This window comes from Rhizobium sp. BK008 (assembly GCF_014197345.1).
GTDB classification, from domain to species: Bacteria; Pseudomonadota; Alphaproteobacteria; order Rhizobiales; family Rhizobiaceae; genus Rhizobium; species Rhizobium anhuiense.
Window position 1 is genome coordinate 1,518,266 of record NZ_JACIFK010000001.1, and the last position, 56,998, is coordinate 1,575,263.

The window sequence follows — 56,998 nt, forward strand, 5'->3', positions numbered from 1 at the left end:
CGCCGCGCTTGATCTTGTCGACGTTGTCCATGCCTTCGATGACCTGGCCCCAGACGGAATACTGCTTGTTCAGCCACGGCGCGTCGGTAAAGCAGATGAAGAACTGAGAGTTGGCCGAGTTCGGGTTCTGCGAACGGGCCATCGAGCATGTGCCGCGCGTATGGGTGGTTGCCGAGAATTCAGCCTTCAGGTCCGGCTTGGAGGAGCCGCCCATGCCGGCGCGGCTGGGATTGAAGGTTTCCGAGCCCTTCTTGCCGAATTCGACATCGCCCGTCTGGGCCATGAAATCCTGGATGACGCGGTGGAAGACGACGCCGTCATAGGCCTTCTCGCGGGCGAGTTCCTTGATGCGGGCGACATGCTCCGGGGCGACCTGCGGCAAAAGCTGAATGACAACCTTGCCCTTGGTGGTTTCCAGAATGATGGTGTTTTCGGGATCCTTGATCTCGGCCATTGCCTTCTCCTCTTGTTTCTCTCGTAACTTACTTCTTGCCCAGGGTGACCTTGATCATCCTGTCGGGACTTTTGACTTCGCCGTTCTGGCCTTCGCCGCGCTTGATCTTGTCGACATTTTCCATGCCGGAAACGACCTTGCCGACGACGGTGTACTGGCCGTTCAGGAAGGAACCGTCGGCGAACATGATGAAGAACTGCGAATTGGCGGAATTCGGATCCTGCGAACGGGCCATGCCGACCGTGCCGCGCACGAACGGGGTCTTGGAGAATTCAGCCGGAATGTCAGGCAGATCGGAAGAGCCGGTGCCGGCGAGGCTCGCATCGAAGCCCTTTTCCATATTGCCGTACTTGACGTCGCCGGTCTGAGCCATGAAACCGTCGATCACGCGGTGGAATGCGACGTTGTCGTATTCGCCCTTCTTTGCCAGTGCTTCGATCTGGGCGACATGCTTCGGCGCCACCTCAGGCATCAACTGAATGACGACGGGGCCGTTCTTCAGCTGGATGGTGAGATAGTGATCGGCCGACTGGGCGAAGGCATCTCCGGCGAAGGAGGCGAGATACAGCACGCCGGCAAATGCGAGATAAAAGAGTTTCATATGAGCTCCATTGCGGCGGGTTCCGCCTGGTCTTTGCGCTTGCTAGTCTTTGTTCTTACTAGTTTGGGCGCTTGGATGTGAGGGCTTGCAAGACGGCGGCCGGCACGAAAGCGCTGACATCGCCGCCCATGGCGGCGATCTGGCGGACCAATGTGGCGGTTATGGGCCGCGAGGCCGTGCCCGCCGGCAAAAAGATGGTCTGGATATCGGGCGCCATCGTCCGGTTCATTCCGGCCATCTGCATTTCGTAATCAAGGTCGGTGCCGTCGCGAAGACCGCGGATCAACAATGTTGCTCCATGGGTGCGGGCGGCATCGACGACCAGATTGTCGAAGGCGACGACGGTGATGTCACCGGTCTTGCCGGGCAGCGCTTCAGCCAGCGAACGGCGGATCAGCTCAGCTCTCTCTTCGAAGGAGAAGAGCGGCGCCTTGCCGGGATGGATGCCGATCGCGACGATCACCTTTTCGGCGACGTTCAGCGCCTGGACCAGAACATCCACATGCCCATTGGTGATCGGGTCGAAAGACCCGGGATAGAAAGCTGTCGTCATGTGACCAGACCGTTGATTTGACGCCTTTTGTCACGGATGCCGCTCTGCCGCAAGTGATTTGGGCAGGTCCGGCGAGAGTGCCGCACGTCCATCCGGACACGCCAAGGACGTTCTATCATTTTGAATTGGCAGGCGGTTGAACGGCGGATGAATGGTCCGTTCAAGGCCGTTTCAGACAGGATCTGCTTTACTCGGATCATCAAATGCAGCCGATGCCATTCCGGCATCCGGCGTTCCCTGAAAGACCAAGTCCATGCTGATCGTGCTTGTTGCACTTGCCGTCGTTTCCTCCCTCGCCGCCGAGATGGCCTATGGCTATTTCGCCGATCGATATGAGGTGAGCTGGGTGCGGCCGGAGCTTGCCGAACATGCGGCGATCGTGCGCGCCCAGGGCCGGCTGCGCGAAAACGGGCTTCGAATCTGAACGCCAGATGAACGAGACATTCAAGGAGGCTTCAGATCGCCATTGGTAAACACCCCCTCAACATCCGCGGAACCATTTTCAAACGGATGCGTTCATTCAACCGACCCCATAGATGCGATCAGCGCGGCAGGAAGGACTAAAGATGCCCGGTAAGATTACGATGATTAACCTGCTCTGGATGGTAATGGTCACGGGCATGCTGACCGCAACCGTCGCTCTCTATGATCAGAAGGTCGATACGTCCAAGGTTTATGGTCCCTATGCTTCGGCCCGGACGGCCGTGCTAGGCCAGTACTGAGGGGCGAGAACGCAACTCCCCAGGAAAGGAATGCCTATGTTCACGATCTTGACAGTGCTCACCGCCCTCATCAGCGTGATGTTCATCGTGTCCGTGGCCTCGACGATCTCAGCGCTTCGGCGTGAAGGCGAAGAGGTGAAAGCTCTGAACGAAAAACATAGAGCATTCTGACATTCCTTTCTGACCACCCACTTCCCACCCTCGAGCGGCACCCTTCCGTCGCCAGGGCCATTCAAAGCCGGATGCACCCAGCATCCGGCTTTTTCTTTCGGTATGATCTGAACCATCCCCGAACTTGAAAAAGAAATGGGCGCTTGAAAAGAAAAGGGCGGCTCGAAGCCGCCCCCTTCATGTGATCATTCCGCGGCAGGCCCGGCCGGATCGCCATCGGCAACCGGGCCTTGATCGGTGGCGCTTTCATCGGTCGCAGGGGCGCCTTCGGCGACCTCGACAGCCTCCTCCGTCTCGTCTTCCTCCGGCTCGCTGATGCGCTCGACCGAAACAACCTTCTCGTCCTTGGCGGTGGAGAAGATGGTGACGCCCTTGGTGGCGCGGCTGGCGATGCGGATGCCGCCGACCGGCACGCGGATCAGTTGGCCACGATCGGAGACCAGCATGATCTGGTCGCCGTCATCAACAGGGAAGGCCGCGACCTGTTCGCCGATCTCGCCGGTTTTCGACGTATCGGTGGCGCGGATGCCCTTGCCGCCGCGGCCGGAGATGCGGAAATCATAGGAGGACGAACGCTTGCCGAAGCCTTTTTCTGAGACCGTCAACACGAACTGCTCGCGTGCCTTCAGCTCTTCATAACGCTCGTCGGAAAGCTGCCCCTCTTCGGTGACTTCTTCGCCAACCAGCGCAATATCCTCTTCATCCACGCCCGTCGCCCGACGCTCGGTGGCGGAACGCTTGAGATAGGCAGCACGCTCCCACGGCTCGGCATCGACATGACCGACGATCGTCATCGAGATGATGCGGTCGCCATCGCCGAGATTGATGCCGCGCACACCTATCGAGTTGCGGCCGGCAAAGACGCGGACGTCGTCGACGGAGAAGCGGATGCACTGACCGAGCGCCGTCGTCAGCAGCACGTCATCCTGATCCGTGCAGGTCTCGACGGAGAGGATTTCGTCGCCCTCCTCCTCGAGCTTCATGGCGATCTTGCCGTTGCGGTTGACCTGGACGAAGTCCGACAGCTTGTTGCGGCGAACCGTGCCGCGCGTCGTCGAGAACATGACGTCGAGATTGTCCCAGCTCGTCTCGTCCTCGGGCAGGGGCAGGATGGTGGTGATGCGCTCGCCGGGTGCGAGCGGCAGCATGTTGATGAGGGCCTTGCCGCGCGAGGTCGGCGTGCCGATCGGCAGGCGCCAGACCTTTTCCTTGTAGACGATGCCCCGCGAAGAGAAGAACAGGACCGGCGTATGGGTATTGACTACGAATAGCCGGCTAACGAAATCCTCGTCGCGGGTGGTCATGCCGGAGCGGCCCTTGCCGCCGCGGCGCTGGGCGCGGTAGGTGGTCAGCGGCACGCGCTTGATGTAACCGAGATGCGAGACGGTGACGACCATGTCTTCGCGGGCGATCAGATCCTCGTCGTCCATTTCGAGGCCGCCATCGACGATCTCGGTGCGGCGCGGCGTGCCGAACTCGTCGCGGACGGCGGTGAGTTCATCCTTGACGATGGTCTGGATGCGGACGCGCGAAGAAAGAATATCGAGGTAATCCTTGATTTCGTCGCCAATCTTGTTGAGTTCGTCGCCGATTTCGTCGCGGCCGAGGGCCGTCAGGCGGGCAAGGCGCAGCTCGAGGATGGCGCGGGCCTGTTCCTCGGAGAGATTGTAGGTCAGGTCGTCATTAATGCGATGGCGCGGATCGTCGATCAGACGGATCAGGCTTTCGACATCTGCCGCCGGCCAGCGGCGGGTCATCAGCTCTTCGCGGGCCGACTGCGGATCGGGCGCCTGGCGGATAACGCGGATGACCTCGTCGATATTGGCGACGGCAATGGCGAGACCGACCAACACATGGGCGCGGTCACGCGCCTTGCGCAGCAGGAATTTCGTTCTCCGGCTAACGACTTCTTCGCGGAAGGAGACGAAGGCGCGCAGCATGTCGAGCAGGGTCAGCTGCTCGGGTTTGCCGCCGTTCAGCGCCACCATGTTGCAGCCGAAGGACGTCTGCAGCGGCGTGTAGCGATAGAGCTGATTGAGGATGACCTCGGCATTGGCGTCGCGCTTCAGCTCGACGACGACGCGATAACCCTGGCGGTCGGATTCGTCGCGCAGATCGGAGATGCCTTCGATGCGCTTGTCGCGCACCAGCTCGGCCATCTTCTCGATCATCGTCGCCTTGTTCACCTGATAGGGAATCTCGGTGATGATGATCTGCTCGCGGTCGCCGCGCATCGGCTCGATGGCGGCGACGCCGCGCATGATGACGGAGCCGCGGCCGGTCTCGTAAGCCGAGCGGATGCCGGCACGGCCGAGGATCTTCGCACCCGTCGGGAAGTCGGGGCCGGGAATGATCTGCATCAGTTCCGGCAGCTCGATTGCCGGGTCGTCGATCAGCGCGATGCAGCCGTCGATGACTTCAGAGAGATTGTGCGGCGGGATGTTGGTCGCCATGCCGACGGCGATGCCACCGGCGCCGTTAACGAGCAGGTTCGGAAACTTGGCGGGCACCACGACCGGCTCGGAGAGCGTGCCGTCGTAGTTGTCGCGGAAGTCGACGGTTTCCTTGTCGAGATCGTCAAGCAGCGAATGGGCAGCCTTTTCGAGGCGGCATTCGGTGTAACGTTCAGCCGCCGGCGGATCGCCATCGACCGAGCCGAAATTGCCCTGCCCGTCGATCAGCGGCAGACGCAGCGACCAGGGCTGCGCCATGCGGGCGAGCGCATCATAGATCGCAGTATTGCCGTGCGGATGGTATTTACCCATCACGTCACCGGTGACGCGGGCGCATTTGACGTATTTCTTGTTCCAGTCGATGCCGAGCTCGGACATGCCGTAGAGGATGCGCCGGTGCACGGGCTTCAGGCCGTCGCGCACGTCGGGCAGCGCGCGGCTGACGATGACGCTCATGGCGTAATCGAGATACGACCGCTGCATTTCCTCCATGATGGAGATGGGCTCGATGCCTGGCGGGAGCTTCCCGCCGCCGGGGGGTGTTTGCTCAGTCAAAACAGATCACGATCTCTTCTAGAATCACTTGAAGATTTATAGCGGAAAGCCTGTTCCCACGCCAATTTTCACAGCGCGTTTTGAACAGGCTTTTGCGGCTTAAAGAGGGTAAAACATATAAGTTGCGCGGCCGGACCGGACAAATCCGCCCCCGGCCGCCGCGGGAAATTTGCCAAATCGGAATCCCCGCTTCACAATCACAAAAACCAAGTGACTATATGGGGTTCCGGAGAGACGATGGCAAGCGCCGACCAATTGATCAACGCCTTCACGACGCTGCTCGTCACCATCGATCCGCCCGGTCTCGCACCGATCTTTCTGGGCCTGACGACAGGCATGAGCCGCAGTGAGCGTACACAGGTGGCGTTGCGTGGCTCGACCATCGCCTTCATCATTCTCGCGGTCTTCGCGCTGTTTGGCGCCGGCGTGCTCAGCGTGCTGGGGATTTCGATCGGCGCCTTCCGCATCGCCGGCGGACTGCTGCTCTTCTGGATCGCCTTCGAGATGGTGTTCGAGAAGCGCCAGGACCGCAAGGAAAAGGCCACCGAGGTGGCAATCACCAAGGATCATATCGAAAATATCGCCGTCTTTCCCCTCGCCTTGCCGCTGATTGCCGGCCCCGGCGCGATCTCGGCGACGATCCTGCTTGCTGGAACGCTCGCCACCTCCGTCGGAAAAGCGCAACTGATCGGCGTTCTTGCCGGCAATCTGCTGCTGACCTTCCTCATGCTGCTCGTCGCCGAACGGCTGGACCGTTTCCTCGGCGTCACCGGCCGGGCGATCCTGACACGGCTTCTCGGCGTCATCCTCGCCGCCCTAGCCGCCCAATTCGTCGTCGATGGCGCCAAATCGGCGCTCAATCTGATCAGCGCGACGCCGCACTGAGGGCGGGAGATCAAAGAAAAAGAGCATGACGCCGTCAAAGGCATCATGCTCTCAGGTCTTTCACCAGCCCAGGAAGGCTCGCGATCAGAACGGGATGTCGTCGTCGAGATCCCGCGAGAAATTGCCGCCGCCAGCGCCGCCGCGGCTCGGGGATGAAGAGGGAGCCGGCGCGCCGTAGTCGTCGCCATAATCGTTGCCGCCGCTGCTGCCGCGGCCGCCGCCGAAACCGGAGCTGGCACCGCCGCCTTCACCGCGGCCATCGAGCATCGTCAGCGTCGAATTGAAGCCCTGCAGCACCACTTCGGTGCTGTAGCGGTCCTGGCCCTGCTGGTCCTGCCACTTGCGGGTCTGCAGCTGGCCTTCGATATAGAGCTTGGCGCCCTTCTTCACATATTGCTCGACAACCTTGCAGAGGCCTTCGTTGAAGACGACGACAGTGTGCCATTCGGTCTTTTCACGGCGCTCGCCGGAATTGCGGTCGCGCCAGGTTTCCGAGGTCGCGATACGAAGATTGGCGATCGGCCGGCCATCCTGAGTGCGGCGGATTTCGGGGTCTGCACCCACGTTTCCAACCAGAATTACCTTATTCACGCTACCAGCCATACTTCTCACCCTGCCTGCCGCCCTGCCCGGCGGCGTTTAATCGATCGGCGCACCTTAAACCATCACGGACCGCCGATGCGCATGGGCGGCATTTAATCCACAGGTTTATCCATCAGAAAGCCGCATGCATTCATCAGGAATTTTGTTCTTTATTTGTTCTAGTTTATCCGTATGATCCTGTCAACAGAATCGAAAACCTTGACCCTTCCCGGATATTCAGCCTCGACTCGCCCGCCGGCATCACTAAATAAGGGCTGTTATCCAGAAAACCAAAGCAGAGACGATGAGCGAACTGAAGACGATCTCCATCCGCGGCGCGCGCGAGCATAATCTCAAGAGCATCGATCTCGATCTGCCGCGTAACAAGCTGATCGTCATGACCGGGCTTTCGGGATCCGGCAAATCCTCGCTCGCCTTCGACACGATCTACGCCGAAGGCCAGCGGCGTTATGTCGAGAGCCTGTCGGCCTATGCCCGGCAGTTCCTCGAAATGATGCAGAAGCCCGACGTCGACCAGATCGACGGGCTGTCGCCGGCGATCTCGATCGAGCAGAAGACCACCTCGCGCAATCCGCGCTCGACGGTCGGCACCGTCACCGAGATCTACGACTATATGCGCCTGCTCTTTGCCCGCGTCGGCGTTCCCTATTCGCCGGCGACCGGTCTGCCGATCGAGAGCCAGACCGTCAGCCAGATGGTCGACCGCATCCTCGATTTCGGCGAGGGCACCCGTCTTTATATTCTTGCGCCGCTCGTGCGCGGACGCAAGGGCGAATACAAGAAGGAACTGGCGGAGCTGATGAAGAAGGGCTTCCAGCGCGTCAAGGTCGACGGCCAGTTCTACGAGATCGCCGAGGCGCCGGTGCTCGACAAGAAATACAAGCATGACATCGACGTGGTGGTCGACCGCATCGTCGTGCGCTCGGATGTCTCGGCGCGTCTGGCGGACAGCCTGGAGACCTGCCTGAAGCTTGCCGACGGGCTGGCGATCGCCGAATTCGCCGACAAGCCGCTGCCGCCGGAAGAGACGTCGGCCGGCGGCTCGGCCAACAAGTCGCTGAACGAGACGCATGAACGCGTGCTGTTTTCGGAGAAATTCGCCTGCCCGGTCTCGGGCTTCACCATTCCCGAGATCGAGCCGCGGCTGTTTTCCTTCAACAATCCCTTCGGCGCCTGCCCGACCTGCGACGGCCTCGGCGCCCAGCAGAAGATCGATCCGGACCTGATCGTGCCCGAGCCCGAACGGACGCTGCGCGACGGGGCGATCGCGCCCTGGGCCAAGTCGACCTCGCCCTATTACAACCAGACGCTGGAAGCGCTCGGCAAACATTACGGCTTCAAGCTCGGCACCCGCTGGAACGAGCTTTCCGACGAGGCCAAGGACGTCATCCTCAACGGCACCAACGACAAGATCGAATTCCATTATGCCGATGGCGCCCGCTCCTACACGACGCAGAAGAATTTCGAGGGCATCATCACCAATCTCGAGCGCCGCTGGAAGGAAACCGATTCCGCCTGGGCGCGCGAGGATATTGAGCGCTTCATGTCGGCCGCCCCCTGCCCTTCCTGCAACGGATTCCGCCTGAAGCCTGAGGCCTTGGCGGTGAAGATCGACACGCTGCATATCGGCGAAGTGACCGGGATGTCGATCCGCGTCGCCCGCGACTGGTTCGAGGCGCTGCCGGCAAGCTTCAATGCCAAGCAGAACGAGATCGCCGTGCGCATCCTCAAGGAAATCCGCGACCGCCTGCGCTTCCTCAACGATGTCGGCCTGGAATATCTCAGCCTGTCGCGCAATTCCGGCACGCTGTCGGGCGGCGAGAGCCAGCGCATCCGGCTTGCCTCGCAGATCGGCTCAGGGCTGACTGGCGTCCTCTACGTGCTCGACGAACCGTCGATCGGCCTGCATCAGCGCGACAATGCCCGGCTGCTCGACACGCTGAAGCACCTGCGCGACATCGGCAACACCGTCATCGTCGTCGAACATGACGAGGATGCGATCCTGACGGCCGACGACGTGGTCGACATCGGCCCGGCTGCCGGCATTCACGGCGGCCAGGTCATCGCCCATGGCACACCGCAGGACATCATGGACAGTCCGAACTCGCTGACCGGCAAATATCTCTCGGGCGAACTCGGCGTTCCCGTTCCCGATGAACGCCGCAAGCCGAAAAAGGGCCGCGAGATCAAGGTGGTCGGCGCGCGCGGCAACAATCTGAAGAACGTCACGGCATCGATCCCGCTCGGGGTGTTCACGGCGGTGACCGGTGTTTCCGGCGGCGGCAAGTCCACCTTCCTGATCGAAACGCTCTATAAGTCGGCAGCGCGCCGCGTCATGGGCGCACGCGAAAACCCGGCCGATCACGACCGCATCGACGGTTTCGAGCATATCGACAAGGTGATCGACATCGACCAGTCGCCGATCGGCCGCACGCCGCGCTCGAACCCGGCGACCTATACCGGCGCCTTCACGCCGATCCGCGACTGGTTCGCCGGCCTGCCGGAGGCAAAGGCCCGCGGCTACCAGCCGGGCCGCTTCTCCTTCAACGTCAAGGGTGGACGTTGCGAGGCCTGCCAGGGCGACGGCGTCATCAAGATCGAGATGCACTTCCTGCCCGATGTCTACGTCACCTGCGATGTCTGCCATGGCAAGCGTTACAACAGAGAGACGCTCGACGTCACCTTCAAGCACAAGTCGATCGCCGACGTGCTCGACATGACGGTGGAGGAAGGCGTCGATTTCTTCGCGGCGGTGCCCGCCGTGCGCGACAAGCTGCAATCGCTGAAGGATGTCGGCCTCGGTTACATCAAGGTCGGCCAGCAGGCCAATACGCTCTCGGGCGGCGAAGCGCAGCGCGTCAAGCTTGCCAAGGAGCTGTCGAAACGCTCGACCGGCCGCACGCTCTACATTCTCGACGAACCGACGACCGGCCTGCATTTTCACGACGTCGCCAAGCTGCTCGAAATGCTGCACGAACTGGTCAACCAGGGCAATTCGGTGGTGGTGATCGAGCACAATCTCGAAGTCATCAAGACCGCCGACTGGGTGCTCGATTTCGGCCCCGAGGGCGGTGATGGCGGCGGCGAGATCGTCGCGACCGGCACGCCGGAAGCGATCGTCAAGGAGAAGCGCTCCTATACCGGACACTTCCTGAAGGAATTGCTGGAACGGCGGCCGGCGAAGAAGGCGGTTGCGGCGGAATGACGATGAGGCCAGCGTCGCCCGATGATCTGGAAACGATCGCGACGCTGACAGCTGCCGCCTATCGGCCCTATACCGAACTCTTCGGCGCTGCGCCGATCCCGGCGACGGAGGATTACGCGCCGCGCATCGAACGCGGCGAGGTCTGGCTGCGCGAGGTCGGCGACGAAACGGCCGGCCTGGTGGTGGTCGAGCAGCATTCCGATCACCTCATGCTGTTCAGCATCGCGGTCTCGCCGGCCTTTCAGGGCGGCGGGCACGGGTTGGCGATGCTGCGCTGGCTGGAAGGCAAGGCGCGGGAATGGGCAGTGCCGGAAATCCGGCTCTACACGAATGCGCGGATGGAGCGGAACATCGCGCTCTATCGCGCCTTCGGTTTTCAGGAAACGGGTCGTCGGCCGAGCCCTTATCGGCCAGGATGGGCGCTCGTCGACATGACGAAAGAAATCGATGCGGCCTGAGCGGCTGCCAACCGGGAGGACGACATGACGAAATCCGGCACTATCCGCACCGGCATCGGCGGCTGGACCTTCGAGCCCTGGCGCGGGCATTTCTTTCCTGATGACCTGAAACAGAAAGACGAGTTGAATTATGCCAGCCGCCAGCTGAAGGTCATCGAGGTCAACGGCACCTATTACAGCACCCAGAAGCCTGCAGTCTTCGCCAAATGGGCGGCAGACGTGCCCGACGGCTTCATCTTTTCGCTGAAGGCGACGCGTTTCGTCACCAATCGGCGGGTGCTTGCCGAAGCCGGTGAATCGATGGAGCGGTTCCTGACATCGGGTATCAGCGAACTCGGCGATCATCTTGGGCCGCTGCTCTGGCAATTTGCGCCGACGAAGAAGTTCGATCCGGAAGATTTCGAGGCCTTCCTGAAGCTGCTGCCGGTAAAACAGGACGGGCTGGCGCTGCGCCACGTGGTCGAGGTGCGGCACGATTCCTTCAAGGTGCCGGAATTCGTGGGCCTGCTGGCGAAATACGGCGTAGCGCCTGTTTGTGCCGAACATTTCGAATATCCGATGATCGCCGACGTCACGGCGGATTTCGTCTATGCCAGGCTGCAGAAGGGATCGGACGATATTGCCACCTGCTATCCGGACAAGGAGCTGAAGGCCTGGGCAAAGCGACTGGAGACCTGGGCCGAAGGCAATATCCCCGATGACCTGCCGCTGATCGATGCCGATCGCAAAGTGAAGACCGAGCCGCGCGACGTCTTCGCCTTCATGATCCATGAGGGTAAGGTCAATGCGCCACACGGAGCCATCGCCCTGCAGCAAGCGCTGGCGAAATAAGCTTGGTGAGACTTGGCCCGGGGCTCAAAGCACCGGCGGCCCGAAGCTAACGCATCGCGGCCCGAAGCTGAAGCATCGCGGCCCGAAGCTGAAGCATCGGGCGGGCTAAAGCGGCAAGACGTGGGTGGCAAGCTCCTCCGCCGTCAACCCCTTGCCGGCGCGCTGGCCGGCCTCGCCATGCAGCCAGACGCCGGCCGCCGCGGCCTCGAAGGTCGGCAAGCCCTGGGCGAGCAATCCGCCGATGATGCCGGCGAGCACATCGCCGGAACCGGCGGTGGCAAGCCAGACCGGGGCATTGGTATTGATGAGCGCACGTCCATCCGGCGCGGCGATGACAGTATCGGCCCCCTTGTAGACGATCGCTGCATTGGCGCGGCGGGCAGCAGCGACAGCCTTGTCCACCTTGCCGAGCGCATCATCGCTGCCGATATCGGGAAAGAGCCGCGCGAATTCACCCTCGTGCGGCGTCAGCACCAGACGCGGCTCACCGCGGAAAAGATCAAACAATTGTTGCGGATCGTCCTTGAACGAGGAGATGCCGTCGGCATCGAGCACCAGATGGCGATCGGCAAGGGCCGAGACGAAGCCGCGCGCCCTGGCGCCGATGCCGAAACCGGGGCCGAGAACGAAAGTCTGCAGCCGCTTGTCGGTGAGCCAGCCGCCGAGGTGGACCTCGTCGTCGACCGCATGCAGCATGACGGCGGTGAGATGCGCCGCATTGGCGGAGATCGCCGCGCGGGGAGCGGCGATCGTCACCAGGCCGGCGCCGGCCTTCAGGCCCGCGGTCGCTGACATGCGCGCAGCACCGGTCTTGTCCGCCTCGCCCGAGAAGACGACCAGATGACCGCGCTTGTATTTGTGGGTTTCCAGCTGCTCGGCCGGCAGCAGACCCTTCCAGGCATCGGGCGTGTTCTCGGCGATAAGACCGGCAGCCTCAGCGCGGATGATGCGGGCGGGAATGCCGATATCGAAAACCTCCAATTCATTACAAAGCTCCCGGCCCGGCATCAGCAGATGGCCGGGCTTGCGGGTCATGAAGGTGACGGTGCTGCAGGCCTGGAAGGCAGCCCCCAGCACCTTGCCGGTGCGGCCATCGAGGCCGGAGGGCAGATCGATGGCGAGCACCGGACGACCAGACGCGGTGACGCGTCCGATCAGCGCGCGCACTTCGGCCGGGACCTCGCGGCCGAGCCCTGCCCCAAACAGACCGTCGATAACGACATCGCCGGTTTCGGGTTGGTAGATGCCGAGTTCCTGTCCCTTAAGCGCGCAGCCGGCTCGGGCACGGGCGGCATCGCCCTTCAGCTTCGCGGGATCACCGAGATGGAACAGCGCCACCGTCGCTCCACTCTGCTGCAGATGTCGTGCCGCGACATAGGCGTCGCCGCCATTGTTGCCGGGACCGCAAAGCACGACGAAACGAAGAGCGTCGGGATGACGTCGCAGGGCGGCAGCTGCAACCGCGGCACCCGCCTTCTCCATCAGGCCGAAGGAATCGATGCCGGATGCGGCAGCGGCGGCATCGACGGCCGCCATTTCGGCAGGCGTCAGGAGGAGGTGGGACAGATCTTTGCTCATCCCCTTATTCAATCGAAAAACGCCTAAAAAACAACCGCCTGAAACATCAAAGTGAAGGACGCATTTTAGGCATGTGCTTATATTTTAATCTTACAGATCCGTGTATTCGCAGTTGCGAAAATACCTGACTTTTTCGGTTTCGGATGTGTTTTTGATCAGAGACAATGTTTTTCCATCTGTTCCGTCACCAAAACGACATGAAATTCCCCGCAAACGCGGCTGTTTCGACAAAATCGACGCCTTTTTTCGATAAGATGGATTTCAAACTGGCACGATATCTGCATCATATCCGGCGAGCGGGAAAATTCCTGCCATAACGGGAGAAGCGGAGAGACATTTTCTCATGAAAAAGATCGAAGCGATCATTAAGCCTTTCAAGCTGGACGAAGTGAAGGAAGCCCTTCAGGAAGTCGGCCTGCAGGGTATCACAGTCACGGAAGCCAAGGGTTTCGGCCGTCAGAAGGGCCATACGGAACTCTACCGCGGAGCCGAATACGTCGTCGATTTCCTGCCGAAGGTAAAAGTCGAGGTCGTGCTGGCCGACGAGAACGCGGAGGCCGTCATCGACGCGATCCGCAAGGCGGCGCAGACCGGCCGCATCGGCGACGGAAAGATCTTCGTCTCCAACGTCGAAGAGGTTATCCGCATTCGTACCGGCGAGACCGGCATCGATGCCATCTGACCACTTTGCCAATTGCGCAAAGTCCGTTACCGTCACCGCCGACCTACACCGTCATCGCAAATCGGAGGAAACTAATTAATGGCGACAGCAAGCGAAATTCTGAAGCAGATCAAGGAAAACGACGTCAAGTTCGTCGATCTGCGCTTCACCGACCCGAAGGGCAAGCTGCAGCATGTGACGATGGACGTCGTCTGCGTCGATGAGGACATGTTCGCCGACGGCGTGATGTTCGACGGCTCCTCGATCGGCGGCTGGAAGGCCATCAACGAGTCCGACATGGTGCTGATGCCCGATACCGAGACGGTGCATATGGACCCGTTCTTCGCTCAGTCGACCATGGTCATCATGTGCGATATCCTCGATCCGGTTTCCGGCGAGGCCTATAACCGCGATCCGCGCGGCACCGCCAAGAAGGCCGAAGCCTACCTCAAGGCATCCGGCATCGGCGACACGATCTTCGTCGGCCCGGAAGCCGAGTTCTTCGTCTTCGACGACGTCAAGTACAAGGCCGATCCCTACAATACCGGCTTCAAGCTCGATTCGACCGAACTGCCGTCGAACGACGACACCGATTACGAAACCGGCAACCTCGGCCATCGCCCGCGCGTCAAGGGCGGCTATTTCCCGGTTCCTCCGGTCGACAGCGCCCAGGACATGCGTTCGGAAATGCTGACGGTGCTCTCCGAGATGGGCGTCGTCGTCGAAAAGCATCACCATGAAGTCGCTGCCGCCCAGCACGAACTCGGCATCAAGTTCGATACGCTGGTGCGCAACGCCGACAAGATGCAGATCTACAAATATGTCGTGCATCAGGTGGCCAATGCCTACGGCAAGACGGCGACCTTCATGCCGAAGCCGATCTTCGGCGACAACGGCTCGGGCATGCACGTGCACCAGTCGATCTGGAAGGGCGGCAAGCCGACCTTTGCCGGCGACGAATATGCAGGCCTCTCCGAGAGCTGCCTGTTCTATATCGGCGGCATCATCAAGCATGCCAAGGCGATCAACGCTTTCACCAACCCGTCGACGAACTCCTACAAGCGTCTCGTCCCGGGTTACGAAGCACCGGTGCTGCTCGCCTATTCGGCCCGCAACCGCTCGGCCTCCTGCCGCATTCCGTTCGGCTCCAACCCGAAGGCCAAGCGCGTCGAAGTCCGTTTCCCGGATCCGACAGCCAACCCCTACCTCGCCTTCGCCGCCATGCTGATGGCTGGCCTCGACGGCATCAAGAACAAGATCCATCCCGGCAAGGCCATGGACAAGGATCTGTACGACCTGCCGCCGAAGGAATTGAAGAAGATCCCGACCGTCTGCGGCTCACTGCGCGAAGCGCTCGAAAGCCTCGACAAGGACCGCAAGTTCCTGACAGCCGGCGGCGTTTTCGACGACGACCAGATCGATGCCTTCATCGAGCTGAAGATGGCAGAGGTGATGCGTTTCGAAATGACGCCGCATCCGGTCGAATACGACATGTACTATTCAGCCTGATCGGCTGCGAAAACCGAAAGTCCCGGCCCGCCGGGGCTTTCACCTCCCAGGTCATGGACGCCACCACAGCGCCGCGCGCCTTTCAGACGCGCAAAAGACGCTGTAGCACTTGGAGTGCTGCATAATTTTGTCCTTACATCGATTCCGAGCTAAGGAATTATGCAGTAGGAGGATATGACGTTCATGTGACGAACTCGCGCACAAATCTTGATTTGCGCGACACCAATCACCAAATTCGGTGATGAAAGGAAGTCGTACCATGAAAGAAAGAGTAGCAAAGTTCAGCATTGGCGAAGTGGTTCGGCACAAGGTTTTTCCGTTTCGCGGCGTCATCTTCGACGTTGATCCGGAGTTCGCGAATACGGAGGAATGGTGGAATTCCATTCCGGCCGAGGTGCGCCCGAGCAGGGACCAACCCTTCTATCACCTGCTCGCCGAAAATGACGAAAGCGAATATGTCGCTTATGTCTCCGAGCAGAACCTGATGAATGACGAAAGCGGCGCGCCGCTTCGCAACCCACAGATCTACCAGATTTTCGATCAGGCCCCGTCAGGGCAGTTCAAACCCAAGATGAGCTTCGCCCACTAAATCAGGCTGACCGACCGCAGGAAACAAGGCCTCGCACACTCCCGGCGAGGCCTTTTTCGTGGCGCAACAAAAAACCCGGCGTGAAGCCGGGTTTCTGTTCAAAAATGATGGCAGGATCACTGCGCCTTGGCTGCCTTCTGGGCATCTTCCAGCTTCTTGCGAGCTTCCTCGGCCTTCTTCTGCATGCTGTCCTGCAGGCTGCGCTGGCTTTCAGCGAGCTTGGATTCGGAAACGGGTTCGCCGTCATAAGCGCCGGTGAAGCCTTCAAGCGAAATCTTGATCGGGTTCGGCGCGCGGCGGAAGTTGATCGAGGTGAAGATCACGTCGCTGCCCTTCTTGAGGCTGGCGATCATCGCGTCGGTCAGCGGGATTTCGGCGGTGCACTTATCCGGCAGGCAGACAGCGTAGTCGAGCTTCTGGCCCTTGCCGCCGTCGATCTGCATGATGATGCCCGGAGGAATCAGGCGTGCGGTGGGAACCGAGACCTGCAGGAGCTTGCGGTTGATCTTGCCGGAAACCGAGATCAGGCCGACGGCCGTAACGAGCTGGCCGCCATTGGCGAGGATCAGGTTCTGGACAACACAGATGTCGTTGTCTTCCTGCTTGCTGCAGGTCTTGTACCAGCCGAGCTTCGGCGCACCGGAGGCCTGCGCATCGGCAGGCGCCGGTGCGGCCGCATCCTGGGCAAAGGAGGAGACCGGAGCCGAAGCGGCGCCGAACATCACTGCCAGAACGGACAGTGCTGCCCGCATTTTCTTTTCAGACTTGAACATCATAACGAATTCCGTCTCCTGATATCCGTTCGGGGCAGCGTCTTTGCCACCCCAACCATCGGGTCGTTCGGCACTCCACCTCTTAAAAAAATAAGGCAAATGCATGACCCCGAAACTTCGGGTTCACCTGTTACATCGCAGCGTTCAAGATATCCAGCATTTCTTTGGCAATTTGAGAGGCAATTTCTCAGCCAGGTCAAAGAAAACGTCGCTGCGTGTTGGAATCACTCGACCCCATGATAATCTCCCGCGTGAATCATGCCCCGTTTTTCACGGATCAAGGATTGCCGAATGCTCCGGATTATCGTCCCCTTCGTCCTCTCGCTGCTGTGCGGCGCTGTCGCCGCCGAGCCGCTGCACGGCATCGCGATGCACGGTGAGCCGGCTTTGCCGGCGGACTACAAACACTTCCCTTACGTCAATCCCGACGTAAAAAAAGGCGGCAAGATCACCTATGGCGTCGTCGGCACCTTCGACAGCCTCAACCCCTTCATCCTGAAGAGCATGCGCACGACGGCGCGCGGCATGTGGGATCCGGAATATGGCAATCTCGTCTACGAATCGCTGATGCAGCGCTCCAGGGACGAGCCGTTCACGCTCTATGGGCTGCTTGCCGAGACAGTCGAATGGGACGACGACAGAAGCTTCATTCAGTTCAACCTCAATCCGAAGGCGAAATGGGCCGATGGCCAGCCGGTAACGCCCGAAGACGTGATGTTCACCTTCGAACTGATGCGCGACAAGGGCCGCGTGCCCTTCGCCAACCGCCTCAACGTCGTCGCCAAGATGGAGAAGGTCGGCGAACACAGCGTGCGCTTCACCTTCAACGACAAGGCCGATCGTGAAACGCCGCTGATCTTCGGTCTTTTCCCGGTGCTGCCGAAACATGCGATCGATCCTGAAACCTTCGACCGTTCGTCCTTGACGCCGCCGGTCGGCTCCGGTCCCTACAAGGTAAAGACGGTGAAGCCCGGCGAGAGCATCACCTATGAGCGCGACCCGAATTATTGGGGCAAGGACATTCCCGCCAAGGTCGGTACCGACAATTACGACCAGATCACTGTCCAGTATTTCCTGCAGGACACGACGCTGTTCGAGGCCTTCAAGAAGGGCGATGTCGACATCTATCCCGACGGCAATCCCGGCCATTGGGCCAATGCCTATAATTTCCCCGCCGTCACCTCGGGGGCCGTGGTCAAGGACACATTCACGCCGAAACTGCCGAGCGGCATGCTCGGCTTCGTGTTCAACACGCGCCGGCCGATCTTTGCCGATCTCAAGGTGCGCGAAGGCCTGTCGCTGGTGTTCGATTTCGAATGGGCGAACAAAAACCTCTATTCCGGCGCCTACAAGCGCACGCAGAGCTTCTGGCAGAATTCCGAACTGTCGAGTTTCGGGGTTCCCGCCAATGCAGCCGAGCTTGCCCTGCTCGGGCCGATCAAGGACAAAATCGCGCCGGAGATTCTCGACGGCACCTACAAGCTGCCGGTGACCGACGGCTCCGGCCGCGACCGCAACGTGCTGAAGCAGGCCGTCGAACTGCTGAAACAGGGCGGATATACGATCCAGGGCGGCAAGATGCTCGATGCCTCCGGCCGCCAGCTCGCCTTCGAAATCATGACGCAGAATGCCGACCAGGAGAAGCTTGCCGTCGCCTATCAGCGTTCGCTGCAGACGATCGGCATCGCCGCTTCAATCCGCACCGTCGACGATTCGCAGTATCAGAGCCGGACGAACAGCTTCGACTACGATATGATCCTCAAGTCCTATACGTCTTCGTTGTCACCCGGAAATGAGCAGCTCGGCCGCTGGTCTTCAGCCGCCAAAACCCGCGAAGGCACCGACAGTTTCGCCGGTGTCGCCGACCCCGATATCGACACGCTGATCGACCATCTGCTTCGGGCGCGCTCGGCCGAGGATTTCACCGCGGCGGTGCGCTCCTACGACCGGCTGCTGCTGTCCGGCCATTACGTGCTGCCGCTCTACCACATCGACCAGCAATGGGTGGCGCGCAGCAAACGCATCGGCCATCCCGACAGCGTGCCGCTCTACGGAGCGCAGCTGCCGGTATGGTGGGATACAAGCGTGCAGTAAGACGCAGCCGAACCGCCTGCCAAATGTCTCCCTTGAGAGACACAACAGAATAAGGGAAATCATATGGAGCGTATCACCATCGACGTCGTCTCGGATGTCGTCTGCCCCTGGTGCTATCTCGGCAAGGCGCGGCTGGAGCTCGCCATCGCCGAGGTGCAGGACGAGATCGGCGTCGATATCAACTGGCGGCCGTACCGGCTCAACCCCGACTATCCCAAGGAAGGCGTCGACCAGAAGAAGGCGCTGGCTGAGAAGCTCGGCGGCGAGGAGCGCGTGGCGCAGGCGCACAAAATGCTCACCGATTACGGCCGCGACGTCGGCATCGCCTTCGATTTCGAGGCGATCAAGATCGGCCCGAACACGCTCGATGCCCATCGACTGATCCATTGGGCGATGATCGAAGGCCGCGAGAAACAGGACAAGGTCGTTGCCGCGCTGTTCAAGGCGAATTTCGAGGAAGGCCGCAATGTCGGCGACCACGCCGTGCTGCTCGATATCGCCGAGAAGGCCGGCCTCGACCGTTCGGTCATCGCTTCGCTGCTCGCCTCCGATGCCGATCGCGATCTGATCGTCGCCGAGATCAAGGCAGCGCAGGAGATGGGCGTCAACGGCGTGCCGTTCTTCATCTTCGATCAGCAGTATGCCGTTAGCGGCGCACAGACGCCTGACGTATTGGCGAATGCGCTGCGCGATATCGCCAAGGCGAAGGCCGAAGCGCGGTCGGGGCTCAACTAACAGACGGCAAGGCCCGACAACAGCCTTGGCTTAGCTTAGCCCAGGACGGGAATACAGCGCACTTCGGTCTTCACCGAATTGGCGATAAAGCATTCCTCATGAGCGCGATGATGCAGGGCTTCGAGCTCGCTGAGCGAGGGCTGCTTTTCGCCGCTAAAGACGACATGCGGCTTCAACGTCACCACGGTCATGGCAAGACGGCCTTCGGCATTCTTCTCCATGATGCCCTCGGCGGCATCGGTGTAGCTGTCGACGCAATAGCGCTGTTTGGCGGCGATCGACAGGAACCAGAGCATGTGGCAGCTGGAAAGCGAGGCAACGAAAGCCTCCTCCGGATCCACCGCGTCCTCGGCTGAATAGGGCAATGGGACAACATGCGAGGAAGAAGACGCCCTCACCTCAATGCCGCCGTCGAAGGTCCAGCGGTGGGCGCGGCTGTAGCGGTTGTCGGTGAAAGTCTCGCCGTTCCGCTCCCACACGATCGTCGCGCCATATGTCGCCATCTTCGTCTCCCTCTTTTTACTTCGCCATCTCGGCCAATTGCGTCATGATCACCGCGGCGCCTTGCAGGCGTTTTTCCGGGGTCGGCAGGTCGCGGGTCAGGAACAGGCTGTGGTCGGGGCGGATCTTCGCCATCGTGCCCTGCTTGCCGATATAACCGACGAGGTTTGCCGGATTGGGGAATTCCTTGTTGCGGAACTGCACGACGACGCCCTTCGGGCCGGCATCGAGCTTTTCGACATTGGCGGTGCGGCAGAGCGACTTGATGTAGACGATCTTCAGCAGATGCTGGACTTCGATCGGCATCGGGCCGAAGCGATCGATCATCTCAGCGCCGAAGCCGTCGATCTCCTTGAGCTCGGTGACTTCGCCGAGACGCCGGTAGAGCGCCATGCGCAGATGCAGGTCCGGTACGTAATTTTCCGGGATCATCACCGTCGTGCCGACGGAGATCTGCGGCGACCAGCCGGTGTCGTGGATCTCGTCGACGCCCTTGACCTCGGCGACCGCCTCTTCCAGCATCTGCTGGTAGAGTTCGAAACCGACCTCCTTGATATGACCGGACTGCTCCTCGCCGAGCAGGTTGCCGGCACCGCGGATATCGAGGTCGTGGCTTGCCAGCTGGAAGCCGGCGCCGAGCGTATCCAGCGACTGCAACACCTTGAGTCGGCGCTCGGCGGTTGCCGTCAGCACCTTATTGACCGGCAGGGTGAAGAGCGCAAAGGCGCGCACCTTCGAGCGGCCGACGCGGCCGCGCAGCTGATAGAGCTGGGCCAGGCCGAACATATCGGCGCGGTGAACGATCAGCGTGTTGGCTGTCGGCACGTCGAGGCCGGATTCGACGATGGTAGTCGACAACAGCACGTCGTAGCGGCCTTCATAGAAGGCGTTCATGATATCTTCGAGTTCGCCGGCCGGCATCTGGCCGTGGGCGATCGCCACCTTCAGCTCCGGCACATCCGACTGCAGGAAGGCACTGATATCCTCGAGGTCGGCAAGCCTGGGGCAGACATAGAAGCTCTGGCCGCCGCGATAATGCTCGCGCATCAGCGTCTCGCGGATGACAAGGCTGTCGAAGGGCGAGATGAAGGTGCGCACCGCCATGCGGTCGACCGGGGGCGTGGTGATCAGCGACAATTCGCGCACGCCGGTCATGGCAAGCTGCAGCGTGCGCGGGATCGGCGTTGCAGACAGCGTCAGCACGTGCACATCGCTCTTCAGCTCCTTCAGCCGCTCCTTGTGCTTGACGCCGAAATGCTGCTCCTCGTCGATGACGAGCAGGCCGAGATTGGCGAATTTGATGCCGGCGCCAAGCAGCGCATGGGTGCCGACGACGATATCGGTCTTGCCGTCCGCGACTTCCTTCTTGGTCAGCGCCAGCTCCTTGGCGCCGACGAGGCGTGAAGCCTGCTGGACACGCACCGGCAGGCCGCGAAAACGCTCGGAAAAGGTCTTGAAATGCTGGCGGGCGAGCAATGTCGTCGGTACGACGACGGCGACCTGGACGCCGTTCATCGCTGCGACGAAGGCGGCGCGCAGCGCCACTTCGGTCTTGCCGAAGCCGACGTCGCCGCAGACGAGGCGGTCCATCGGCCGGCCGGCACCGAGATCGGAGCGCACGGCGTCGATGGCGTTGTCCTGGTCCTCGGTCTCGTCATAGGGGAAGCGCGCGGCGAATTCGTCGTAGAGACCTTCCGGCGTCGTCAGCATCGGCGCGTGGCGCGTCAGGCGCTCGGCGGCGATGCGGATCAACGCATCGGCCATGTCGAGCAGGCGCTTCTTCAGCTTGGCCTTGCGCATCTGCCAGGCGCCGCCGCCGAGCTTGTCAAGCTGGGCGTCGGTGCCCTCGCCGCCATAGCGCGAGAGTAGATCGATGTTTTCGACCGGCAGGAAAAGCTTGGCCTCGTCGGCATATTGCAGCTCGAGGCAGGCATGCGGCGCACCGGCCGCCTCGATGGTCCGCAGCCCGACGAAGCGGCCGATGCCGTGTTCGGCATGGACGACGATCGAGCCCTCATCGAGGCCCGCGACCTCGGAGATGAAATCGGCGGCGCGTTTGCGGCGTTTGGAGCGGCGCACCATGCGGTCGCCCAATATATCCTGCTCGCCGATGACGACGAGGTCGCCGGCCTCGAAGCCGGCTTCGAGACTGAGCACGGCCGCGGCCGCCTCGCCTCTCGCCAGCGCGCCGACATCCTTCAGCGCCTCGACCGGCTTGACCTTTTCCAAGCCATGTTCGTTCAGCACCTGCAGCAGGCGTTCCAGCGAACCTTCGGTCCAGGCGGTGACCACCACTTTGGCACCGGCGGCGCGCCGATCGGCAATATGCTTGACGACGACGTCGAAAATGTTGATGCGTTCGGCATCGCCGCCGCCCTCGGCGTTCGAACGGGCCCAACGCTGGCCCTGGCGGGCATCGACATTGACGACCCGCCTCGCCTCGCCCTCATGCTCGTTGAAGGGGCTGATGCGGATCGCGCCGAGCGCGTCGAGGGTTTTGACGAAAAGCTTGCTGTCGAGATAGAGCTGGCCCGGCGTCACCGGCTTGTAGGGCGTACCCTGGTTCACCTGGCCCTTGGCCGGCTGGCCGGAATTCAGGCGGGCATCGTAATAGTCGAAAACGAGCTTGGAGCGCTCCTCCGCCGCCTCGCGCACCGTGTGGTCGATGACGATACGGAAGCCGCTGAGATAATCGAAGACGGTATCGAGCTTCTCGTAGAAGAGCGGCAGCCAATGCTCCATGCCGGGGTAACGGCGGCCTTCGGAGACGGCAAGATAGAGCGCGTCGTCGCGGGTGGTGGCGCCGAAAGCCGAAAGGTAATTCTTGCGGAAGCGACTGATCGTATCCGGAGTCAGCGTCACCTCGCTCATCGGATTGAGATCGAGGGAGCGTACCTGCCCGATCGTGCGCTGGTTGGCAGGATCGAAGCTGCGGATCGATTCCAGCGTGTCGCCGAAGAAATCCAGGCGGACCGGTTCTTCCGAACCCGGCACGAAGACGTCGAGAATGCCGCCGCGCACGGCATATTCGCCGACCTCGCGAACAGTCGCGACGCGCTCGAAGCCGTTGCGCTCCAGGCGGCCGGCGAGATCGTCCATGCGCAGCTGGTTGCCGGGACGGGCCGAAAAGCTCAGGCTCTCGATGACATCCTGCGGCGCCACCTTCTGCAGCATGGCATTGGCGGTGACGAGCACGATTGCGGCATGCGGCTTCTTGCGATGGGCAATCAGGCCGCCAAGTGCGGCTAGCCGGCGGGCGGAGGTGTCGGCGCTCGGCGAGACGCGGTCATAGGGCAGACAGTCCCAGGCCGGCAGGGTGAGAACCGGAATGTCCGGGGCGACGAAGCCCAGCATCTGTTCGAGATCGGCCATGCGGTGGCCGTCCGACATGACATAGGCGACCGGCTCTCCCGTTCGGGCGAGCTCGGCGAGCAGCAGCGTCTCCAGACCTGCCGGCACATTGCCGATCGTCAGCGGCTCGGCAATGGCCGCAAGCTTCTTCGCATCGAAACCAGGGATCATTCCGGCGTCCTGAGGGGCTTGTCGAAATCGGGCTTATAGGCGGCGATGCGGGCAAACATCGGTGTCCGGAAACGCTCAGGCACCGGCCATGTTCCCATGATCCAGCGGACGAGATCATTGTCCTCTTCCGCCATGATCGTCTCGAACTCATCGAGTTCGGCTTCCGACAGCGTCGCGACCTCGGCTTCGGCGAACTGGCCGAAGACCAGATCCATCTCGCGGATGCCGCGATGCCAGCAGCGGAAAAGGATCCTGCGGCGGCGCGGGTCGAGACCGGCACTCGTGAGCGTGACACCTGTCATGGCATTACCTTCCTGTTGATGCGCCTCTATAGACCCTGGAAAGCGGCTTGTCAGCCTTGCCAAGGCCGCATTGTTCATCGCATTTTGGCCGCATGCGCCCCGCCATTCTCGATCCTCTGTTTTCCCCCATTTCGGGCCTTCCGGGCGTCGGTCCGAAGATCGCCGACCTGCTGGTGAAGCTGCTCGGGCGCGAGACGCTGGAGGATTGCCGGGTCATCGACCTCCTCTTCCACGCACCCTTTTCGCTGATCGACCGGCGCAACCAGCCGGGAATCGCGCGCGCGCCGCAGGGGGCGATCGTGACGATCACGGCGCGCGTCGACCGGCACCAGGTACCGCCGCGCGGCAAAAGCAATATCCCCTATCGCGTCTTCCTGCATGACGAAACCGGCGAGCTGACGCTGGTCTTCTTCCGCGGACAGGCGGCATGGCTGGAAAAGCAGCTGCCGATCGATGCCGAGGTGACGGTCAGCGGCAAGATCGACTGGTTCAACGGCCGCGCCTCGATGGTGCATCCCGATTATATCGTCAGGGCCGAGGAAGCGGAGAGCCTGCCGCTGGTCGAGCCGATCTATCCGCTGACGGCGGGACTTTCACCGAAGACGCTGCGCAAGATCATCGACGCCGGCCTGCCGCGCTTTCCCGAGCTGCCGGAATGGATCGATCTCTCGCTGACACAGAAGCAGGGCCTGCCGTCGATCCGCGACAGCTTCCACATGCTGCACGAGCCGCGCGATCCCACCGATATCGACCCGCAGGCCCCTGCCCGGCGGCGGCTTGCCTATGACGAGTTCCTCGCCGGCCAGCTGTCGCTGAGCCTGGTGCGGCAGAGACTGCGCAAGGTGGCGGGCCAGCCGGTGCATGCGACAGGTGCCGTCAGCGACGAGATCCTGAAAACCTTGCCCTTCTCGCTCACGACAAGCCAGAACGAGGCGATTGCCGAGGTTTTGAAGGACATGGCCGGCAACGAGCGCATGCTGCGGCTGCTGCAGGGCGATGTCGGCTCCGGCAAGACGCTGGTGGCGCTGATGGCGATGGCGGCGGTGATCGAGAGCGGCGGCCAGGCCGTGCTGATGGCGCCGACCGAAATCCTGGCGCGGCAGCATCATGCGACGATCTCGAAATTTGCCGCCGCCGGGCTTGGCATCGAGGTGCTGACCGGGCGCACCAAGGGACGCGAACGGGAGGAGATCCAGGAGCGCATCGCCTCGGGTGCGGCACAGATCATCATCGGCACGCATGCGCTGTTCCAGGACAGCGTCACCTACGCCAATCTGATGCTGGCCGTCGTCGACGAACAGCATCGTTTCGGCGTGCATCAGCGCCTGCGGCTGACGGCCAAGGGCATCTCGCCGCATATGCTTGTCATGACGGCGACACCGATCCCGCGCACGCTGGTGCTCGCCGCCTTCGGCGATATGGACGTCTCCAAGCTCACAGAGAAACCGGCCGGCCGCAAGCCGATCCAGACGATCACCGTGCCGATGGAACGAACAGGCGAAATCGTCGGGCGGCTGCAAAGCGCGATCGCCGAGGGCAAGAAAGCCTATTGGATCTGCCCGCTGGTCGAGGAGTCCGAAGAGCTCGACCTGATGTCAGCCGAAGAACGGCATGCGACGCTCACCTCCGCACTCGGCCCCGATATCGGCCTCATCCATGGCCGGATGAGCGGACCGGAGAAGGACGCAGCGATGTTGGCGTTCAAAAACGGCGAGACGCGGCTGCTCGTCGCCACGACCGTCGTCGAGGTCGGCGTCGACGTGCCGGATGCGACGATCATGGTGATCGAACATGCCGAACGCTTCGGCCTGGCGCAATTGCATCAGCTGCGCGGCCGCGTCGGGCGCGGCGACGAGGCCTCGACCTGCATCCTGCTCTATAAGGGGCCGCTCGGCGAAACCGGCCATGCCAGGCTCTCGATCATGCGCGAGACGGAAGACGGTTTCCGCATCGCCGAGGAAGACCTGAAGCTGCGCGGCGAAGGCGAGTTGCTCGGCACAAGACAATCCGGCACGCCGGGTTTCCGCATCGCCAGCCTCGAGGCGCATGCCGACCTGCTGGAGATCGCCCGCAAGGATGCCGCCTATCTGATCGAGCGCGATCCGGAGCTGACCGGTGAAAGAGGACAGGCGATCCGCACCCTGCTCTATCTTTTCCGCCGTGACGAGGCGATCCGGTTTTTGAGAGCGGGTTGAAACGCGACGCCGCAGCGTTGGGCGACAGGCATCAATCCGCCTTGGAAACCGCCACCGGCTTCGGCCGCGGCAAATGCTTCTGCTTCGGATCGGCCGGCTTGTGTTCGGGCGCCACAAGCCCGCCCGAAATCAGGAACTTCGCGGCGTCTTCCGGCGACATATCGAGCATGACGATCTTCTCGCGCGGCACGAAGATGAGGAAGCCGGCCGTCGGCACCGGCGTCGGCGGCAGGAAGACGGCGACCATATCCTGGCCCATGGCATCGAACTTCGAAGCGATTTCGCCCTTGGCGTCGGTGGCGATGAAGATCAGCGCCCAGAGGCCTGGACCCGGATATTCGATGAGGCCGACCTTCTTGAAAGAGTTCGCCTGCTCCTTCAGCACGGTTTCGAAAATCTGCTTCACGCTTCTGTAGATTGTGCGCACCAGCGGCATGCGCTGGACGATCGATTCGCCGAAGCGGACGATACTCTGGCCAATCAGGTTCTTGCCGAGAAAGCCGACGACGGTGATCAGCACGACAGCGATCAGCAGGCCGAAACCGGGAATGGCGAAATTGAGATAACTTTCCGGATTCCAGCGCGCCGGAATATAGGGCCTGACCCAGCTGTCCGACCAGTGGATGAAGGTCCAGGTCAGCCAGATGGTGATCGCGATCGGGGCGCAGATGATCAGCCCTGCAAGGAAATTATTCCGCAACCGGGTCGCGACCGGCATTCTGGGGGTGTTGTCGGTCATCGTTTCCTGATGAGCTCCATCTCAGTCGTGGACAGGCCGGAACGCCGGCCCTTCCCCCTTGTCCGCACACCAAAATTGCCAGAATTCGGGACGTCGCACAATATGTTTCGGCGCGACAATCCCGGCGTTGCAGGCTTATTCTACGGTCACGGATTTCGCCAGGTTGCGCGGCTGGTCGACATCGGTGCCCATGAAGACGGCGGTGTGATAGGCGAGCAGCTGGATCGGCAACGAGAAGATCATCGGCGCGATGATTTCATCGACCACAGGCAGGGTGATCGTTGCCATGGTCGGCAGTTTCGAGGCGCTAGCACCGGCCTCGTCCGTGATGAAGATGATGCGGCCGCCGCGGGCTGCGACCTCCTGCATGTTCGAGACGGTCTTTTCGAAGAAACGGTCATAGGGGGCGATGACGATGACAGGCATGTTCTCATCGATCAACGCGATCGGTCCATGCTTCAACTCACCGGCGGCATAACCTTCGGCATGGATATAGGAGATTTCCTTGAGCTTCAGCGCGCCTTCCATGGCGAGCGGGAAGCTGGTCCCGCGGCCGAGATAGAGTACGTCCTTGCACTTCGACAGCTCGCGCGACAGGCTTTCCATCTGCGGCTGGATCAGGTTCAACACCCGGCTCATGATGCGCGGCATTTCGGCGAGATGGCGCACCAGCGCCCTCTCCTCCTCCGCAGTCACCGTGCCGCGCGCCTTGCCGGCGCCGATCGCCAGCGACGCCAGCACGGCAAGCTGGCAAGTGAAGGCCTTGGTGGAGGCGACACCGATTTCGGGGCCGGCCATGATCGGGAAGACGGCGTCGGATTCGCGCGCGATCGTCGATTCGCGGACATTGACGACGGCGCCGATCTTCAGCCCGTTGTCCCGGCAATAGCGCAGCGATGCCAGTGTGTCGGCGGTCTCGCCTGATTGCGAGATGAAGAGTGCCGCCTGCGACGGCGACAGCGGCATTTCGCGGTAGCGGAATTCGGAGGCGACGTCGATTTCAACAGGCAGGCGGGCATAACGCTCGAACCAGTATTTGCCGACGAGACCGGCGAGATAGGCAGTGCCGCAAGCCGAGATCGCCAAGCCGGTCGTCGCCTTGAAGTCGATCGCCGCGGCATTGGCGCCGATCGTGTTTGCGGCGAAATCGACATAGTGGCTGAGCGCGTGGGAAATCACCTCCGGCTGCTCGTAGATTTCCTTTTCCATGAAATGGCGATGGTTGCCCTTGTCGACGACATAGGCGGTCGCCTGCGAGATCTGGCGGGCGCGCTTGACCGGCTTGCCGGCGAAATCGAGCACCGACACGCCGTCGCGGGTGAGGACGGCGCAATCGCCGTCGACGAGATAGCTGATCTCGTTGGTGAAGGGCGACAGCGCGATCGCATCCGAGCCGAGGAACATCTCGCCACGGCCGTAGCCGACGGCAAGCGGCGGGCCGGAACGGGCGGCCATGATCGTGCCGGGATCGGCCTTCAGCATGACGGCCAGCGCATAGGCGCCGGTCACCCGGTTCAGCATCTTCAGCATGGCGGCGCGCGGCTCCAGGCCTTCGCGCAGATATTTCGCCATCAGATGAGCGACAACCTCCGTGTCGGTCTGGGTTTCGAAGACCGAACCCTCTTCCGTCAACTCGTCGCGAAGCTCGGAAAAATTCTCGATGATGCCGTTATGGACAACGGCCACTCCCTCGACGAAATGCGGATGGGCATTGGTCTCATTGGGAACGCCGTGGGTCGCCCAGCGTGTATGGGCGATTCCGACGGTGCCGGGCAGTGGTTCGGTGTCGAGGCGCTTTTCCAGATTAAACAGCTTGCCCTCGGCGCGGCGGCGATCCATCACGCCGTCATGAATGGTGGCGACGCCGGCGGAATCATAGCCGCGATATTCGAGACGCTTCAGCGCATCGACCAGGCGCCCGGCAACAGGCTGATTTCCGACGATCCCCACAATGCCGCACATATAGTATCCCCATAAAGGCTTCGATGACGAGGCCAGTCCTAACGATTCCTGCTTATTTCTCAATCACCTCGGCGGTCACTTTGAATTTCCGCCGGTTACGCAAGGCCGGTCAGCCCTTCGCCTTCTTTGCCGCCTTGATGGCGAGCGCCCGTTCGCGCAACAGCGTGGCGCGGCCGGGTTTGATCTCCTGCCGGGCGCGGCCTAGCGCCAGCGCATCGGCCGGCACATCGACGGTGATGACGCTGCCGGAGCCGACATAGGCGCCGTCGCCGATCGTCACCGGCGCGACCAGCGACGAGTTGGACCCGATGAAAGCGTTGTCGCCGATCACCGTCTCGCTCTTGTTGACGCCGTCATAGTTGCAGGTGATCGTGCCGGCGCCGATATTGCTGCCAGCGCCGATGACGGCATCGCCGATATAGGTGAGATGATTGACCTTGGCGCCCTCACCGAGCCGGCCGTTCTTGACCTCGCAGAAGTTGCCGACCTTGGCGCCGCTGGCGAGGTCGGCACCCGGCCGCAGCCGGGCGAAGGGGCCGACCGTCGCGCCCTGGCTCACATGGGCGCCTTCGATATGCGAGAAGGCATGAATGACGGCGCCGCTGTCGATCACCGCGCCGGGACCGAAGACAACATTCGGCTCGATCAGCGCATCCTGGCCGATGACGGTATCGTAGGCGAGAAAGACGGTTTCCGGGGCGATCATGGTGACGCCTGAAAGCATCATCTCGTGGCGGCGGCGCTCCTGCCAGAAGCGCTCGATAACGGCGAGTTCCGCACGGGTGTTGCAGCCGGTCATCTCGATCTCGGGGGCATCGACCGCGGTGACGCGTCCGCCGAGCGATCTGGCGATCTCGACGAGATCGGTCAGGTAGAATTCGCCCTTGGCATTGGCATTGCCGATGCGCGAGAGAAGGTCGAGCGCCTTGCGGCCGTTGATCGCCATCAGCCCGCTGTTGCACCAGGTGACGGTGCGCTCGGCATCGGTCGCATCCTTTTCCTCGCGGATGGCGATGAGTTCGCCATCCTTGACGAGCAGGCGGCCGTAGCCGCTCGGGCGGTCGGTGTGGAAGCCGATGACGACGACGTCGCTTCCGTCGGCCAGCCCCTGGCGGGCGGCCTTCAGCGGCCCGTCGGTCTGGAGCGGCACGTCGCCATAGGTGACGAGGATATCGTCATAACCCTTGGCGATCGCTTCGCGCGCCGCCAGCACCGCGTGGCCGGTGCCGAGGCGTTCCTTCTGCAGATAGGATTGGATGCCGACGCCGGCAACGCTTCCAGCCTTTGCCACCTCCTCGGCATCGCGGCCGACGACAAGCGCCACGGATGAGATACCGGCGGAGGCGACCGCATCGACCACATGGGCGATCATCGGCCGTCCGGCGACGGGATGCAGCACCTTCGATTTCGAGGATTTCATCCGCGTGCTGTCACCGGCGGCAAGGATGACGGCAAGACAAGTGCGTTCCATGATGTGCTCCGCGAATCCGCGCCATGAGGCGGCTTTGTTGCCTCTTACTGCATAATTCCTGAAATCGGAATCGATTTGAGGATAAAATTGCACAGCAGTTCAGAGTGCCGCAGCGTGCCTTGCGCGTCTGAAGAAACGCCTGGCGCTGTCGATAGGCAGAACCTTCACAAAGGTGAAATTGCCGCCGAAATCGGCCCTGTCACAGCCTCCGAACCGCGAGCCGCGAAGGCCTCGTGCACATGATGGCGGCCGTCCAGGATGACGTCCTCCATTGCGCGGCGCGCGGCAGCGCTATCGCCGGAAACGATCGCATCGACGATGCGCATATGGGTGTCGGCGATATTGGCGAAGCCGTTTTCGGTTGGCGGTGTGCTCATCCGGAACATGCCGACGAGGGCCGCTTCGATGAGGCTGCCCAAGGTGCGCATGAAGGGATTGTGCGAGGCTTCGGCGATCGCCAGGTGGAAACGAAGGTCGGCGAGCGCCAGGCTGTCGGCCGTATGGCCGCTTGCCGCCATATCGAGCGCCAGCCCCCGCAGCGTCTCGATATCCTCGGCATTCGCCCGTTCGGCGACGAGACTGGCGGCGAAGGGTTCGACAGCGAGGCGGATATCATAAAGCTGCAGCAGGAATTCTTCCGTCACGCCGTTGTCGAAGTGCCAGGCGATGATCTCGCTGTCGAACATGTTCCAGAGGTTCTTCTCGGTCACACGTGTGCCGACCCGCGCCTTGGCGACGACCATGCCCTTGGCGGCGAGCGTCTTCATCGTCTCGCGCAACACGGTGCGAGACACTTTGAAGCGTTGCGCCAGTTCCGTATCGCCCGGCAGGATCGAGCCGACAGGATAGGTGCCGGCAACGATCGCCTTGCCGAGCTCGTCGACCACCTGCGCATGGCTAGTCCGGGTTCTGCGTCCGGTCTTCCGTGTCTCGTCCAATTTGTTGCGCAAGCGATCCGTCTCCCCCTCAGGCATACCTCTTGTTCAGACTGGAAAGGAACAGGATAGCCTTCTGCATCAGAATGAATGCAAACAGCAGGAGGCCGATCAGGATCTTGGTCCACCAGCTCGACAGCGTGCCGTCGAAGGTGATGTAGGTCTGAATGAGCCCCTGGATCAGGATACCGATCAAGGTTCCCGCCACGAATCCCGCTCCCCCGGTCAGCAGCGTCCCTCCAATGACGACTGCCGCGATCGCATCGAGCTCGACGCCGACTGCTGCAAGGGAATATCCAGCAGAGGTGTATAGCGAAAAAACGATTCCGGATAGACCCGCAAGAAAACCCGACAGCGCATAGATCTGGATCGTCGTACGGCCGACCGGCACGCCCATCAGCCGCGCCGTCTGCGGACCGCCGCCGAGGGCATAGACATTGGTGCCGAAGCGGGTGCGCTGAGCGATGAAGATGCCGACGGCAAAGACCAGAAGCATGATGCCGCCGATCAGCGTCAACCGGCCGCCGCCGGGCAGACGGTAATAGAGGCTCGTCAGCGTCGAATAATATTCGTTATCGATCGGGATGCTGTCGATCGAGAGCACGAAGGCCATGCCACGCGCCAGGAACATGCCGGCGAGCGTAACGATGAAGGCCGGCATGTCGAGATAGTGGATGATCGCGCCCATGATACCGCCAAAGGCAGTGGTGATGACGAGCACGAGGGCGAAGGCGAGCAGCGGATGGATCGAGGTGTTCTGCAGGATCACCGCAAGGAAGACGCCGGTAAAGGCGATGACCGAACCGATCGACAGATCGATGCCGCCGGAGATGATGACAAAGGTCATGCCGACGGCGGCGATGCCGAGAAAGGCATTGTCGGTCAGGAGATTGCCGATGACGCGCGTCGACAGCATGTTCGGATATTGCAGCGTGCAGCCGGCATAGGCGAGCACGAAGATGACGATGGTCGCAAGCAGCGGCAGGTATTTGGAGTTCATTTCGACTGCTCCCTTCCGCCCTGCCGGCGGCTGGCAAAGATAGCGAGCGATTGCACCGCCGGCGACTGGATGACGAGGATGACGATAATGATGACGGCCTTGATGATCAGGTTGAATTCGGGCGGGAAGCCGGAAGACAGGATGCCTGTATTCACCGCCTGGATGATCATCGCGCCGATCAGCGATCCGAGAATGCTGAAACGGCCGCCGAGCAGAGAATTGCCGCCGACGACGACGGCGAGGATGGCGTCGAGTTCCAGCCAGAGGCCGGCATTATTGGCATCGGCGCCCTTGATGTCGGCGGCGACGATGACGCCTGCAATCGAGGCGCAGAGGCCGCTCAGCATATAGACAGCCATCAGCAGTACCGGCGTCTGAATGCCGGAGAGCGTGCTGGCGCGGCGATTGATTCCGACGGCCTCGATCAGCATGCCGAGCGCCGTGCGGCGGACAAGCAAAATGACGAGCAGGCCGACGAGAATCCAGGTGACGACAGGCATCGGCAGAAGCAGCAGCGAACCGCTGCCGAAGAAGGTCAGCCCGTCATCGTTGAAGGTCAGGATGGCGCCTTCGGTGATGAGCTGGGCGATGCCGCGGCCGGCCACCATCAGCACCAGCGTCGCGATGATCGGCTGGATGTTGAGGACAGCCACCAGAAAACCGTTCCAGACGCCGCAGGCAAGCCCAATAGAAAGCGTTAGGATAACGGTATAAGCAACTGAATTTCCAGACACAATCGACGATGCGGCGACAGCGCCGCAGATCGCGATGACCGCACCGACGGAAAGGTCGATGCCCTTGGTGGCAATGACCAGCGTCATGCCGATCGCCAGCAGCGCCACCGGCGCGCCGCGGTTGAGCACATCGATCAGGCTGCCATACAGCCGGGCATTTTGAACCACAACATTAAAAAACTGCGGCGACGTGATGAAATTCAACAAAAGAATGACAACAAGCGCAATCAATTGCGGCGCCAGGCGATAGGCCAGCGCCTTCAGCGAGGACCTCATGCCTCCTCCATCTTATGTTCGGCGGCGGCGATGGCTTCGACGATGCCGGCGGCCGTGATGCGTTCGCCTGTCAATTCGGCGATATGCTGCCGGTCGCGAAGGACGATGACACGTGAACTATAGGCGACAAGCTCTTCAAGTTCCGAGGAAATCACGATCAGCGACATGCCGCCGGCACAGAGCTCTTCGATCAGCTTGATGATCTCGGCATGGGCGCCGACATCGATGCCGCGGGTCGGCTCGTCGAGGATCAGAAACTTCGGATTGGTCGCCAGCCAGCGGGCGAGGATCGCCTTCTGCTGATTGCCGCCGGAAAGCAGGCGGATCGGCTTTTCGCGATCGGTGGTGCGGATATCGAGCGCCTTGATGTAGCGGTCGGCGAGCGCGTTCTGTTCGGCGCGCGAGAGCGGCCGGGTCCAGCCGCGGCGGGCCTGCAGCGCAAGCGCGATGTTTTCCCTGATCGACAGGTCGCCGATGATGCCATCGGTCTTGCGATCCTCGGGGCAGAAGCCAAAGTCCTTTTCGATTGCGGCGCGCGGGCTCGAAAGCGTCACAGGCTGGCCGTCGATCGTGGCGCTGCCGCTGTCGGCGTGTTCGATGCCGAACAGGAGTTCGGCGGTTTCGGTCCGGCCGGAGCCGAGCAGCCCGGCAATGCCGACCACCTCTCCGGCCCGCACCTCAAGGTCGAAGGGTTTGACTTTGCCGCGTTTGCCGTAGCCTGAAAAACGGTATCGGACTTCGCCTGCCGCGTGGCTGCGTTCCTTCACCGCCTCCTCGACATGCGCCAGTTCGCGGCCGAGCATCATGGCGATCAGGCCCTGGCGCGGCAGATCGGCGGCGTCGCGGGTGCCGACGAGCTTGCCGTTGCGCAGCACGGTGATGCGGTCGCTGATCGCATAGACCTGCTCGAGAAAATGGGTGATGAAGACGATGCCCAGCCCACGCTGCTTCAGGTCCTCGATGATGCGGAAGAGCAGCGCCACCTCCTGATTGTCGAGGCTTGCCGTCGGCTCATCGAGGATCAGCACCTTGCCTGAGAGATCAACGGCACGGGCGATGGCAACCACTTGCTGGACGGCGACGGAGAAACGGCTGAGTTCGGCGGTGACGTCGATATCGATGCCATAGCCGGCAAGCAGATCGCGCGCCTTGCGGTTCATCGCCCCGACGTCGGTCATGCCGAAACGCCTCGGCTGGCGTCCGAGAAAGAGATTTTCGGCGACGCTCAGATTGGAAAGGAGATTGACCTCCTGGTAGACCGTGCCGATGCCGAGCTTCTGGGCGGCGAGCGTATTGGCCGGATTGATTTCCTGGCCGTCCAGCATCAGGCTGCCTTCGTCACGATGGTAGGCGCCGGTGATGCACTTGATCAGCGTCGATTTGCCGGCGCCGTTTTCGCCGAGCAATGCATGAACCTCGCCACGGCGCAGCGTGAAATCCACCTTATCCAGGGCGACGGCGCCGGGGAAGAATTTCGATATGCCGGAGGCTGCGAGAATATTCTCGAAATTGTGAACCATGAGGGCTGCTGTTTCCTGATATTGCGCCTTACGCCTGTGCCAAAGCCGGGCATGATGCCCGGCCGGCACCGGCAGTTCCGCACCGGTCCATGATGGGCCGGTGCGGTTCCAGGTTCAATCAGTAGCCCTGACCCTTCTTCTCTTCATAGACCTTCATCGGGTCGTCGGCAGGCGTGTAGAGCTTGGACTCGGTCTGGATCCATTTCGCCGGAGCCTTCTTGTCCTTCAGGTAGGCATCGAGCGCATCGAAGGCCGGACCTGCCATATTCGGCGTCAGCTCGACCGTGGCATTGGCCTCACCTTCCGACATGGCCTTGAAAATGTCGGGCACGGCGTCGATGGAGACGACGAGGATATCCTTGCCGGGCTTCAGGCCGGCTTCCTTGATCGCCTGGATGGCGCCGACCGCCATATCGTCGTTATGGGCGTAGAGAGCGCAGATATCCTTGCCGCCATTCTCGGCCTTCAGGAAGCTTTCCATGACTTCCTTGCCCTTGGTGCGGGTGAAGTCACCGGTCTGGCTACGAACGATCTTCAGGTTGTCGTGGCCGGCAAGAGCCTCTTCGAAGCCCTTCTTGCGGGCGATGGCCGGCGACGAACCGGTGGTGCCCTGCAGCTCGACGACGTTGCACTTCTTGTCGCCGACGGTCTTGACCAGGAAGTCGCCTGCAACCTTGCCTTCATGAACCAGATCCGACGTAACCGCCGTCAGGTACAGATCGTCGGGAGCCTTGATGGTACGGTCGAGAAGGATGACCGGAATCTTGGCTTCCTTGGCTTCCTTGAGAACGTCGTCCCAGCCGGTTTCGACGACCGGAGCAATGAGAATGGCATCGACGCCCTGAGCAATGAACGAACGCAGAGCCTTGATCTGGTTTTCCTGCTTCTGCTGCGCATCGGCAAATTTCAGATCGATGCCGCGCTTCTTGGCCTGCTCCTTGGTCACGGTCGTTTCAGCCGCACGCCAGCCTGATTCCGAGCCGATCTGCGAGAAGCCGACAGTGAGGCCGGCGGCCGAAGCCGAACCGAACATGCAGGCAGCCAGAATCGTGGCACTCAAAAGTGCAGTCTTCAATTTCATGATTTCCTCCCAATGCCGCATCTCGCGGCGCAGGGTCAAAAAATCATATAGTATTACTTTTGTAAATCGGAATCTTGGGATGCGCTGCAGCAAAAAAAGAGCGCCCACAGGGGGCGCCCTTCGCAACTGCGAATTGAATGCGGCTTATTGCGCGGGCAGCTTGTCGTCGACGCCTTCGACGTAGAAGTTCATGCCGAGCAGCGTACCGTCGTCGGCCTTTTCGCCGGCCTTCAGCCAAGGTGTGCCGTCCTGCTTGTTGATAGGGCCGGTGAAGGGATGCAGTTCGCCGGACTTGATCTTGGCTTCGGTCTCCTCGGCCATCTTCTTCACGTCGTCAGGCATGTTCGTGTACGGCGCCATCTTCAGGATGCCGTCCTTCAGGCCATCCCAGCTCTGCTCGGACTTCCAGGTGCCGTCCAGAAGCGCGTGAACGCGCTTGGAGTAATAGGTACCCCAGGTATCGACGATCGCCGTCAGCTGCGCCTTCGGGCCTGCTGCGATCATGTCCGACGCCTGACCGAAGGCGTGGATGCCGCGCTCTTCGGCAACCTGCATCGGCGCAGTCGTATCGGTGTGCTGGGTCAGAACGTCGACGCCCTGGTCGATCATCGCCTTGGCGGCATCGGCTTCCTTGCCGGGGTCGAACCAGGTGTTGACCCAGATGACCTTCAGCTTGAAGCTCGGATCGATCGACTTGGCGCCCTGCTCGAAGGAGTTGATGCCCATCACGACTTCAGGAATCGGGAAGGAGGCGATGTAGGCCGCCCCGTGATTCTTCGAGGTCTTCGCGGCGATCTGGCCGAGGATGTAGCGGCCCTCGTAGAAGCGCGAGTTGTAGGTCGCCAGATTCGGGCCGGACTTGTAGCCGGTGCCGTGCTCGAACTTGACGTCAGGGAACTTGGCGGCGACCTTGACCGTCGCATCCATGAAGCCGAAGGACGTCGTGAAGATCAGCTTGCAGCCGGAACGGGCAAGGCGCTCGATGGCGCGCTCGGCATCCGGGCCTTCCGGCACGTTTTCGAGGTAAGGCGTTTCGATCTTGTCGCCGAACTCGGCCTGGACCTGCTGACGGCCGAGATCGTGGGCCTGCGAATAACCGCCGTCGGTATGCGAACCGACATAGACGAAGCAGATCTTCGTCTTGTCAGCGGCCTGAGCGGCGGAAGAGATGCCAATCACGGCGGCAGCCGAGGCGGCAAGGGCGAATGCGAACTTCTTCATGGTGACCCCTGTTGGTTTGAAGTTATTCCGGAAACCCGTCTTGTGTTGTTGCTTTATCGCTCCGGTACGAAGGCTTTTCCGAGCGACGCGGGCGTGTTGATCAACGTCGTACGCCGATTATGGGAAATGATGATGAGAACCACAATAGTCGCGGCATAGGGCAGCATCGAGAGGAATTGCGAGGGAATGCCGAGACCGAAGGCCTGCGCGTGAAGCTGCAGGATGGTGACCGCGCCGAAGAGATAGCCGCCGGCAAAGACCCGCCATGGCCGCCAAGAGGCGAAGACCACCAGCGCCAGAGTGATCCAGCCGCGGCCGGCCGACATGTTCTCCGCCCATTGCGGTGTGTAAACCAGCGAAAGCTGCGCGCCGGCAAGACCGGCGCAGGCGCCCCCGAACATCACCGCCAGGTAGCGCGTGCGGATGACGTGAATGCCGAGCGCATGGGCCGAACCGTGATTGTCGCCGATCGCCCTGAGCTTCAGCCCGGTCCGGCTGCGAAACAGGAACCAGCTGACGCCAACCACAAGCGCGATCGACAGGTAGAAGATCAGATCCTGGCTGAAGAGAACGTGGCCGACGACCGGAATATCCGACAGGACGGGAATGACGATCTCTCCAAGCCGGATGCCGGGCACGCTGACATAGGCTTCGCCGAGCATGCCGGATGCGCCGAGGCCGAGTAGGGTGAGCGCCAGCCCGGTCGCCACCTGGTTTGCCACCAGCGTCAGCGTCAGGAAGGCGAACAGGAGAGAAAACAGCGCACCCGCCGCAATGCCGCAGACAATGCCGATATAGGGCGAGCCCGAGTTCTGCGCACCGGCAAATGCGGCAACCGCGCCCATGATCATCATGCCCTCGACACCGAGATTGAGAACGCCGGAGCGCTCGGTCACGAGTTCGCCGAGTGCCGCGATGACGAGCGGCGTCGAGGCGGTGATGACTGTCAGCAGAATGGCTTCGAAGATGCTCATGCCGCCCCACCCCTTAACCGCGACCAGACAATGCGGATTTTGTAATAGATCAGCGTATCGCAGGAGAGCACGAAGAACAGCAGCAGCCCCTGGAAGACGCGGGTGACCTTGTCGGAAACGCCGAGCGAAAGCTGTGCTGCCTCGCCGCCGAGATAGGTCAGCGCCAGCACCAGGCCGGATGCGATGATGCCGAGCGGATTGAGGCGGCCGAGGAAGGCGACGATGATGGCGGTGAAGCCGTAGCCCGGCGAGATTGCCGGCTGCAGATGGCCGATCGAGCCTGAGACCTCACTGATGCCGGCAAGGCCGGCCAGCGCGCCCGAAAAGAGAAAGCTGAACCAGATCATCTTCTTCGACGAAAAGCCGGCAAAGCGCCCTGCCCGCTCGGATTGGCCGAGCACGACGATTTCGAAACCTTTCAGCGTATAGCGCAGCATGAACCAGACGCCGATCGCCGCAATGATGGCGAAGATGAAGGCCCAATGGGCGCGGCCAGATTCTTCCCAGATCGCCGGCAGCACCGCTTCCGGTGCGAAATCACGCGAGACCGGAAAATTGAAGCCCTTCGGATCGCGCCAGGCGCCGCGGATCAGCCAGTCGAGGAAGAGCTGGGCGATATAGACCAGCATCAGCGATGTCAGGATCTCATTGGTGTTGAAATGCGCCTTCAGCAGCGCCGGAATGGCAGCGAAGAGCGCACCGCCGAGTGCGCCAAGGATCAGCATCAGCGGCAGCACCAGCGGCGAATGCCAGTCGTAGAAGACGATCGGCAGATAGGAACCGGTGATGGCGCCGACGGTGAACTGGCCTTCGGCGCCGATATTCCAATTGTTCGAGCGGTAACAGACGGCAAGGCCGACGGCGATCAGGATCAGCGGAGCGGCCTTGATCGCCAATTCGTGCAGCGACCAGACCTCGAGCAGCGGCTCGATGAAGAAGGCGTCGAGGGCCTCGACCGGGTCCTTGCCGAGCATGGCGAACATGATGGCGCCAAAGGCCAGCGTCAGGACAAGGGCCAGGAGCGGCGAGACGAAAGCGTAGAGCTTCGAGACGTCGGGGCGTTTTTCAAGTTCAATGCGCATGGGGCGCCTCGGGTACAGAGCTGCTCTCGTGCAGGCCGCCCATCAGCAGGCCGATCTTTTCACGCGTCAGTTCGCCCGCCGGGAACGGGCGGGAAAGACGGCCCTCGGAGATGACGGCGATATCGGTCGCCACTTCGAAAATCTCGTCGAGATCCTGGCTGATGACGACGACGGCTGAGCCGTTTCTTGCGAGATCGACCAGGGCCTGGCGGATGCGGCTTGCCGCCCCGGCATCGACGCCCCAGGTCGGCTGGTTGACGACGAGAACCGCCGGCTGGCGGTCGAGCTCGCGGCCGACGATGAATTTCTGCAGATTGCCGCCTGATAAGGAGCCGGCGGCAGGATCATCGCCGCTCTTGCGGACATCCATGGCCTCGGAAATGCGCCGTGCGGCAGATTTCACCGCAGCGTGGCGGATGATGCCGAGCAGGCCCAAAAACGCCTTGCGGTCAGACTGGCTGCGGGCAAGGACGAGATTATCCGAGAGTTTCATGGCGGAGACGGCGGCATGGCCGTGACGCTCCTCCGGTACGAAGCCGGCGCCGAGAAGACGGCGGGCGGTAATGCCCTGATTGCCCACGTGCTTTTTGCGGATGACGATCGCCTCTGCAGCGGCGACCGGATATTCACCGGACAATGCATCGAAGAGTTCGCTCTGGCCGTTGCCGGCGACACCGGCAATGGCGAGAATTTCACCCGAGCGCACCGCCATAGACACATCGCGCAGCGGCATGGCGAAGGGGGTGCGGGCGGAGACGGAAAGATTGGCGACGGCAAGCTGTACCTCGCCTTTGTCGCTGCGTTCCGGGTGGGTCACCGTCGCCACTTCGCTGCCGACCATCATGCGGGCGAGCGATGCCGGCGTTTCCTGCCTGGGATCGCAGGCGCCGGTCACTCGGCCATGACGCAGCACAGTGGCGCGATCGCAGATGCGCTGCACCTCTTCCAGACGATGGCTGATATAAAGAACAGAACGCCCTTCGGCACGCAGCTTGAACAGCGTCTCGAACAGCTTGTCGGCCTCCTGCGGCGTCAGCACCGAGGTCGGCTCGTCGAGGATGATCAGCTTCGGGTTCTGCAGCAGCGCGCGGACGATCTCGATGCGCTGGCGCTCGCCGACCGAGAGATCGGCGACATGGGCATGCGGATCGAGCGGCAGGCCGTAGGCGACCGACAGCGCCCTCGCCTCCTCGGCGATCCGGTCGATCGGGATGGCGTCATCGAGCGACAGCGCGATGTTTTCGGCAACCGTCAGCGCCTCGAACAGCGAAAAATGCTGGAAGACCATGCCGATGCCGAGCTTGCGGGCTTCGCCCGGCGAGGTGATCGCAACCGGCTGGCCCTGCCACAGGATATGCCCGCCCGTCGGCTCGAGAACGCCGAACAGCATCTTCACCAGAGTGGATTTGCCTGCACCATTTTCGCCGAGAAGCGCGTGAATTTCGCCCGGCGCGATATCGAGATCGATTTCATTGCAGGCGGCAAAGCTTCCGAAGAACTTCGTCAGCTTCTGGACCGATAATAACGCACCGGAATCCGGCACATTCAATGGCGACACGTTCCCCTCATTTCTTCTGCCAACCGGTCCGTTCGGATCTCATGGAATCAGCAGCGTCGTTCCTGTTGTTTTTCTTGTTTCCAGATCCGCGTGAGCCCGCCCAACCTCACGCAGCGGATAAGTTTGATTGATATTGATACGCACTTTGTTGCTTTGCACAATATCAAATAGCGCTTTGGCGCTGTCGATCAGTTCCCGGCGCGCGGCGATATAGGTGAAGAGCGTCGGCCGCGTCGCAAAGAGCGAACCCCTCTGCGCCAGCATCGCCAGGGTGAAATTCTCGATCGGACCGGAGGATTGGCCGAAGGAGGCAAAGAGACCGCGCGGCTTCAGGCAGTCAAGCGACTGTGGAAAAGTATCACGGCCGATCGAATCGTAGACGACATCGACGCCCTTGCCGCTGGTGATTTCGCGGACACGGTCGACGAAATTGTCGCTCTTATAGTTGATCACATGGTCGTAGCCATGGGCAAGCGCCAGCTCGATCTTGTCTTCGGAGCCCGCCGTGCCGATGACGGTGGCGCCGAGCGCCTTTGCCCATTGGCCGGCGATCAGGCCGACGCCGCCGGCAGCGGCGTGGAACAGCAGGACGGTCTCCGGCCCGACCTTGAAGGTGCGGTTCAACAGATATTCGGCGGTCATGCCCTTCAGCATCATCGCCGCTGCCGTTTCGAGCGCGATGCCGTCAGGCACATGCACCAGATGGCGCGTTTCGATATTGCGCTCAGCGCTGTAGGCGCCATCGGCGCTGGCATAGGCGACGCGGTCGCCAACCTTGAAATCTTCGACGCCGGGGCCGACCGATGTCACGGTGCCGGCGCCCTCCTTGCCGGTGACGAAGGGTAGATGCGGCACCTTGTAGCTGCCATTGCGGAAATAGACGTCGATGAAATTGAGGCCGACCGCCGCCTGCTTGATCTGCACTTCGCCCGCCGAGGGCGGCGGGAGATCGATCTCGACATAGTCGAAAACCTCCGGCCCGCCCGTCCTCGAAAATGAAACAGCCTGCGTTTTGGTCATCTGCCTATCCTAAGCTTCGCGTCCAAGGGCGGGGAAGAATTGCAGCACCGCGCCGATGACGTAAAGATAGAGCCCGGTCACGATAAAGAGAACGAGTGCCCATTCGGGCGTGTCGAAATGCATCAGCAGCGAAAAAATGCCGAGTGCCGACCACAGGAAAAAGACGCCGAGGTTGAGCGGGCGCAGTCTCTTGACGCGGACCGGATGCAGGAAATTGATCGGCAGGAAGGTCAGCACCACCGAGATAATGACGACGGCAAGCGCGGTCGTCGCGCTGGCATCGATGACGAACAGCGTGAAAACGATCATGTTCCAGACGACCGGGAAGCCGGAGAAGAAATACTCATCCGTCTTCATGCCCATATCGGCATAGTAGATGGCGCTGGAGACGACGATCATGCCGGCGGCAACGAAGGACCAGGGCTCGCCGATCATGCCGCTCTGATAGAGCGCGAAGGCCGGCAGAAGCACATAGGTGACGTAATCGATGATATTGTCGAGCGTATCGCCCGACCAGTTGGGCAGCACTTCCTTGACGCGCACCTTGCGGGCGATCGGCCCGTCTATGCCGTCGACGAGAAGGGCGAGACCCAGCCACCAGAACATGTCGATGAAGCGATGCTCAGCGGCGGCAACGACGCCGAGAAAGGCAAGGAAGGAGCCGGATGCCGTCAGGATATGGACGGAAAAGGCGCGCATCTCCGCGTAGGGAACACGCTTGTAGTTGAAAATCTTCATATTCCCCCGACCGCCCTATCGCGCTCGCCCCGGCAAGCATCTTTTTTATTTCGCCACCATTGCCGGACCTGTTGCTGAGGGTTCCGACGCCGTAGGTCTTTGTTGTCGCACCGTTTTTGCCAAAAACCGGCATCCATTTCGGCGCGCCGCTCTAATATGCATCCTTTGCCGGGCTTCGCCAGCAGGAAATACGACTTTCCCCGCCCGCCCATGCTTGCCCCCTAGTGGCCATTGAATCCTGACAATGACATGCATATTTCCTCTGATGGGCGCTGCATGGAATGGAATGCCTTTAATTCCGGCCCGATATGTAATATCAGCCTCGCATCCGACAGTTCATCCGACGAAACGGGATCCTCTACCGCAATGAACGCGCCTGCAAAGACCGAAGACTTCGCCCCGTCCATCCCCGCCGGCGTTTACGCCGAGACGGTGCTCGCTGTGACGCATTACACCGACCGGCTCTTCCGCTTCACGATGACCCGGCCGCAGGGCTTCCGTTTCCGTTCCGGCGAATTCGCGATGATCGGCCTGATGGTCGAGGGCAAGCCGGTCTTCCGCGCCTATTCGATCGCCAGCCCAGCTTGGGCCGAAGAGCTTGAATTCTTCTCGATCAAGGTGCCGGACGGCCCGCTGACTTCGCATCTGCAGGCGATCAAGCCGGGCGACCAGGTGCTGATGCGCAAGAAGCCGACCGGCACGCTGGTGCTCGACGCGCTGACGCCCGGCCGTCGTCTCTACATGTTCTCGACGGGAACGGGCATTGCGCCTTTCGCCAGCCTGATCCGCGATCCCGAGACCTATGAGAAGTTCGAGGAAGTCATCCTCACCCATACGACCCGCGATGTCGCCGAGCTGAAATACGGCTTCGACCTCGTGCACGAAATCCAGAACGACGAATTGCTGAAGGAAGTCGTCGGCGACAAGCTGCGCCACTATGCGACCGTCACACGCGAGGATTTCGAATATCGCGGCCGCATCACCGACCTGATCTCCTCCGGCAAGCTGTTTACCGATCTCGGCGTACCGCCGCTCGACCCGGCAATCGACCGCGGCATGATCTGCGGCTCCTCGGCGATGCTGAAGGACACCAAGGAACTGCTCGAAAAGGCCGGCCTCGATGAAGGCGCCAACAGCAAGCCCGCCGAGTTCGTCATCGAGCGCGCTTTCGTCGGCTGAAATTTTTCCCGACAATCCGATCAGACAGCGGCTCCGGAAACGGGGCCGTTTCTATTCCTGGCTGAGATAATTGATCAGCGTCGCCATGGTGGCGCGCGCCTCGTCCGGCCTGCCCTGATGGATGGCCTGGATGACGGCGACATGCAGCGCGATGGCGCGATCCATGCGCTCCGGGCTTGCGGTGGAATACCAGAGGCGGCGCGAATGCGTCTGTACCGGGCCGAGCGCCGCCATGATGAAGCCGTTTGGGCAGGCATCCTCGAGAATTTCGTCGAAGGCCTTGTCAGCGGCAAAAAATCCGGCGAGATCACCCGTCACAGTGCATTCGTCCATGGCGCGGGCACAGTCGACGAGACGCGCGCGCTGTTCGTCGCTCGCATGTTCGGCGGCCAAGCCTGCTGCGATCGGCTCCAGCTCGCGGCGCACCTGCATGACATTGCGATGATCCTCAGTCGCGATCTTGGCGACCTGCAGCCCGACGCGCGGCTTCACCAGGATCAGCCCCTGCCAGGCGAGCTTCTGGATGGCCTCACGCACCGGCGTGCGCCCGTGGCCCGCCATATCGATCAGCTGCTTTTCGGTGACAAGCGCGCCGGGCTTCAACGCCAGCGTCACGATCAGATGCTCCAGCGCGAGATAGGCAAGATGGCTTTGTAAAGTCTGCATGCCTGGTTCCGTTGCCCTACTGATATATCACATAGTCGCACGCTCGAAAACCGATGGCAAGTCAGACTGATATATCAGAATAGAGACAGATAGATAACATAGCGAGCCTGCGAAGTTCGGTGAATGGTGTTGCGATACCAGCGCCTCCCCCACCCTCCGTTAGCGTGGAGACACATCATCCCACAACGCATTTATTCGTGCCGCAACGCCTCGATGGGGTTGAGCTGCGCTGCCCTTCTCGCCGGGAAATAGCCGAAGATCATGCCGATTGCCGCGGAGAACAGGAAGGCGACGGCGATCATCATCGGGCTGAAGACGAAGGGCACTTTCAGCAACGTCACCGCGCCGAAGCCGAGGCTGAGCCCCAGCACGATGCCGGTGATGCCGCCGAACAGCGACAGCGCCACGGCTTCGACCAGGAACTGGGTGAGCACCTGGTTTTCCAGGGCGCCGATTGCGAGACGAATGCCGATCTCGCGGGTGCGTTCGGTGACGGAGACCAGCATGATGTTCATGATGCCGATGCCGCCGACGAGCAGGCTGATGGCGGCGACGGCGCCGAGCAGGCCGGTCAGCAGCGTCGTCGTGCCGGTCATCGCCTCGGCGATCTGCGTCATGTCGTTGACGTTGAAATCGTCCTGGCGGCCGGGCACGATCTTGCGGCGCTCGCGCAGGAGATTTTCGACATCGGACTGCACCTTGGCCGTGGAGACGCCATCGCGCGCCGAGATGATGATCTGCGGCACGTTGGAGCTGCCGCTGATGCGCCGCTGGAATACCTTGACCGGCATGATCACGACATCGTCCTGATCGTTGCCCATGCCGGACTGGCCGCGTTTGGCGAGCACGCCGATCACCGGGCATGAGACCTTGCCGACGCGGATCTGCTGGCCTGTGGGGTCGGCGCTGCCGAAGAGCTGCGAGCGCACCGTCTCGCCGATGATGCAGCGCGACTGGCCGCGTTCCTCGGCGGGAGTGAACGTGCGGCCGAGCGCCAAATTCCAGTCCTGGGCGACGAAATAATCGTTGGTGGTGCCCGACACGCTGGTCGAATGGTTTTGGCCGCCGAAAATCACCGTCGCCGTGGACTGGTTGAGCGGCGCGACAGCCCTCAGGCCGCCGATCTGGTCGCGGATCGCCGCGACGTCCTTGATGCTGAAGCGCTTGGCCTCGGAGCTCGCCCGGCCGGGACCGAACTGGCCGGGACGGACGAACAGCATATTGGTGCCGAGCCGCGACAGTTCGGTCGAGACCTGCGCGGTGGTGCCGTTGCCGATCGTCACCAGCGCGATGACGGCGGCAACGCCGATGACGACGCCGAGCACGGTCAGGAAGGAGCGCAGCATGTTGCGGCTGATGGCCCGCAGCGCCAGCTTCAGCGTCTCAAAGAACATGATCCGCCCTCCTCCGGTGCTCGACCTCAGTCTCCAGCTTGCCGTCGACGAAACGCAGCAGCCGCTGGGCATAGCCGGCGATATCGGGCTCATGGGTGACCATGACGATGGTGATGCCCTGCTCGCGGTTCAGCCGCGTCATCAGGTCCATGATCTCGACGCTGGTCTTGGTATCGAGATTGCCCGTGGGCTCGTCGGCCAAAAGCAGCGCCGGCTCGGTGACGATGGCGCGGGCGATGGCGACGCGCTGCTGCTGGCCGCCGGACAGTTCCTGGGTCTTATGATGTTCGCGGCCGGTGAGGCCGACCAGCGCCAGGGCTTCGCGGGCCCGTTCGCGCCGCTCACGCACCGCCATGCCGCGATAGATCAGCGGCAGCTCGACATTTTCGACGGCCGAGGTGCGCGACAGGAGGTTGAAACCCTGGAAGACGAAGCCCAGCATATGGCGGCGCAGCAGCGTCAGCTGGCTGCGGTCGAAGCCGCTGGTCGGAATGCCTTGGAAGATGTAGTCGCCTGATGTCGGCACGTCGAGGCAGCCGAGGATGTTCATCGCCGTCGACTTGCCGGAGCCTGATGGACCCATGATTGCAACGAATTCATGGGCATTGATCGCCAGGTCGACGCGGTCGAGCGCGCGGATCGCCGCCTCGCCCTCGCCGTAGATTTTCGAGACCTGCCTGAATTCGATGAGCGGCGGGCTTGCCATCCGTCTCTCCGCCTAGTTCGCACGCGTCGTGGCGTCGGTCACCAGTGCGTCGTCCTGCTTGATGTCGCCGGAGACGACCTGAGTGAACTGGCCGTCGGATGAGCCGACCTGGATGATAACGGGCGCTGGGTGGCCGTTGCGCAGCACCCAGACGCGGCGCTGCGCGCCCGTCAGCGCCGAACCGGCATTGTTGTTGCGCTGGCGTGGCGGGCCGAAGATACCGAAAATGCCGCGGCCGCGCCTTTCGGCCTGCGCCGGGGCGTAGCGTAGCGCGGCGTTCGGCACCATCAGCGTATCCTTGACGGCCTCGACGGTGACATCGGCCGTCGCCGTCATGCCGGGGCGCAGCAGCAGATCGGCATTGTCGACCGACAGCACCGCCTTGTAGGTCACGACATTATTGACCACTTCGGAGGCGAAGCGGATCTGCTCGATTTCGGCGGGAAAAGTCCGGTCGGGATAGGCGTCAACCGTGAACTTCGCCTTCTGGCCGACGGCGATCTGGCCGACATCGGCTTCGTCGACATCGACCTGCAGCTCCATTTTCTTCAGGTCGCCGGCAATGGTGAAAAGGATCGGCGCCGAAAGCGAGGCGGCAACGGTAGCGCCCGGATTGACCGAACGGGTGAGGATGACGCCGTCGATCGGCGAGATGATCTTCGCCTTGGCGAGATTGACTTCGGCAAGCTGCAGGTCGGCCTCCGAGGCCAGCACTTCGGCCTCATTGATGTCTTTGGCGGCAACGGCGGAATCATATTTGTAGGTGGCGTCGTCGAGGCTCTGCTGGGTGGAGACATTGCTCCTGACCAGGCTCTTCAACCGCTCGAGCGAGGTGCCCGCCGATTGCATGTCGGCATTGGCCTTGACGACGTTCGCCTTGGCCGAATTGAGCTTGGCGCGCGAACTCTTCACATCCGCCTCGAGCTTGTTAGTGTCGAGAAGGGCGAGCACCTCGCCTGATTTGACCGTGCTGTTGTAATCGACATTGACGTCGCGAACCGTGCCGGAAAGCTCGCTCGATATATCCACCTGCTCGGTCGGCTGCACCGAGCCGGTGGCGGTGACAAGCACGGTCAAGTCGCCGCGTTTTGCCGGCTGGGTGGCGTAGCTCACTTCACTCTGCCCTCTGCCCATATAGACATAAGCGGCACCTGCGGCGGCGGCGATGACGAGGAGAAGAATGAGCAGGCGCTGACGCCAGCGGCTGCGCCTGCCCTGACGTCCCGACGCGGCAAGGATCGCTGCGAGGTCGGACGCTTCACCTGTCTTTGCTCCGGTTTCGCTGCCGCTTACGATTTTGTTCATGCTGTCCTCGATCAGTGCCGCTTGCGGCCTCTGCGGTGAAATAATCACAACTCAGATGAACCGGCGATTAGCGTTGCCGCGGAAGTGGCACGGAATTGCGGATGGGTGAAATGAAATATTGGTAAGGAAAGTCAAGTTTTGGGTGCGCCTGAGCATGTCGCGCAATGTGTGCCGCGGTTTTGCGATCACGACATGCGGCCAACCCAAGACCTAAAGCCCGGCAAGCGATGTCGATCGCGACGCGCTTTAGCGCCCGTCAGTTCGCATCCTCGACAAATTGGCCGGCGCCGGGCAAAGGATGCAGCCAGGGTTCACGCCGCTTGATCCAGACTTCATGGCCGGGCGCAAGGTCGGTCGGCGGCGTGTCGAGCGAGCCCAGGCGGAGCTCCGCCTCATCGTCTCTGAGGCAGAAAAGCCGGCTGCCGCAAGCAGGGCAGAAGCTGCGGCCGGCGAACGTGGCGATCTCACCGCTGTGGAAAAAAGCCTGACGTGGCCAGACCGCGAAGAACACAAAGGCGGAGCCGCTCGATTTGCGGCAATCGGCGCAGTGGCAGAGGCCGACGCGAAGCGGCTCGCCTTCCACCCTGTAGGCGACCGCTCCGCAAAGGCAGCCTCCGGTTCGGATCCTCATAAAGCGCCGTCAGGCGTCGAGATTGGTCGGCAGGCCCGGCGGGCGCCGCTTCGCCGCCATCAACAGGTCGAGTTCGGTCGCCGACGGGCCGAACTTGTCGTAGAGGCGCTTTGCCTCCTTGTCATCCAACCGGTATTTCCTGGCAAACTCGCCGATGCTGTAGGGGCGGCCACGCAACACTCTCCGCGCCGGGGTCGCCGTATTCGGTGCGTCGGTCATGGTTTTCTCCTTTTCGTCACGTCCCCTTTAAGCTAGTGCGACCCGTCGATTTGGAAAGAGCCGGCGCGCCGCATCGAGGCTTCCGGCATGGGGGAATGCGGTTGTTTTCCTGGAACCTTTTCGCCAATATGTGGGTTATCGGACCGAGGTTGCGGGCCGCGCCAAGCGGACGCGGCGGTGCCGGAGAACATCGGGATTTTTCCGCTTTCTCCCGATGGCCAACGAAATGGCAGACGAGTTCCCTACCCGCCCGGTCCGTTTCCTCATCCCACTGCTCGCGGAATATCAAGCCTCGATGAAGCTCGCCTCGAACAGTTCTCGCGCATAGGCATCATGGGTGACGCCGGCCTGCAGATCCTGCTTCGTAAGCTCGTCGACGAAACAGCCGTTCTTCATGATCAGCACCCGATCGCACATATGCGCGATAACCGCGAGGTCGTGGCTGACAAGCAGATAGGTCAGTCCTTTTTCCTCGCGCTGATCGGCAAGCAGATTGAGGATTTCGGCCTGGATCGAGACGTCGAGCGCCGATGTCGGCTCATCGAGCAGCAGGATGGGCGGCGACAGGATCAGCGCCCGGGCGATCGCCACGCGTTGCCTTTGGCCGCCGGAAAGCTCATGCGGAAAACGATTGGCGAAGCTCGCCGGCAAGCCGACCTGGACCAGTGCTCTTTCGACCTTCGACCAGATATCGGAATGCCCCATGGCGCGCAGTGGCTCGGCGAGCGCGGTGCCGATCCGGTGGCGCGGATGCAGAGAGCCGTAAGGGTCCTGAAAGACCATCTGGGCGAATTTCAGCTCTTCGCGGGAGCGCTTTCTTCCGATCGGTTTTCCGCCAAGCTCGATGTGACCGGTCCAACCGGACTCCATCCCGGCGAGGCAGCGCAGCACCGTCGATTTGCCGCATCCGGATTCACCGACAATGCCGAGCGTCTCCCCCTGGCCGACCTGAAAACTGATGCCCCTGACGACATGGTTGCTTGATTTGCCGGAGGCAAAGACGACATCGAGGTCACGCACATTGATCATTGCGCCGTCTCCAGATCGAGTTTCGCCCTGTCGAGAACCGCAAGCCGGCGAACCGGGTTCTTCGGATCGGGCAGCGCTGCTATCAGCCCGCGGGTATAGGGGTGGCGGGCGTCCTCAAGGCTGGTTAGGGTTTCGACGATCCGGCCGGCATACATGACGATGATGCGCTCGCAAAAGGCGGCCACCATGCGAATATCGTGGCTGATCAGGAGCAGTCCGGAATTGTTCTCGCGCACCAGTTCGTCGAGCAGCAGCAGCACGTCCTTGCGGACGCTGACATCGAGAGCCGAGGTCGGTTCGTCGGCGATGACAAGCTTCGGCCGCGCCAGCAGCATCATGGCGATCATCACCCGCTGGCCCATGCCGCCCGATATCTGGTGGGGATAAAGCGCCATCACCCGATCGGGGTCGCTGATACGGACGCGCTCCAGCATGGCGCGGGCCGCCTCAAACGCCTGTTTCTTGTGAAGACCGAGGTGAAGGCGTGCGGCTTCGGCGATCTGCTTGCCGATCGAAAGCACCGGGTTCAGCGAATAGCGCGGATCCTGCATGATCAGCGCGATATCCTTGCCGCGAAGCGCGCCCATCTGACGCTCGGTCTTTGACAGCAAAGGACTGCCGGCAAGATCCAGGCGTTCGGCCGAGACCACCGCGGCCGGCGGCAGAAGACGCATGATGGCGCGACCGGTCGTCGATTTGCCGGAACCGGATTCGCCGACGATGCCGACGCGTTCGCGGCCGACGTCGAAGCTGACATTGGAAACGGCGGGCACGGCGCCTCGCCCGAAGCGGACATTCAGCCCCTTGACGGAAAGAACGGGCTTGAGATCACGATCTTGCATGGCGGGGATCCAGAATGTCGCGCAGAGCATCTCCGGCGATGTTGAAGGCAAGGCTGGTGAGCAGGATGGCGATACCCGGCATGACGGCGACCCACCAATAATCGAGCATGAACTTGCGGCCGCTGGAGATCATCGCGCCCCATTCGGGGGCCGGCGGCTGGGCGCCAAGACCGAGGAAGCCGAGGGACGCCGCCGTCAGGATGATGCCCGCCATGTTGAGCGTCAGGCGAACGATCACGGAGGGAACGCACATGGGCGCGATATAGAGGAAAAGAATGCGGCTCGGCGAGGCGCCATAAAGGCGGGCGGCAACCACATAGTCGGCGTTTCTGACGACAAGGGCCTCGGCGCGCGCAAGCCTGGCAATCGGCGGCCATGCGGTCAGCGAGATCGCGATGATGGCCGTGGTCAAGCCGGCGCCAAGTGCCGCGGCAAAAGCCAGAGCCAGGATCAGCGACGGGAAAGAGAGAACGATATCGGTGGCGCGCATCAGCAGCGCATCGACGCGTCCGCCGAAGAAACCGGCAACGACGCCGATCAACAGGCCGATCGGCCCGACGATCAAGGAGATGGAAAGCACGGTCTGGATGGTGATGCGCGTGCCGAAGATGAGGCGGCTCAGGATATCGCGACCGAATTCGTCCGTGCCCGCCAGATGCGCGAGGCTCGGCGGTTGCAGGGCATCGCCCAGCGCCTGTATGGCCGGATCATAAGGCGCCAGAAGCGGCGCGAAGATCGCGATGAAGCAGAGAAGACCGAGGATGACGAACCCCGCAAGGCCAAGCGGCTCGTGGGCCAATTTGCGGCCGGCGCGCGCCAGCGACGCCGCCATGCGGCTCGACACACTGGGAGGGCGGATCTGAATCTCGCTGCGGATAACGTCGCTCATCGGGCCGCCTCCCTCATACGGGGATCAAACACGGCGTAAGCGACGTCGGCGAAGAAGTTCAACAGCATGAAAATGAATCCAACGATAATGGTGCCGGCGACGACGGCGTTCATGTCGCCGATCATCAGCGCGTTCGTCATGTACTGCCCAATGCCCGGCCAGGAGAAGACGATCTCGGTGACAACAGCGCCTTCGAGCAGCCCACCATAGGAAATGGCCAGGATGGTGATCAGCTGCACGGCAATGTTCGGCAGGACGTGATGCCAGATCGTGCCCAAGGGGCTCACACCCTTGGCACGGGCGGCGATGACATAATCCTGGCTCAACTGTTCCAGGGTGAAGCTGCGTGTCATGCGGGTGATGTAGGCCATGGCCGCATAGGCAAGGATGATGGCGGGAAGAATGATATGGCCGAGTGCATTCCAGAAGATTTCCGTCTCGCCCTGCAGCAGGCTGTCGACCAGCAACAGCCCGGTTTGTGGCGTCACGAGGCCTTCGTAGAAGACATCGATCCTGCCCGGCCCGCCGACCCAATTGAGGCCCGCATAGAAGATGACGAGCCCGACGATGCCGAACCAGAAGACCGGGATCGAATGACCGACGAGCGCAAGCACGCGGGCCGTCTTGTCGATGAAGCTGTCGCGAAACAGTGCGGCGACCAGTCCGAGCGGGACGCCGACGAAAGTGGAGATGATTACCGCCAGCGTCGCCAGTTCGAATGTCGCCGGAAACGCCTGGGCAAGGTCCGAAGAGACGGGATTGCCGGTGAGGACGGCGGTGCCGAAATCACCATGCGCCAACCCGTTCAGATAGAGGAAAAACTGCTGGTAGATCGGCAGATCGAGACCGAGACGCGCCCGCATCGCCGCATAAGCGGCGGGATCGGCGAGCTCGCCGACGATCGCGCCGACCGGATCGGTGGGCAGGATGCGGCCGATCACGAAGGTCACACATAAGAGGATGAACAGGCTGACCAGCAAATGCGCCAGGCGTCGGCCAAATTCGGCTACGGAGAGTTCCTTCATGATCGGCTGCCTCGGGAGTATTACTGGGTTTCAGACTTCGTGACGTTCTCGAGACGCGTCAGCTGGGTCGGATGCCCGATATATCCCTGGACCTTGCTCGACAGGACGATCGGCTCGAAGCGCTCGAACATCGGCAGCACGGCCGGCTTCTGTTCGACGAACATCTTCTGCATCTGCACGTAGAGTTCGCCGCGCTTCTTCGGGTCCGGCTCCATCGATGCCTTGGCGGTCAGGGCCGTCAGTTCGGGAATGTCCCAGGCCGAACGCCAGACGAAGTTGCCGGCATTGTTGGCTTCCTTCGAGTTGTCGGGATTGGACGAGAACTGCTCCATCGAGCCGAGCACGTTCGGCATATAGGCGCTGGTCTGCGGGATCAGCAGATCGAAATCCCGGGCGCGGTGGGCGGCGATGATTTCCGAGCCGTTGCCCTGCTGGATATCGATCTTGATGCCGACCTGGGCAAGCGATGCCTGGATGGCCGTGGCAAGATCGATGCGCGGCGTCTGCGCGATCGTCTTCAGCGTCAGCGAGAATCCGTCCTTGAACCCCGCTTCGGCCAACAGTTGCTTGGACTTTTCGACGTCGAGATGCCAATCGGGATTGGCGATCGCATATTCGAAATTCTCCGGAACGGGAACGTTTCTCGCCCGCCCGTAAGGACCCATGATCGTCTTCTCGATGCCCTTATAGTCGATGCCGTAGGCAATGGCCTCGCGGACCTTGGGGTTGGAAAGGTATTGGTTGCCGGCATTCATCGACAGCACGTAGAATCCGCCTGTCGGAATCCGCTGGATCGTAAAGCCCTGCTTGTCCTTGAAGGTCGCGAGATCGGATGCGGTCAGCGCGCTGGCGATATCGATATCGCCGCGTTCGAGCATCAGCCGTTCGACCTGGCTTTCCGGAACATGCCGAACGATGACGCGCTTCATCTTCGGCGCGCCGGCCACATAATCCTTGTTGGCGTCGAGAATAACAAGTTCGTTCGGAGACCAGCGATTGAGCGTGAACGGACCGGAGCCGGCCGAATGCGTGCGCATCCAGGCATTTCCCCAGTCATTGTCGGCGACATGCTTCTGCACTTCGACGCTATCGACGACACTGGTGGTCGAGGTCGTGAGCCGGTAGAGCAGCATCTCGGCCGTCACCTGGCCGGAAAAATCGACGCGGACCGTCTTGTCGTCGACTGCCGTGACGAGCTTGTCGATATTGTCCTTGTCATAGCCGATGCGCTTGAGGTTGGCGGCGGCTGCCTGGTCGAGCTTCAAGAGCCGTCCCAGCGAATAGACGACATCTTTTGACGTTACCGGATTGCCGGTGGCGAAATTGGCTTGGCGCAGCGTGAAGGTGATGCCCTTGTCGTCAACCTTCCAGCTTTCGGCCAGCTGCGGCACGATCTTGCCATCCGGCGTGCTGTTGACCAGCCGGTCGTAGAGATTCGACATGATCTCGACCGCTTTTCCCTCGGTCGCCTGATGCGGGTCGAGGGACAGAACCTGCGCCAGCGATGTCCCGATCACCAGCTGATCCTTCGGCGTGGCGGCGTATAGCTGCGGTGCTGATATCGTCAGGGCGCCGATCACGGCGCCGACGAACAAGCCCTTAGAAAAATGCTTCATTGTCAGTCCTCCCTAGACTACTATAAGAGACATATTATGTCGCCCGTATGTCGTATTATGATTTATCGAAGTCTGATATGATTTGCAAGACCCGAGCGGGAGACTTGATGCAAAGGGATTGGGGAACGGACTATGACAACACTCGGCCGTGGTCGGCAAAGACTGGCGCAGCAGGTCATCGATCAACTGCGGGCACAGATCGAGACGGGGAAGCTGCGGGTCGGCGACCAGCTGCCGACCGAGCCGCAGCTCGAATCGACATTCGGCGTCAGCCGCACCGTGGTGCGCGAGGCGATTGCCGATCTGAGGGCAGCAGGCTTCGTCAAGCCGATCCAGGGCAAGGGGGTCTTTGTCGCGGATCCGAAGACGCATTCGGTCCTGTCACTGACGCCGGTGGAAATCAAAAGCATCCCAGAAACCCTGGAATTGTTGGAGTTTCGCATGGCCGCCGAAGGTGAAGCGGCCGCAATCGCCGCCTATCGCCGCACAGCCGAGCAGGAGGCTGCGATCCGCGATGCCAACCGCAAAATGGCGCAACTCATCGAAACCGGACAGCAGACGGTGGAGGCGGATTACGCCTTCCACATGGCGATTGCGGCTGCCACCAACAACCGATTCTATGTCGACGTGCTGCGCCATTTCGGCGCCCGGGCCATCCCTCGCGGACAGTTTCCGACGCTGCCCGAAGCCAATGACCGAGACTATCTCCAAAAGGTTTATGCCGAACATGTCGAAATCCTGTCGGCCATCGCCGATCAGGATCCGGAACGCGCTCGCCAGGCGATGCGCGCGCATCTGATGGCCAGCCAACGCCGCTACCGCATGCTCGCCGAGCAGCAATAGGGCTCGACACTCTCCAAAATTCATATTATGTCATATGACATTGTGCAATTTCGAGAGAGACTCAAATGTATCTGGGAACACAGGTGGCCGCGCGGGATGACGACGATTATCGCATCTTCGCGCAACTGGGCGTGAAGCATATCAGTGCCGACCCGCCGGGAAAGCCGAGCAGCTGGACACTTTCCGACATCGAGCGGCATCGCGACAAGGTCGAGAGCTTCGGCCTGATCCTCGACATGATCCAGTTGCCCCTGCCCTCGCAGCCGATCGAGAAGGCGTCCTATCCCGATATCCTGCTCGCCGGACCTGATCGCGACCGACAGATCGACGCCGTCTGCAAGATGATCGAGAATGTCGCCGCAGCCGGCATTCCCGCCGTCAAATATAATCTCAATCTGATCGGCATTCCGCGCACGCCGGACGAACCGGGACGCGGCGGCTCGCTGAACGCCAGCTTCCGCTGGGAGAAGACGGACCAGCAGGCCGCGCCCGGCCTTGCCGGCGTTCTCTCCGAAGACGAAAACTGGGAGCGGATCGACTATTTCCTCGAACGCGTCGTTCCCGTTGCCGAAAGCAACCGTGTCCGGCTCGCCTGCCATCCGCACGATCCCTATACGCCGCCGGGCTACCGCGGCGTCACGCGGGTGCTGGGTACGGTGGAAGGCCTGAAGAAATTCGTGCTGATGCGGGAAAACCCGTATCACGGTCTCAATTTCTGCCAGGGCTCAGTCGGCGAGATGCTCGAAAATCCGGGCGAAGAGATCGACGACATCATTCGCTGGTTCGGCCAGCGCGGCAAGATCTTCAATGTTCACTTCCGCAACATTCGCGGCGGCAAGCTTTCGTTCATGGAGACCTTCCCGGATGAGGGCGACATGGACATGGTTCGCTCGGTCAGGATCTACAAGGAAGTCGGCTTCAAATACATGCTGATGCCGGACCATGTGCCGACCGTCAGCGGCAAGGACCCTTCCGCCACCGCCTTTGCCTTCTGCTACGGCTATATCGCGGCACTTCTGCAAGCGCTCGAAAGCGCCTGACTATTTTCAACAGGTCAAGAATAGGAATTCATGATGAACCCGATTGAATTGAAGAAGGCCGTCGGCAGTGGTCTCCTCTCGTTTCCGGTGACGCATTTCGACGATCAACTCAAGTTCGACGAAGCCAAGTACCGCCGTCATGTCGAGTGGCTTGCAGGATATGACGCGGCCGCGCTGTTTGCCGCCGGCGGCACCGGTGAGTTCTTCTCCCTCAATCCCGCCGAGATTCCACAGGTCGTCCGGGCCGCCAAGGCGTCGGCGGGCAAGACGCCGATCATCTCGGGAACCGGCTATGGCACGTCGCTGGCGATCGAGATCGCAAAGGCGGCCGAGAAGGCCGGCGCGGACGGATTGCTGCTGTTGCCGCCCTATCTGATGTTTGCCGAACAGGCCGGGTTGATTGCCCACGTCAAGGCGGTCTGCCAGTCGGTCGGCATTGGCGTCATCGTCTATAACCGCGACAACGCCATTCTTTCGGCCGAAAGCATTTCGCGCCTGGCGGAGGAATGCCCGAACCTGATCGGCTTCAAGGACGGCGTCGGCGATGTCGACAAGGTCATTGAGATCACCACCCTGCTCGGCGACCGTCTCGTTTATGTCGGCGGCATGCCGACCCACGAGGTCTATGCCCAAGCCTATTTTGCCGCCGGCGTGACGACCTATTCGTCCGCGGTCTTCAACTTCGTGCCTGCACTGGCCCAACGCTTTTACGGCGCCTTGCGCACCGGCGATCAGGCGACCGTCGACGAGATCCTGAAGAGCTTCTTCTTCCCCTTCGTCGCCTTGCGCAACCGCAAGAAGGGATACGCCGTCTCGATCATCAAGGCCGGCCTCCGGGTGCTCGGGCAGAATCCGGGGCCTGTGCGGCCGCCTCTGACGGATCTCACCCCGGACGAGCTCGCGCGGCTGGAGAAGATCGTGCAGGCCAACGGCGTCGAACGGATTGCGGCGGAATAATATATCGCGGCAGCAGGCGGCCGGGACGTCCCGGCCGTCCGCACTCCGGTGGATCGCCATCCGCCGGAGTGCGCACCGATCATCCAACAATCAGCGCAAATTGAACGTGCAAGGGGCTGCTATCGGCGATCTCCTGGGCCGAGGATTCGCTACAGCGCCACACCAGTGCCGCGATCGAAGACATGCACTTGGTCACTCGTAATACTCGCCTCGAAGACGGCGCCGTAACGGGCGGGATATTCGCCGTCGACGATGGCGGTCACCTGCTGGCCGGCGAGGTCGAAGACGACATGGGTCTGGGCGCCGGTGGGTTCCACCAGCATCGTGCGGCCGGCGAGCGGCGTGCCGGCTGATATGCCGGGAACGAGATGCTCGGGGCGCAGGCCGATCGTGATG

General features: G+C 61.7%; 53 protein-coding genes (2 of these 53 cut by a window edge). 17 read left to right on the plus strand and 36 right to left on the minus strand.

Annotated elements, in window-relative coordinates; genetic code table 11:
* The 3 genes in view from FHT69_RS07355 to coaD are tightly spaced (at most 58 nt apart) and all read right to left on the minus strand, a layout consistent with a single transcriptional unit that may run on beyond the window.
* Nucleotides 1-454 carry the 5' portion of a peptidylprolyl isomerase gene (locus FHT69_RS07355; protein ID WP_028756879.1) on the minus strand. It extends 56 nt beyond the left edge of the window, so only the first 454 of its 510 coding nucleotides appear in the window; the start codon lies at nt 452-454; its stop codon lies off the left edge, out of view.
* A gap of 28 nt (nt 455-482) precedes the next feature.
* On the minus strand, nt 483-1,055 hold the full coding sequence (locus FHT69_RS07360) for a peptidylprolyl isomerase (RefSeq protein WP_028756878.1): 573 nt from the start codon (nt 1,053-1,055) through the stop codon (nt 483-485).
* Nucleotides 1,056-1,113: 58 nt separating this feature from the next.
* A complete protein-coding gene (gene coaD / locus FHT69_RS07365; RefSeq protein WP_003539657.1) occupies nt 1,114-1,608 on the minus strand; it encodes a pantetheine-phosphate adenylyltransferase in 495 nt (164 codons plus the stop codon).
* Between the two features lie 253 nt (nt 1,609-1,861).
* On the opposite strand from coaD, the gene FHT69_RS34100 reads away from it, so the two are divergent.
* The 3 genes from FHT69_RS34100 (at nt 1,862) to FHT69_RS34525 (ending at nt 2,501) form a co-directional block, all read left to right on the plus strand.
* Entirely contained in the window at nt 1,862-2,032 is a 171-nt protein-coding gene (locus tag FHT69_RS34100; RefSeq protein ID WP_244604870.1) for a hypothetical protein, read from the plus strand.
* 142 nt (nt 2,033-2,174) lie between these two features.
* Nucleotides 2,175-2,330: a hypothetical protein gene (locus FHT69_RS07375; protein WP_164735989.1), complete on the plus strand. Its 156-nt coding sequence runs from the start codon at nt 2,175-2,177 to the stop codon at nt 2,328-2,330.
* Between the two features lie 36 nt (nt 2,331-2,366).
* Nucleotides 2,367-2,501 (plus strand): hypothetical protein, encoded by a 135-nt coding sequence (locus FHT69_RS34525; RefSeq protein WP_018445350.1) that lies wholly within the window; start codon nt 2,367-2,369, stop codon nt 2,499-2,501.
* Nucleotides 2,502-2,686: 185 nt separating this feature from the next.
* Here FHT69_RS34525 and gyrA read toward each other — a convergent pair whose 3' ends face one another.
* Complete coding sequence (gene gyrA, locus FHT69_RS07380) at nt 2,687-5,509, minus strand: DNA gyrase subunit A (RefSeq protein ID WP_097594513.1); 2,823 nt, start codon at nt 5,507-5,509, stop codon at nt 2,687-2,689.
* Nucleotides 5,510-5,746: 237 nt separating this feature from the next.
* Here gyrA and FHT69_RS07385 point away from each other — a divergent pair, with 237 nt between their 5' ends.
* Entirely contained in the window at nt 5,747-6,394 is a 648-nt protein-coding gene (locus FHT69_RS07385; RefSeq protein ID WP_018445353.1) for a MarC family protein, read from the plus strand.
* 84 nt (nt 6,395-6,478) lie between these two features.
* Here FHT69_RS07385 and FHT69_RS07390 read toward each other — a convergent pair whose 3' ends face one another.
* Nucleotides 6,479-6,997 carry a single-stranded DNA-binding protein gene (locus tag FHT69_RS07390; RefSeq protein WP_025554957.1) on the minus strand — a complete coding sequence of 173 codons (519 nt, stop codon included), beginning with the start codon at nt 6,995-6,997 and terminating at the stop codon, nt 6,479-6,481.
* Nucleotides 6,998-7,280: 283 nt separating this feature from the next.
* Between FHT69_RS07390 and uvrA the strand changes: the two genes are divergently transcribed.
* Genes uvrA through FHT69_RS07405 form a run of 3 tightly spaced genes read left to right on the plus strand, consistent with a single transcriptional unit; the run spans nt 7,281 to nt 11,491 of the window.
* Nucleotides 7,281-10,202: an excinuclease ABC subunit UvrA gene (gene uvrA, locus FHT69_RS07395; protein WP_097594514.1), complete on the plus strand. Its 2,922-nt coding sequence runs from the start codon at nt 7,281-7,283 to the stop codon at nt 10,200-10,202.
* A complete protein-coding gene (locus tag FHT69_RS07400) occupies nt 10,199-10,660 on the plus strand; it encodes a GNAT family N-acetyltransferase (protein ID WP_097594515.1) in 462 nt (153 codons plus the stop codon). Before uvrA ends, FHT69_RS07400 begins: the two co-directional genes overlap by 4 nt.
* 24 nt (nt 10,661-10,684) lie before the next feature.
* Entirely contained in the window at nt 10,685-11,491 is an 807-nt protein-coding gene (locus FHT69_RS07405) for a DUF72 domain-containing protein (protein WP_097594516.1), read from the plus strand.
* Between the two features lie 105 nt (nt 11,492-11,596).
* On the opposite strand, the gene FHT69_RS07410 is transcribed toward FHT69_RS07405, so the two are convergent.
* Complete coding sequence (locus tag FHT69_RS07410) at nt 11,597-13,069, minus strand: NAD(P)H-hydrate dehydratase (protein ID WP_097594517.1); 1,473 nt, start codon at nt 13,067-13,069, stop codon at nt 11,597-11,599.
* 343 nt (nt 13,070-13,412) lie between these two features.
* Between FHT69_RS07410 and FHT69_RS07415 the strand changes: the two genes are divergently transcribed.
* From FHT69_RS07415 to hspQ, 3 genes are all read left to right on the plus strand, one after another.
* Nucleotides 13,413-13,751, plus strand: a complete 339-nt coding sequence (locus tag FHT69_RS07415; protein WP_003539626.1) for a P-II family nitrogen regulator — start codon at nt 13,413-13,415, stop codon at nt 13,749-13,751.
* A 78-nt stretch (nt 13,752-13,829) separates the two neighbouring features.
* Nucleotides 13,830-15,239, plus strand: a complete 1,410-nt coding sequence (gene glnA, locus FHT69_RS07420; protein ID WP_028756888.1) for a type I glutamate--ammonia ligase — start codon at nt 13,830-13,832, stop codon at nt 15,237-15,239.
* 259 nt (nt 15,240-15,498) lie between these two features.
* The gene (hspQ, locus tag FHT69_RS07425; RefSeq protein ID WP_063475575.1) at nt 15,499-15,828 is read left to right on the plus strand and encodes a heat shock protein HspQ; all 330 of its coding nucleotides are present in this window, start codon (nt 15,499-15,501) and stop codon (nt 15,826-15,828) included.
* Nucleotides 15,829-15,944: 116 nt separating this feature from the next.
* Here hspQ and FHT69_RS07430 read toward each other — a convergent pair whose 3' ends face one another.
* A complete protein-coding gene (locus tag FHT69_RS07430) occupies nt 15,945-16,604 on the minus strand; it encodes an invasion associated locus B family protein (RefSeq protein WP_047615121.1) in 660 nt (219 codons plus the stop codon).
* Nucleotides 16,605-16,892: 288 nt separating this feature from the next.
* On the opposite strand from FHT69_RS07430, the gene FHT69_RS07435 reads away from it, so the two are divergent.
* A complete protein-coding gene (locus tag FHT69_RS07435) occupies nt 16,893-18,695 on the plus strand; it encodes an extracellular solute-binding protein (RefSeq protein ID WP_097594518.1) in 1,803 nt (600 codons plus the stop codon).
* A 63-nt stretch (nt 18,696-18,758) separates the two neighbouring features.
* The gene (locus FHT69_RS07440) at nt 18,759-19,430 is read left to right on the plus strand and encodes a DsbA family oxidoreductase (protein ID WP_168333784.1); all 672 of its coding nucleotides are present in this window, start codon (nt 18,759-18,761) and stop codon (nt 19,428-19,430) included.
* 35 nt (nt 19,431-19,465) lie between these two features.
* On the opposite strand, the gene FHT69_RS07445 is transcribed toward FHT69_RS07440, so the two are convergent.
* The 3 genes from FHT69_RS07445 to FHT69_RS07455 are packed head-to-tail and all read right to left on the minus strand — an operon-like array spanning nt 19,466 to nt 23,755.
* Nucleotides 19,466-19,933: an OsmC family protein gene (locus FHT69_RS07445; RefSeq protein WP_097594520.1), complete on the minus strand. Its 468-nt coding sequence runs from the start codon at nt 19,931-19,933 to the stop codon at nt 19,466-19,468.
* A 16-nt stretch (nt 19,934-19,949) separates the two neighbouring features.
* Nucleotides 19,950-23,453 (minus strand): transcription-repair coupling factor, encoded by a 3,504-nt coding sequence (gene mfd / locus FHT69_RS07450; protein WP_168333785.1) that lies wholly within the window; start codon nt 23,451-23,453, stop codon nt 19,950-19,952.
* Entirely contained in the window at nt 23,450-23,755 is a 306-nt protein-coding gene (locus FHT69_RS07455; protein ID WP_168333786.1) for a succinate dehydrogenase assembly factor 2, read from the minus strand. The genes mfd and FHT69_RS07455 overlap by 4 nt, the downstream gene beginning before the upstream one ends.
* Before the next feature lie 92 nt (nt 23,756-23,847).
* Between FHT69_RS07455 and recG the strand changes: the two genes are divergently transcribed.
* The gene (gene recG / locus FHT69_RS07460) at nt 23,848-25,950 is read left to right on the plus strand and encodes an ATP-dependent DNA helicase RecG (protein WP_168333787.1); all 2,103 of its coding nucleotides are present in this window, start codon (nt 23,848-23,850) and stop codon (nt 25,948-25,950) included.
* Nucleotides 25,951-25,981: 31 nt separating this feature from the next.
* Here the strand turns inward: recG and FHT69_RS07465 are convergent, their stop codons facing one another.
* The 14 genes from FHT69_RS07465 to pcsA form a co-directional block, all read right to left on the minus strand.
* Nucleotides 25,982-26,689 (minus strand): DUF502 domain-containing protein, encoded by a 708-nt coding sequence (locus FHT69_RS07465; protein WP_047615113.1) that lies wholly within the window; start codon nt 26,687-26,689, stop codon nt 25,982-25,984.
* A gap of 135 nt (nt 26,690-26,824) precedes the next feature.
* On the minus strand, nt 26,825-28,651 hold the full coding sequence (glmS, locus tag FHT69_RS07470; protein WP_047615111.1) for a glutamine--fructose-6-phosphate transaminase (isomerizing): 1,827 nt from the start codon (nt 28,649-28,651) through the stop codon (nt 26,825-26,827).
* Nucleotides 28,652-28,760: 109 nt separating this feature from the next.
* Nucleotides 28,761-30,122 carry a bifunctional UDP-N-acetylglucosamine diphosphorylase/glucosamine-1-phosphate N-acetyltransferase GlmU gene (glmU, locus tag FHT69_RS07475; protein ID WP_047615423.1) on the minus strand — a complete coding sequence of 454 codons (1,362 nt, stop codon included), beginning with the start codon at nt 30,120-30,122 and terminating at the stop codon, nt 28,761-28,763.
* A 164-nt stretch (nt 30,123-30,286) separates the two neighbouring features.
* Nucleotides 30,287-31,072: a FadR/GntR family transcriptional regulator gene (locus FHT69_RS07480; protein ID WP_047615420.1), complete on the minus strand. Its 786-nt coding sequence runs from the start codon at nt 31,070-31,072 to the stop codon at nt 30,287-30,289.
* A 16-nt stretch (nt 31,073-31,088) separates the two neighbouring features.
* The gene (yjfF, locus tag FHT69_RS07485; protein WP_047615110.1) at nt 31,089-32,057 is read right to left on the minus strand and encodes a galactofuranose ABC transporter, permease protein YjfF; all 969 of its coding nucleotides are present in this window, start codon (nt 32,055-32,057) and stop codon (nt 31,089-31,091) included.
* Nucleotides 32,054-33,067, minus strand: coding sequence for an ABC transporter permease (locus FHT69_RS07490; RefSeq protein WP_183905137.1), 1,014 nt, complete (start codon nt 33,065-33,067; stop codon nt 32,054-32,056). Before FHT69_RS07490 ends, yjfF begins: the two co-directional genes overlap by 4 nt.
* Nucleotides 33,064-34,587, minus strand: a complete 1,524-nt coding sequence (gene ytfR / locus FHT69_RS07495) for a galactofuranose ABC transporter, ATP-binding protein YtfR (RefSeq protein WP_183905138.1) — start codon at nt 34,585-34,587, stop codon at nt 33,064-33,066. The genes FHT69_RS07490 and ytfR overlap by 4 nt, the downstream gene beginning before the upstream one ends.
* Before the next feature lie 118 nt (nt 34,588-34,705).
* Nucleotides 34,706-35,668, minus strand: a complete 963-nt coding sequence (ytfQ, locus tag FHT69_RS07500; RefSeq protein ID WP_063475569.1) for a galactofuranose ABC transporter, galactofuranose-binding protein YtfQ — start codon at nt 35,666-35,668, stop codon at nt 34,706-34,708.
* A 144-nt stretch (nt 35,669-35,812) separates the two neighbouring features.
* Nucleotides 35,813-36,889 carry a BMP family ABC transporter substrate-binding protein gene (locus FHT69_RS07505; RefSeq protein ID WP_047615813.1) on the minus strand — a complete coding sequence of 359 codons (1,077 nt, stop codon included), beginning with the start codon at nt 36,887-36,889 and terminating at the stop codon, nt 35,813-35,815.
* Nucleotides 36,890-36,942: 53 nt separating this feature from the next.
* Complete coding sequence (locus tag FHT69_RS07510; protein WP_063475568.1) at nt 36,943-37,863, minus strand: ABC transporter permease; 921 nt, start codon at nt 37,861-37,863, stop codon at nt 36,943-36,945.
* Nucleotides 37,860-38,945 carry an ABC transporter permease gene (locus FHT69_RS07515; RefSeq protein WP_183905139.1) on the minus strand — a complete coding sequence of 362 codons (1,086 nt, stop codon included), beginning with the start codon at nt 38,943-38,945 and terminating at the stop codon, nt 37,860-37,862. The genes FHT69_RS07510 and FHT69_RS07515 overlap by 4 nt, the downstream gene beginning before the upstream one ends.
* Nucleotides 38,935-40,503, minus strand: coding sequence for an ABC transporter ATP-binding protein (locus FHT69_RS07520; protein WP_183905140.1), 1,569 nt, complete (start codon nt 40,501-40,503; stop codon nt 38,935-38,937). The genes FHT69_RS07515 and FHT69_RS07520 overlap by 11 nt, the downstream gene beginning before the upstream one ends.
* A gap of 39 nt (nt 40,504-40,542) precedes the next feature.
* Nucleotides 40,543-41,523: a quinone oxidoreductase gene (locus FHT69_RS07525; RefSeq protein ID WP_183905141.1), complete on the minus strand. Its 981-nt coding sequence runs from the start codon at nt 41,521-41,523 to the stop codon at nt 40,543-40,545.
* 9 nt (nt 41,524-41,532) lie between these two features.
* Nucleotides 41,533-42,261: a phosphatidylcholine synthase gene (gene pcsA, locus FHT69_RS07530; RefSeq protein ID WP_097594526.1), complete on the minus strand. Its 729-nt coding sequence runs from the start codon at nt 42,259-42,261 to the stop codon at nt 41,533-41,535.
* Nucleotides 42,262-42,627: 366 nt separating this feature from the next.
* Here pcsA and FHT69_RS07535 point away from each other — a divergent pair, with 366 nt between their 5' ends.
* On the plus strand, nt 42,628-43,440 hold the full coding sequence (locus tag FHT69_RS07535; RefSeq protein WP_028757433.1) for a ferredoxin--NADP reductase: 813 nt from the start codon (nt 42,628-42,630) through the stop codon (nt 43,438-43,440).
* Between the two features lie 51 nt (nt 43,441-43,491).
* Here the strand turns inward: FHT69_RS07535 and FHT69_RS07540 are convergent, their stop codons facing one another.
* The 11 genes from FHT69_RS07540 to FHT69_RS07590 form a co-directional block, all read right to left on the minus strand.
* Nucleotides 43,492-44,106: a GntR family transcriptional regulator gene (locus FHT69_RS07540; protein WP_183905142.1), complete on the minus strand. Its 615-nt coding sequence runs from the start codon at nt 44,104-44,106 to the stop codon at nt 43,492-43,494.
* 191 nt (nt 44,107-44,297) lie between these two features.
* Nucleotides 44,298-45,500, minus strand: coding sequence for an ABC transporter permease (locus FHT69_RS07545; protein WP_132574602.1), 1,203 nt, complete (start codon nt 45,498-45,500; stop codon nt 44,298-44,300).
* On the minus strand, nt 45,490-46,206 hold the full coding sequence (locus tag FHT69_RS07550; protein WP_097594530.1) for an ABC transporter ATP-binding protein: 717 nt from the start codon (nt 46,204-46,206) through the stop codon (nt 45,490-45,492). Before FHT69_RS07550 ends, FHT69_RS07545 begins: the two co-directional genes overlap by 11 nt.
* Nucleotides 46,207-46,218: 12 nt before the next feature.
* Complete coding sequence (locus tag FHT69_RS07555) at nt 46,219-47,511, minus strand: efflux RND transporter periplasmic adaptor subunit (RefSeq protein WP_132574604.1); 1,293 nt, start codon at nt 47,509-47,511, stop codon at nt 46,219-46,221.
* A gap of 256 nt (nt 47,512-47,767) precedes the next feature.
* Nucleotides 47,768-48,142 carry a GFA family protein gene (locus tag FHT69_RS07560; RefSeq protein ID WP_028757294.1) on the minus strand — a complete coding sequence of 125 codons (375 nt, stop codon included), beginning with the start codon at nt 48,140-48,142 and terminating at the stop codon, nt 47,768-47,770.
* A 9-nt stretch (nt 48,143-48,151) separates the two neighbouring features.
* Nucleotides 48,152-48,361, minus strand: coding sequence for a hypothetical protein (locus FHT69_RS07565; RefSeq protein ID WP_003539563.1), 210 nt, complete (start codon nt 48,359-48,361; stop codon nt 48,152-48,154).
* 285 nt (nt 48,362-48,646) lie between these two features.
* On the minus strand, nt 48,647-49,390 hold the full coding sequence (locus tag FHT69_RS07570) for an ABC transporter ATP-binding protein (RefSeq protein ID WP_183905143.1): 744 nt from the start codon (nt 49,388-49,390) through the stop codon (nt 48,647-48,649).
* A complete protein-coding gene (locus tag FHT69_RS07575; RefSeq protein ID WP_097544429.1) occupies nt 49,387-50,232 on the minus strand; it encodes an ABC transporter ATP-binding protein in 846 nt (281 codons plus the stop codon). Before FHT69_RS07575 ends, FHT69_RS07570 begins: the two co-directional genes overlap by 4 nt.
* On the minus strand, nt 50,219-51,121 hold the full coding sequence (locus FHT69_RS07580) for an ABC transporter permease (RefSeq protein WP_183905144.1): 903 nt from the start codon (nt 51,119-51,121) through the stop codon (nt 50,219-50,221). Before FHT69_RS07580 ends, FHT69_RS07575 begins: the two co-directional genes overlap by 14 nt.
* The gene (locus FHT69_RS07585) at nt 51,118-52,146 is read right to left on the minus strand and encodes an ABC transporter permease (RefSeq protein ID WP_028758114.1); all 1,029 of its coding nucleotides are present in this window, start codon (nt 52,144-52,146) and stop codon (nt 51,118-51,120) included. The genes FHT69_RS07580 and FHT69_RS07585 overlap by 4 nt, the downstream gene beginning before the upstream one ends.
* Before the next feature lie 20 nt (nt 52,147-52,166).
* On the minus strand, nt 52,167-53,762 hold the full coding sequence (locus tag FHT69_RS07590; RefSeq protein ID WP_028758113.1) for an ABC transporter substrate-binding protein: 1,596 nt from the start codon (nt 53,760-53,762) through the stop codon (nt 52,167-52,169).
* Nucleotides 53,763-53,894: 132 nt separating this feature from the next.
* Between FHT69_RS07590 and FHT69_RS07595 the strand changes: the two genes are divergently transcribed.
* From FHT69_RS07595 to kdgD, 3 genes are all read left to right on the plus strand, one after another.
* A complete protein-coding gene (locus FHT69_RS07595; protein WP_132574610.1) occupies nt 53,895-54,605 on the plus strand; it encodes a FadR/GntR family transcriptional regulator in 711 nt (236 codons plus the stop codon).
* Between the two features lie 65 nt (nt 54,606-54,670).
* A complete protein-coding gene (locus FHT69_RS07600) occupies nt 54,671-55,645 on the plus strand; it encodes a mannonate dehydratase (RefSeq protein WP_028758111.1) in 975 nt (324 codons plus the stop codon).
* Between the two features lie 30 nt (nt 55,646-55,675).
* The gene (kdgD, locus tag FHT69_RS07605; RefSeq protein ID WP_183905145.1) at nt 55,676-56,602 is read left to right on the plus strand and encodes a 5-dehydro-4-deoxyglucarate dehydratase; all 927 of its coding nucleotides are present in this window, start codon (nt 55,676-55,678) and stop codon (nt 56,600-56,602) included.
* 149 nt (nt 56,603-56,751) lie between these two features.
* On the opposite strand, the gene FHT69_RS07610 is transcribed toward kdgD, so the two are convergent.
* On the minus strand, nt 56,752-56,998 hold the end of the coding sequence (locus FHT69_RS07610; protein WP_409527527.1) for an ABC transporter ATP-binding protein. Its footprint extends 968 nt past the window's final position; 247 of the gene's 1,215 nt are visible here — the last part of the coding sequence; the start codon falls outside the window, past its right edge — the gene reads right to left on this strand; its stop codon occupies nt 56,752-56,754.

Coding starts and splice junctions, on each gene's coding strand:
- FHT69_RS07510 (WP_063475568.1), bottom strand. CDS start 37,863: ATGAGCATCTTCGAAGCCATTCTGCTGACAGTCATCACCGCCTCGACG.
- FHT69_RS07465 (WP_047615113.1), bottom strand. CDS start 26,689: ATGACCGACAACACCCCCAGAATGCCGGTCGCGACCCGGTTGCGGAAT.
- FHT69_RS07405 (WP_097594516.1), top strand. CDS start 10,685: ATGACGAAATCCGGCACTATCCGCACCGGCATCGGCGGCTGGACCTTC.
- FHT69_RS07445 (WP_097594520.1), bottom strand. CDS start 19,933: ATGGCGACATATGGCGCGACGATCGTGTGGGAGCGGAACGGCGAGACT.
- FHT69_RS07565 (WP_003539563.1), bottom strand. CDS start 48,361: ATGACCGACGCACCGAATACGGCGACCCCGGCGCGGAGAGTGTTGCGT.
- FHT69_RS07570 (WP_183905143.1), bottom strand. CDS start 49,390: ATGATCAATGTGCGTGACCTCGATGTCGTCTTTGCCTCCGGCAAATCA.
- mfd (WP_168333785.1), bottom strand. CDS start 23,453: ATGATCCCTGGTTTCGATGCGAAGAAGCTTGCGGCCATTGCCGAGCCG.
- FHT69_RS07595 (WP_132574610.1), top strand. CDS start 53,895: ATGACAACACTCGGCCGTGGTCGGCAAAGACTGGCGCAGCAGGTCATC.
- FHT69_RS07555 (WP_132574604.1), bottom strand. CDS start 47,511: ATGAACAAAATCGTAAGCGGCAGCGAAACCGGAGCAAAGACAGGTGAA.
- FHT69_RS07545 (WP_132574602.1), bottom strand. CDS start 45,500: ATGTTCTTTGAGACGCTGAAGCTGGCGCTGCGGGCCATCAGCCGCAAC.
- FHT69_RS07360 (WP_028756878.1), bottom strand. CDS start 1,055: ATGAAACTCTTTTATCTCGCATTTGCCGGCGTGCTGTATCTCGCCTCC.
- pcsA (WP_097594526.1), bottom strand. CDS start 42,261: ATGAAGATTTTCAACTACAAGCGTGTTCCCTACGCGGAGATGCGCGCC.
- FHT69_RS07590 (WP_028758113.1), bottom strand. CDS start 53,762: ATGAAGCATTTTTCTAAGGGCTTGTTCGTCGGCGCCGTGATCGGCGCC.
- FHT69_RS07410 (WP_097594517.1), bottom strand. CDS start 13,069: ATGAGCAAAGATCTGTCCCACCTCCTCCTGACGCCTGCCGAAATGGCG.
- FHT69_RS07515 (WP_183905139.1), bottom strand. CDS start 38,945: ATGCGCATTGAACTTGAAAAACGCCCCGACGTCTCGAAGCTCTACGCT.
- kdgD (WP_183905145.1), top strand. CDS start 55,676: ATGATGAACCCGATTGAATTGAAGAAGGCCGTCGGCAGTGGTCTCCTC.
- coaD (WP_003539657.1), bottom strand. CDS start 1,608: ATGACGACAGCTTTCTATCCCGGGTCTTTCGACCCGATCACCAATGGG.
- uvrA (WP_097594514.1), top strand. CDS start 7,281: ATGAGCGAACTGAAGACGATCTCCATCCGCGGCGCGCGCGAGCATAAT.
- FHT69_RS07440 (WP_168333784.1), top strand. CDS start 18,759: ATGGAGCGTATCACCATCGACGTCGTCTCGGATGTCGTCTGCCCCTGG.
- FHT69_RS07375 (WP_164735989.1), top strand. CDS start 2,175: ATGCCCGGTAAGATTACGATGATTAACCTGCTCTGGATGGTAATGGTC.
- recG (WP_168333787.1), top strand. CDS start 23,848: ATGCGCCCCGCCATTCTCGATCCTCTGTTTTCCCCCATTTCGGGCCTT.
- FHT69_RS07600 (WP_028758111.1), top strand. CDS start 54,671: ATGTATCTGGGAACACAGGTGGCCGCGCGGGATGACGACGATTATCGC.
- FHT69_RS34100 (WP_244604870.1), top strand. CDS start 1,862: ATGCTGATCGTGCTTGTTGCACTTGCCGTCGTTTCCTCCCTCGCCGCC.
- FHT69_RS34525 (WP_018445350.1), top strand. CDS start 2,367: ATGTTCACGATCTTGACAGTGCTCACCGCCCTCATCAGCGTGATGTTC.
- ytfQ (WP_063475569.1), bottom strand. CDS start 35,668: ATGAAATTGAAGACTGCACTTTTGAGTGCCACGATTCTGGCTGCCTGC.
- FHT69_RS07550 (WP_097594530.1), bottom strand. CDS start 46,206: ATGGCAAGCCCGCCGCTCATCGAATTCAGGCAGGTCTCGAAAATCTAC.
- hspQ (WP_063475575.1), top strand. CDS start 15,499: ATGAAAGAAAGAGTAGCAAAGTTCAGCATTGGCGAAGTGGTTCGGCAC.
- FHT69_RS07540 (WP_183905142.1), bottom strand. CDS start 44,106: ATGCAGACTTTACAAAGCCATCTTGCCTATCTCGCGCTGGAGCATCTG.
- yjfF (WP_047615110.1), bottom strand. CDS start 32,057: ATGAACTCCAAATACCTGCCGCTGCTTGCGACCATCGTCATCTTCGTG.
- FHT69_RS07430 (WP_047615121.1), bottom strand. CDS start 16,604: ATGATGTTCAAGTCTGAAAAGAAAATGCGGGCAGCACTGTCCGTTCTG.
- FHT69_RS07435 (WP_097594518.1), top strand. CDS start 16,893: ATGCTCCGGATTATCGTCCCCTTCGTCCTCTCGCTGCTGTGCGGCGCT.
- FHT69_RS07390 (WP_025554957.1), bottom strand. CDS start 6,997: ATGGCTGGTAGCGTGAATAAGGTAATTCTGGTTGGAAACGTGGGTGCA.
- FHT69_RS07400 (WP_097594515.1), top strand. CDS start 10,199: ATGACGATGAGGCCAGCGTCGCCCGATGATCTGGAAACGATCGCGACG.
- glmU (WP_047615423.1), bottom strand. CDS start 30,122: ATGGAACGCACTTGTCTTGCCGTCATCCTTGCCGCCGGTGACAGCACG.
- FHT69_RS07525 (WP_183905141.1), bottom strand. CDS start 41,523: ATGACCAAAACGCAGGCTGTTTCATTTTCGAGGACGGGCGGGCCGGAG.
- FHT69_RS07560 (WP_028757294.1), bottom strand. CDS start 48,142: ATGAGGATCCGAACCGGAGGCTGCCTTTGCGGAGCGGTCGCCTACAGG.
- FHT69_RS07580 (WP_183905144.1), bottom strand. CDS start 51,121: ATGAGCGACGTTATCCGCAGCGAGATTCAGATCCGCCCTCCCAGTGTG.
- FHT69_RS07490 (WP_183905137.1), bottom strand. CDS start 33,067: ATGAGGTCCTCGCTGAAGGCGCTGGCCTATCGCCTGGCGCCGCAATTG.
- FHT69_RS07575 (WP_097544429.1), bottom strand. CDS start 50,232: ATGCAAGATCGTGATCTCAAGCCCGTTCTTTCCGTCAAGGGGCTGAAT.
- FHT69_RS07505 (WP_047615813.1), bottom strand. CDS start 36,889: ATGAAGAAGTTCGCATTCGCCCTTGCCGCCTCGGCTGCCGCCGTGATT.
- FHT69_RS07535 (WP_028757433.1), top strand. CDS start 42,628: ATGAACGCGCCTGCAAAGACCGAAGACTTCGCCCCGTCCATCCCCGCC.
- FHT69_RS07455 (WP_168333786.1), bottom strand. CDS start 23,755: ATGACAGGTGTCACGCTCACGAGTGCCGGTCTCGACCCGCGCCGCCGC.
- FHT69_RS07385 (WP_018445353.1), top strand. CDS start 5,747: ATGGCAAGCGCCGACCAATTGATCAACGCCTTCACGACGCTGCTCGTC.
- FHT69_RS07415 (WP_003539626.1), top strand. CDS start 13,413: ATGAAAAAGATCGAAGCGATCATTAAGCCTTTCAAGCTGGACGAAGTG.
- glnA (WP_028756888.1), top strand. CDS start 13,830: ATGGCGACAGCAAGCGAAATTCTGAAGCAGATCAAGGAAAACGACGTC.
- glmS (WP_047615111.1), bottom strand. CDS start 28,651: ATGTGCGGCATTGTGGGGATCGTCGGAAATCAGCCTGTTGCCGGGCGC.
- FHT69_RS07585 (WP_028758114.1), bottom strand. CDS start 52,146: ATGAAGGAACTCTCCGTAGCCGAATTTGGCCGACGCCTGGCGCATTTG.
- ytfR (WP_183905138.1), bottom strand. CDS start 34,587: ATGGTTCACAATTTCGAGAATATTCTCGCAGCCTCCGGCATATCGAAA.